The 41658-nt window shown below is 32.9% G+C and carries 47 protein-coding genes, 2 tRNA genes, 1 pseudogene and 1 riboswitch (1 of these 51 cut by a window edge); of the genes and pseudogenes, 4 read left to right on the top strand and 46 right to left on the bottom strand.

All coding sequences use genetic code 11. The annotated features are described in order from the left end of the window. Positions 1-110: 110 nt before the first annotated feature. From BTM19_RS11115 to BTM19_RS11030, 18 genes and pseudogenes are all read right to left on the bottom strand, one after another. Positions 111-184 (bottom strand) — tRNA-Gly (locus tag BTM19_RS11115). Between the two features lie 21 nt (positions 185-205). Further along, positions 206-288, bottom strand: a tRNA-Leu gene (locus tag BTM19_RS11110). 344 nt (positions 289-632) lie between these two features. Further along, the gene (locus tag BTM19_RS11105; protein WP_038678875.1) at positions 633-1082 is read right to left on the bottom strand and encodes a SprT family protein; all 450 of its coding nucleotides are present in this window, start codon (positions 1080-1082) and stop codon (positions 633-635) included. After that, positions 1075-3224 (bottom strand): annotated as a pseudogene (locus tag BTM19_RS11100) (Tex family protein). The gene BTM19_RS11105 and the pseudogene BTM19_RS11100 overlap by 8 nt, the downstream one beginning before the upstream one ends. Before the next feature lie 146 nt (positions 3225-3370). Next, positions 3371-4141 carry an RNA polymerase sigma factor SigB gene (gene sigB / locus BTM19_RS11095; RefSeq protein ID WP_038678880.1) on the bottom strand — a complete coding sequence of 257 codons (771 nt, stop codon included), beginning with the start codon at positions 4139-4141 and terminating at the stop codon, positions 3371-3373. Continuing rightward, the gene (rsbW, locus tag BTM19_RS11090) at positions 4116-4598 is read right to left on the bottom strand and encodes an anti-sigma B factor RsbW (protein WP_029377953.1); all 483 of its coding nucleotides are present in this window, start codon (positions 4596-4598) and stop codon (positions 4116-4118) included. The genes sigB and rsbW overlap by 26 nt, the downstream gene beginning before the upstream one ends. A 1-nt stretch (position 4599) precedes the next feature. Next, positions 4600-4926, bottom strand: a complete 327-nt coding sequence (locus BTM19_RS11085; RefSeq protein WP_029377954.1) for an anti-sigma factor antagonist — start codon at positions 4924-4926, stop codon at positions 4600-4602. Positions 4927-5005: 79 nt separating this feature from the next. Next, positions 5006-6007, bottom strand: coding sequence for a SpoIIE family protein phosphatase (locus tag BTM19_RS11080; protein WP_099265862.1), 1002 nt, complete (start codon positions 6005-6007; stop codon positions 5006-5008). Positions 6008-6355: 348 nt separating this feature from the next. Then, positions 6356-6718 carry a type II toxin-antitoxin system PemK/MazF family toxin gene (locus BTM19_RS11075; protein WP_029377956.1) on the bottom strand — a complete coding sequence of 121 codons (363 nt, stop codon included), beginning with the start codon at positions 6716-6718 and terminating at the stop codon, positions 6356-6358. Then, positions 6715-6885, bottom strand: coding sequence for a type II toxin-antitoxin system antitoxin MazE (gene mazE, locus BTM19_RS11070; protein ID WP_017722121.1), 171 nt, complete (start codon positions 6883-6885; stop codon positions 6715-6717). Before mazE ends, BTM19_RS11075 begins: the two co-directional genes overlap by 4 nt. 87 nt (positions 6886-6972) lie before the next feature. Next, on the bottom strand, positions 6973-8121 hold the full coding sequence (gene alr / locus BTM19_RS11065; protein WP_058625516.1) for an alanine racemase: 1149 nt from the start codon (positions 8119-8121) through the stop codon (positions 6973-6975). A 113-nt stretch (positions 8122-8234) separates the two neighbouring features. Further along, positions 8235-8588 carry a holo-ACP synthase gene (gene acpS / locus BTM19_RS11060; protein ID WP_029377958.1) on the bottom strand — a complete coding sequence of 118 codons (354 nt, stop codon included), beginning with the start codon at positions 8586-8588 and terminating at the stop codon, positions 8235-8237. 61 nt (positions 8589-8649) lie between these two features. After that, positions 8650-9141: a PH domain-containing protein gene (locus BTM19_RS11055; RefSeq protein WP_029377959.1), complete on the bottom strand. Its 492-nt coding sequence runs from the start codon at positions 9139-9141 to the stop codon at positions 8650-8652. Continuing rightward, positions 9128-10636 carry a PH domain-containing protein gene (locus tag BTM19_RS11050; protein WP_058625515.1) on the bottom strand — a complete coding sequence of 503 codons (1509 nt, stop codon included), beginning with the start codon at positions 10634-10636 and terminating at the stop codon, positions 9128-9130. Before BTM19_RS11050 ends, BTM19_RS11055 begins: the two co-directional genes overlap by 14 nt. After that, positions 10629-11108, bottom strand: a complete 480-nt coding sequence (locus BTM19_RS11045; protein WP_099265861.1) for a PH domain-containing protein — start codon at positions 11106-11108, stop codon at positions 10629-10631. Before BTM19_RS11045 ends, BTM19_RS11050 begins: the two co-directional genes overlap by 8 nt. Before the next feature lie 190 nt (positions 11109-11298). Beyond that, entirely contained in the window at positions 11299-12825 is a 1527-nt protein-coding gene (cshA, locus tag BTM19_RS11040) for a degradosome RNA helicase CshA (RefSeq protein ID WP_029377962.1), read from the bottom strand. 581 nt (positions 12826-13406) lie between these two features. Continuing rightward, positions 13407-14762: a UDP-N-acetylmuramoyl-tripeptide--D-alanyl-D-alanine ligase gene (locus BTM19_RS11035; protein WP_099265860.1), complete on the bottom strand. Its 1356-nt coding sequence runs from the start codon at positions 14760-14762 to the stop codon at positions 13407-13409. A 12-nt stretch (positions 14763-14774) separates the two neighbouring features. Further along, positions 14775-15845, bottom strand: coding sequence for a D-alanine--D-alanine ligase (locus tag BTM19_RS11030; RefSeq protein WP_038678888.1), 1071 nt, complete (start codon positions 15843-15845; stop codon positions 14775-14777). A gap of 251 nt (positions 15846-16096) precedes the next feature. On the opposite strand from BTM19_RS11030, the gene BTM19_RS11025 reads away from it, so the two are divergent. Further along, positions 16097-17302 carry an FtsW/RodA/SpoVE family cell cycle protein gene (locus BTM19_RS11025; protein WP_058625514.1) on the top strand — a complete coding sequence of 402 codons (1206 nt, stop codon included), beginning with the start codon at positions 16097-16099 and terminating at the stop codon, positions 17300-17302. Positions 17303-17590: 288 nt separating this feature from the next. Here BTM19_RS11025 and BTM19_RS11020 read toward each other — a convergent pair whose 3' ends face one another. The 3 genes from BTM19_RS11020 to csoR all read right to left on the bottom strand — a co-directional run bounded on the left by BTM19_RS11020 (position 17591) and on the right by csoR (position 18454). Further along, the gene (locus BTM19_RS11020) at positions 17591-17731 is read right to left on the bottom strand and encodes an Lmo0850 family protein (RefSeq protein ID WP_099265859.1); all 141 of its coding nucleotides are present in this window, start codon (positions 17729-17731) and stop codon (positions 17591-17593) included. A gap of 214 nt (positions 17732-17945) precedes the next feature. Further along, positions 17946-18155 carry a putative copper chaperone CsoZ gene (csoZ, locus tag BTM19_RS11015; RefSeq protein WP_306810357.1) on the bottom strand — a complete coding sequence of 70 codons (210 nt, stop codon included), beginning with the start codon at positions 18153-18155 and terminating at the stop codon, positions 17946-17948. A 5-nt stretch (positions 18156-18160) separates the two neighbouring features. After that, the gene (gene csoR / locus BTM19_RS11010) at positions 18161-18454 is read right to left on the bottom strand and encodes a copper-sensing transcriptional repressor CsoR (RefSeq protein WP_069796648.1); all 294 of its coding nucleotides are present in this window, start codon (positions 18452-18454) and stop codon (positions 18161-18163) included. 142 nt (positions 18455-18596) lie between these two features. Between csoR and cls the strand changes: the two genes are divergently transcribed. Next, on the top strand, positions 18597-20081 hold the full coding sequence (gene cls / locus BTM19_RS11005; RefSeq protein ID WP_069796650.1) for a cardiolipin synthase: 1485 nt from the start codon (positions 18597-18599) through the stop codon (positions 20079-20081). Positions 20082-20193: 112 nt separating this feature from the next. Next, positions 20194-20841: an HD domain-containing protein gene (locus tag BTM19_RS11000; RefSeq protein WP_081324837.1), complete on the top strand. Its 648-nt coding sequence runs from the start codon at positions 20194-20196 to the stop codon at positions 20839-20841. Between the two features lie 116 nt (positions 20842-20957). On the opposite strand, the gene yidC is transcribed toward BTM19_RS11000, so the two are convergent. The 7 genes from yidC to BTM19_RS10965 form a co-directional block, all read right to left on the bottom strand. After that, the gene (yidC, locus tag BTM19_RS10995; protein WP_029377970.1) at positions 20958-21827 is read right to left on the bottom strand and encodes a membrane protein insertase YidC; all 870 of its coding nucleotides are present in this window, start codon (positions 21825-21827) and stop codon (positions 20958-20960) included. Positions 21828-21914: 87 nt separating this feature from the next. After that, positions 21915-22553 carry a thiamine phosphate synthase gene (gene thiE / locus BTM19_RS10990; protein WP_037557147.1) on the bottom strand — a complete coding sequence of 213 codons (639 nt, stop codon included), beginning with the start codon at positions 22551-22553 and terminating at the stop codon, positions 21915-21917. Between the two features lie 2 nt (positions 22554-22555). After that, positions 22556-23344 carry a hydroxyethylthiazole kinase gene (thiM, locus tag BTM19_RS10985; RefSeq protein ID WP_038678895.1) on the bottom strand — a complete coding sequence of 263 codons (789 nt, stop codon included), beginning with the start codon at positions 23342-23344 and terminating at the stop codon, positions 22556-22558. Beyond that, positions 23337-24158: a bifunctional hydroxymethylpyrimidine kinase/phosphomethylpyrimidine kinase gene (thiD, locus tag BTM19_RS10980; protein WP_029377973.1), complete on the bottom strand. Its 822-nt coding sequence runs from the start codon at positions 24156-24158 to the stop codon at positions 23337-23339. The genes thiM and thiD overlap by 8 nt, the downstream gene beginning before the upstream one ends. Position 24159: 1 nt before the next feature. After that, positions 24160-24840: a thiaminase II gene (gene tenA, locus BTM19_RS10975; RefSeq protein WP_069796652.1), complete on the bottom strand. Its 681-nt coding sequence runs from the start codon at positions 24838-24840 to the stop codon at positions 24160-24162. A 77-nt stretch (positions 24841-24917) separates the two neighbouring features. Continuing rightward, a riboswitch (TPP riboswitch) is annotated at positions 24918-25016 on the bottom strand. 265 nt (positions 25017-25281) lie between these two features. Further along, positions 25282-25977 carry a transglycosylase family protein gene (locus BTM19_RS10970; protein WP_029377975.1) on the bottom strand — a complete coding sequence of 232 codons (696 nt, stop codon included), beginning with the start codon at positions 25975-25977 and terminating at the stop codon, positions 25282-25284. A gap of 426 nt (positions 25978-26403) precedes the next feature. After that, positions 26404-26823, bottom strand: coding sequence for a single-stranded DNA-binding protein (locus BTM19_RS10965; protein ID WP_029377976.1), 420 nt, complete (start codon positions 26821-26823; stop codon positions 26404-26406). Between the two features lie 190 nt (positions 26824-27013). Here BTM19_RS10965 and BTM19_RS10960 point away from each other — a divergent pair, with 190 nt between their 5' ends. After that, on the top strand, positions 27014-27454 hold the full coding sequence (locus BTM19_RS10960; protein WP_017722099.1) for a YwpF-like family protein: 441 nt from the start codon (positions 27014-27016) through the stop codon (positions 27452-27454). A gap of 49 nt (positions 27455-27503) precedes the next feature. On the opposite strand, the gene fabZ is transcribed toward BTM19_RS10960, so the two are convergent. From fabZ to BTM19_RS10870, 18 genes are all read right to left on the bottom strand, one after another. Continuing rightward, positions 27504-27941 (bottom strand): 3-hydroxyacyl-ACP dehydratase FabZ, encoded by a 438-nt coding sequence (fabZ, locus tag BTM19_RS10955; protein ID WP_029377977.1) that lies wholly within the window; start codon positions 27939-27941, stop codon positions 27504-27506. Between the two features lie 57 nt (positions 27942-27998). Further along, a complete protein-coding gene (gene murA / locus BTM19_RS10950; RefSeq protein ID WP_029377978.1) occupies positions 27999-29264 on the bottom strand; it encodes a UDP-N-acetylglucosamine 1-carboxyvinyltransferase in 1266 nt (421 codons plus the stop codon). A gap of 106 nt (positions 29265-29370) precedes the next feature. Next, on the bottom strand, positions 29371-29604 hold the full coding sequence (locus BTM19_RS10945; protein WP_017722096.1) for a DUF1146 family protein: 234 nt from the start codon (positions 29602-29604) through the stop codon (positions 29371-29373). A 339-nt stretch (positions 29605-29943) separates the two neighbouring features. Continuing rightward, the gene (locus BTM19_RS10940) at positions 29944-30348 is read right to left on the bottom strand and encodes a F0F1 ATP synthase subunit epsilon (RefSeq protein ID WP_017722095.1); all 405 of its coding nucleotides are present in this window, start codon (positions 30346-30348) and stop codon (positions 29944-29946) included. A 19-nt stretch (positions 30349-30367) separates the two neighbouring features. Continuing rightward, positions 30368-31780 carry a F0F1 ATP synthase subunit beta gene (atpD, locus tag BTM19_RS10935; RefSeq protein ID WP_099265858.1) on the bottom strand — a complete coding sequence of 471 codons (1413 nt, stop codon included), beginning with the start codon at positions 31778-31780 and terminating at the stop codon, positions 30368-30370. 21 nt (positions 31781-31801) lie between these two features. Next, entirely contained in the window at positions 31802-32668 is an 867-nt protein-coding gene (gene atpG, locus BTM19_RS10930; RefSeq protein ID WP_017722093.1) for an ATP synthase F1 subunit gamma, read from the bottom strand. 31 nt (positions 32669-32699) lie between these two features. Beyond that, complete coding sequence (gene atpA, locus BTM19_RS10925) at positions 32700-34211, bottom strand: F0F1 ATP synthase subunit alpha (protein ID WP_029377980.1); 1512 nt, start codon at positions 34209-34211, stop codon at positions 32700-32702. A 20-nt stretch (positions 34212-34231) separates the two neighbouring features. Continuing rightward, on the bottom strand, positions 34232-34771 hold the full coding sequence (locus tag BTM19_RS10920; protein ID WP_058625502.1) for a F0F1 ATP synthase subunit delta: 540 nt from the start codon (positions 34769-34771) through the stop codon (positions 34232-34234). Continuing rightward, positions 34771-35298: a F0F1 ATP synthase subunit B gene (locus BTM19_RS10915; RefSeq protein ID WP_038678904.1), complete on the bottom strand. Its 528-nt coding sequence runs from the start codon at positions 35296-35298 to the stop codon at positions 34771-34773. Before BTM19_RS10915 ends, BTM19_RS10920 begins: the two co-directional genes overlap by 1 nt. Before the next feature lie 97 nt (positions 35299-35395). Further along, positions 35396-35602 (bottom strand): F0F1 ATP synthase subunit C, encoded by a 207-nt coding sequence (atpE, locus tag BTM19_RS10910; RefSeq protein ID WP_017722089.1) that lies wholly within the window; start codon positions 35600-35602, stop codon positions 35396-35398. 37 nt (positions 35603-35639) lie between these two features. Next, a complete protein-coding gene (atpB, locus tag BTM19_RS10905) occupies positions 35640-36362 on the bottom strand; it encodes a F0F1 ATP synthase subunit A (protein WP_029377983.1) in 723 nt (240 codons plus the stop codon). Between the two features lie 28 nt (positions 36363-36390). Next, positions 36391-36741 (bottom strand): ATP synthase subunit I, encoded by a 351-nt coding sequence (locus BTM19_RS10900; RefSeq protein WP_029377984.1) that lies wholly within the window; start codon positions 36739-36741, stop codon positions 36391-36393. Between the two features lie 157 nt (positions 36742-36898). Then, positions 36899-38029 carry a non-hydrolyzing UDP-N-acetylglucosamine 2-epimerase gene (gene wecB, locus BTM19_RS10895; RefSeq protein ID WP_038678906.1) on the bottom strand — a complete coding sequence of 377 codons (1131 nt, stop codon included), beginning with the start codon at positions 38027-38029 and terminating at the stop codon, positions 36899-36901. Between the two features lie 23 nt (positions 38030-38052). Continuing rightward, a complete protein-coding gene (gene upp / locus BTM19_RS10890) occupies positions 38053-38682 on the bottom strand; it encodes a uracil phosphoribosyltransferase (protein WP_017722086.1) in 630 nt (209 codons plus the stop codon). An 18-nt stretch (positions 38683-38700) separates the two neighbouring features. Further along, entirely contained in the window at positions 38701-39939 is a 1239-nt protein-coding gene (gene glyA, locus BTM19_RS10885) for a serine hydroxymethyltransferase (protein WP_029377986.1), read from the bottom strand. Between the two features lie 23 nt (positions 39940-39962). Next, a complete protein-coding gene (locus BTM19_RS10880; RefSeq protein WP_038678908.1) occupies positions 39963-40487 on the bottom strand; it encodes a TIGR01440 family protein in 525 nt (174 codons plus the stop codon). A gap of 152 nt (positions 40488-40639) precedes the next feature. Continuing rightward, the gene (locus tag BTM19_RS10875; protein ID WP_099265857.1) at positions 40640-41056 is read right to left on the bottom strand and encodes a low molecular weight protein arginine phosphatase; all 417 of its coding nucleotides are present in this window, start codon (positions 41054-41056) and stop codon (positions 40640-40642) included. Next, positions 41053-41658 carry the 3' portion of an L-threonylcarbamoyladenylate synthase gene (locus tag BTM19_RS10870; protein WP_038678910.1) on the bottom strand. It continues 438 nt past the right edge of the window, so the window shows 606 of its 1044 coding nt (coding positions 439-1044); its start codon lies off the right edge, out of view; it ends in the stop codon at positions 41053-41055. Before BTM19_RS10870 ends, BTM19_RS10875 begins: the two co-directional genes overlap by 4 nt.

The following is a 41658-nucleotide window of genomic DNA, read 5'->3' as shown; positions in this document are numbered from 1 at the left end:
CTAATTTGTGTTATCTCTAACACTTGTTTTGAACCAACAATTTAATGTTGCGTTCGGAATTAACGTTGACATATTGCAATTCAGTTTTCAATGTTCATTAAATTTCTATTTGGAGCGGGTGATGGGAATCGAACCCACAACATCAGCTTGGAAGGCTGAGGTTTTGCCATTAAACTACACCCGCTTATTAAATTAAGGTATTTGATGCGGCCGAGAGGATTTGAACCTCCACGGGAATACTCCCACTAGGCCCTCAACCTAGCGCGTCTGCCGTTCCGCCACGGCCGCTTAGCAAAACGGTTTTTCTTTTGATCTCTATTAAGTAACGTATACTATTATAATATGTATTTAACATTTTGTCAACAACTTTTTAAATTCAATTTAATGAAGTTAATGTTTTCTTAACAGAAGTAGTTATTAATTTTTCAACGTTTATTATCTTATAACATATATGTCCCAACGTCAATATAAAACAAAAACTAAAATGAGTAAAATAACAATCTAGTCAATTATAATTTACTTATATAGTTAAAATACTCATTTATTTCTTTGATAATTAGCATTTTTAGTCTCTTTTACGTACAAAATGAGTCTTAACATATGGTTAAGACTCATTCTTTCATCTCAATATTCTATTTCTGTACTTGAATTAATTTGCCTCTACATTTACCACAGACCATTTTATTTGTGTTTACTTTCCTTATTCTCGGAAACTCAACTTTGCATTTATTACATTTATAAATGTAATTCGCTCGTTCTTCATATTTTTCGAGAGGTGTACAAAATCTTGGTGCCCCTGTTTGTTTACTTAAACACTTAAAATCTGAGTCCTTGTGTTTGTAACCCTTACCTTGAATGTGTAAATGATAGTGGCATAATTCATGTTTTATAATATCTATAATTGCAGATTCTCCATATTTTATAAATTGCTTTTCATTTACTTCAATATTATGCGAAATTAATAAATAACGTCCACCAGTAGTTTTTAATCTATTGTTAAAATATGCTTTATGTTTAAATTCTCGGTCAAAATACGTTGATGATATTTTTTCTGTTAAATATTGTAAATCATTATTATCCATTTGGATCTATCATCGTCAATGATACTTTTCCTTTTTTCTCATCAATATCTAAAATCCATACATCTACAATATCTCCCACACTTACAATATCCATTGGGTTTTTAACAAACTTCTTAGACAATTTCGATACATGTACTAAACCATCTTGTTTTACACCAATGTCTACAAACGCTCCAAAATCCACGACATTTCTCACAGTACCATGAAGTTTCATATTTTTAGATAAATCTTCAATAGAAAGTACATCTGATTTTAACATCGGAGTTTCAAATTCATCCCTAGGGTCTCTATTAGGTGTAATTAAAGATTTTATTATATCTTCTAATGTTGGTTGTCCAACATTGAGTTTTTCAGCAATCACTTCAATATCCACATGATTTAGCGCTAACTTAAGTTGCTCTGAGCCCAAATCTTTTGAAGTCATCCCAATTTCTTTTAATAATTGATAAGTAACATTATAACTCTCAGGATGAATTGATGTATTGTCTAGTGGTTCTTTGCCATCCACTATTCTCATAAAGCCAATACTTTGTTCAAATGTCTTAGCACCTAATCGTTTTACTTTAGCGATATCTTTATTATGCGTTATTGCACCATTTTCTTCTCTATAATCTATTATATTTTGGGCAATAGTTGGTGTAAGTCCAGAAACATATTGTAGTAATGAACGAGAAGCAGTATTAACATCGACTCCTACTTGGTTAACTGCCGTTTCAACTACAAATGTTAACGCACCTTCTAAAGATTTTTGATTTACATCATGCTGATACTGCCCAACGCCAATAGATTTTGGGTCTATTTTAACGAGTTCGCTTAGTGGATCTTGTACTCTTCTCCCTATTGAAACTGCGCTTCGTTCTTCAACTTGAAATTCAGGAAACTCACTTCTTGCCACTTCTGATGCAGAATACACTGATGCACCCGCTTCATTTACAATAATAAACTGTACATCCAGTTTATATTTTGAATCATTGTTGCAACAAATTGTTCCGTTTCTCTACTAGCTGTTCCATTCCCTATAGCGATTAATTCAACATCATATGCTTGTACAAATTGTACAAATATTTTTTCAGCATCATCTTTTTTATTAACTGGTGGATGTGGATACATCACACCCTTAGCAACAAAAGTTCCAAATTGGTTAATCACTGCAAGTTTACACCCAGTTCTAAACGCTGGGTCTACACCCAATATTTGTTTCCCTTTCATTGGAGGCTGCAACAATAAATTCCTTAAATTTTCACTAAACACATCTATAGCATGATTTTCAGCCTTCTCTGTTAAATCTGCTCTTATTTCTCTTTCAATAGAAGGCATGATTAAACGTTTCAAGCTATCTTTTATAGCATCTTCAATTATATAAGTACCTTCATGCTTATCATTTATTTCATTTTTGCAAATAAAGTTTTCAATGCCCTGCGTATCCATTTCCACTTTTACGCTTAGTACTTTTTCTTTCTCTCCGCGATTAACAGCTAATACACGATGGTTCGCAATCTTTTTGACTGGCTCTGCATAATCATAATACATCGAGAATATTTCTTTCTCATCTTCAGCATTCTTTTTCTTCTGAGTAACAATATTACCGTGTTGAAGTGTGTCTTTTAAAATTTTGCTTCTATATTTTGGTTCATCTGACACTAACTCTGCAATAATATCCTGTGCACCTTTAATTGCATCTTCTTCACTCGGAACCTCTTCTGTAATAAATTGTTGCGCTTTTAATTCAATCGACATGTCTACCGTCGATTGTTTTAGCCATTGAGCGAATGGTTCTAAGCCTTTTCTTTTTGCTTCTGTAGCTCTTGTTTTCTTTTTCTGTTTAAAAGGTCTATATAAATCTTCAACACGCTGAAGTTTAGTCTGTTTCAAGATATCATTCTTTAAATCTAATGTTAATAAACCTTGATTTTCTATATTATGTATAACTTCTTCTTTTCTTTTTTGAAGGTTAACCATATATTGATATTCATCATCAATTTGTTTAATTTCAACTTCATCTAAACCACCAGTTTGTTCTTTTCTATAACGAGCAATGAAAGGTACAGTATTTTTATCTTCCAATAATGCTAACACTGCATTGATTTGTTTAGTCGTAAAATTATATTTATCCCTTATAGATTGTATTAAATTACTATCCATAGAATCCTCCACTCACAATTATGTATTTATTCTTGTCTATCTTATACATTTTAACATATTTGATTAATACATTATTTTAAATATATTTCTACAAACGAAAAAGGCAGTCCTCTATATTTAGAGATTCTGCCTTTTGCTTTTAGTTATTATTTATTCGCTGCTTCTTGAAGTTTTTTAATCGCGGTTCTTTGTAACCTTGAAACATGCATTTGGCTCAAACCAATTCTTTCTCCTGTTTCTTTTTGACTCAAACCTTCGATAAACGTACATTGAATAATTTGTCTTTCTCTTTCCGTTAAAATAGGCAATATTTTTTCTAATATCATCCTTTTTTCTGTTAAATCATAATTGTCATCTTGTTGTCCCATTATATCTAATAATGTGACTGTTGAACCATCTTTATCCGCTTCAATAGAATGATCAACGCTTAACGCATTATAGCTTTGACCCATTTCCATTGCTTCTAACACATCTTCTTCATTCACTTCAAGTCTGTCAGCAATTTCTGTAATAGAAGGTGAGCGCTCAAGTTCGTTTGTTAATTCATCTGTTACTTTCTTAATACGTGGTCCAATTTCTTTAATTCTTCTAGGTACATGAACACTCCATGTTTTATCACGTAAATAACGTTTTATCTCACCAATTACAGTTGGTACTAAAAAGGCTTCGAACTTTCTATCAAAGGATAAGTCAAAACGGTTAATTGCGCCGATTAAACCAACCATACCGACCTGAACGAGGTCTTCATGATGAGATTGACCTTTAGAATATTTATATGCCAACGATTCGATTAACTTTCTATAATGCTTTACAAGTTTATCTTGAGCATCAGAATTTTCATTAATTTGATGCTCTGTTATCCATTGGTTAATTTGTTCAGGTGATACATCATTAACTGATTTCGACTCTCTCGCCATTATTTCGCACCTGCTCTTTTTTAATATACTTTATCATGCTGATTGTTACTCCTGATTTTTTATCAACTGTAACTTCATCCATTAATGATTCAATTAAAAACAGACCTAAACCTCCTTCTCTTAAGAAATCGATGTTTTCATTTTCTTTATAAGGTCCTAATTGTGCTTTCGTTTCTTCATAATCAAAACTTTCTCCTTGATCAGAAATTATGATCTTTATCTTGTCATCAAAAATTTCAAAACAAAGGTTTATCATTCCTACATCATTTGGGTCATCTTTATATGCATGTTTTACTGCATTAGTAACTGCTTCACTAACAGCAATTTTGGCATCTTCTATATCATCATACGAAGCACCTGCACGTGAAAACACACCTGATAAGGTCAATCGTATTAAACTTACATATTCTGCTGAGGCTGGCAAACGCATTTCAATATAATCCTGTTTATGTTGCATGTTATTCGACCTCCGTTCCTTCATTAACATGCATCAAATCTTTTAATCCCGTAATATCAAATAATCGATTTATTCGATCTGAAACACCTAGAATATATAATTCCTTGTCATTCTGGTTTAGTGCTTTTAATGTACCTACAAATAAACCTAAACCAGTTGAATCCATATAGCTTACATTTTCTAAGTTTACATATATATCATGTGTTCCTTCTTGTCTCATTGGAACTAAGACTTCTTCTAACTCAGGAACCGTATAAACATCCAGTTCCCCACCAACTTTCACCTCATAATGAGTATCATGAGTCACAGTTTCAATATTAAGGTTCATAACATTACACTCCTAATTATAGTCTCATTAATAACTTTTATACCCTTAAAGTTAAATTTTAAATCTAAAACATCAAAAACTAATTCACTCTTTTTATTATTAATATTGTTAAGTCATCTCTTTTTTCCGGATTCTGTATCTTTAAAATCGCCTCATATAAAAGCTGCACTATATCCTGAGGATGCATATGTTTATACTTGTGAATCATATCTAATAGATGATGTTTATCTAAAAAGTCTCCAGCTTCATTTCTAACTTCTGTTACTCCATCGGTAAATATAATTATTAAATCATCTAAATAGATCGGAATTTCTTGCTGTTTATAACGTGTTTGTTGACTTACACCTAAGACACGTCCTCGTACAGTGATTTCTTCAAATTCCTCAGTTTCTGCACGATATACATAGCCAGGTTCATGACCAGCTGAACTACAATATAACAGGTGATTCAATTCTTCATATAGTCCATAAAACATAGTTACAAACATATTTTGGTTAACGTTTTTTTCTACCACACGATTCAACCTTTTTAGGCCATCACTTGGTAGCTGAGAATGTCCGTATGAGTCCATACCAAACTTTATCATACTCATAGCTAATGCAGCGGGAATACCTTTGCCAATGACATCTGCTACTGCAAAACTCATCGTTCCGTCTTTATGGTCAATGAGATTAAAGTAATCACCACTTACTTTTTGTGCTGCGACAGAAATCACGCCGATTTGTATACTGTCAAATTGAGGTATATCTGTTTTCAACATAGTTTGTTGTAAACGTGATGCTAAATCAATCTCTTTATCATGATATTGCAAGCGATCTACTAATTGTTTATAGTCTCTATAGCTATAACCAAATCCTTTAACAATTTCTTTTAATACGTTAAATGTTTTTAAAATTTGGGATTCATCTAAACTGTGATTTTTTATGTATTCTTTATGTATCTGCACTATATCTTCAGGTAATAAATCCTTTTTTATCACTTCTTCAGTAAAACGCTTACACTCGTTTAATAATTCGGTCGAATCTTTAGTATATAAACTCTTGTCAATTAGCGCTTTATATTGATTTTTGAATTCTTCCACGCGGTATATCCTCCTCAAAATGCAAATATAAATCGCATACATTGGATGTAACATATATATGTTCTTTATGTATGTTTTTAACGGGGTATTTAAATGCTAACCATTGCTTAAGCATAGCTGTAAACTAAATTATTATCTAGAATAGCCTTTACTTTAATATTTAAAAAAGCTTTAGGATACCCTAAAGCTTCTCACTTAGACATCTTATGTAAAGGTATCCAACCACTATAATAAAACTCAAAATTTGCAAACTTAATTAACTCGACAATTAAATGGTTGTTACATGTTATAGCAAATCGATGCCTATCATTTGCTATTATTTTGCTTATTAAGTTAACCCCTTGAAAACTAGGATTTATGATTCCTAATATTATGTAATCCTAAACTTATATCAATAGCAGTATTAACTTCTTTCATTTTTTTCTCAGAAAGATATGTTAATTTTTCCTTTAGCCTATTTTTATCTAAAGTTCTGATCTGTTCTAACAATATAACAGAATCTTTATCAAGTTTATATTTACTTTTTTCTATCTCTACATGTGTAGGTATTTTAGCTTTATTAATCCTACCAGTAATTGCAGCTACAATTACTGTAGGACTATATTTGTTACCAGTATCGTTTTGTATAATAACGACGGGTCTAATTCCCCCTTGTTCAGACCCTTGTACTGGTGATAAATCAGCTAAATAAACGTCTCCTCTTCTCATCATTCATTATTATTCTTAGAGCTAATGTAAACTTCATTGCAATCACAAGCTTCACATTCAAATGGAAAGGCTTCTGCTGCAAGGGAGAGATTTAAGTCAGCCATTTGAGAATAGCCTTCTTTTAAAAGTTGTTCAATACTATGATTTCTACTTTGATTAAAACTTGCCATGAATAGAGACCTCCAGGTGACTAAAATAGAATATATCGAGATTTGTTGTTAGATATATAATAACAAATTTTACACACAGTGACTATACTATTTTAGCAATTCATTGTGAATTTCTAAGCCTTTAGTCTCATGATAAATCCTTGGTAATCTCCTACTTAACCTACATAAAACTTCGTAATTGATTGTTTTTTGCTGTTGTGCCAATGCTTCAGCAGATTGTGGGTTATCACTATGATGATCCATAATAATGACTTTATCACCTGCTTGTATATCTTCAGGAATTTTTATAATTATTTGATCCATACATACTTTTCCAATGATTTCACATTGAATGCCATTTACATTAACGTTAAAACCTTTCATCATCCTTGGAAAACCATCTGCATACCCCACTGGAATAATACCTATTCTTATTGGTGCATCAGCTGTATATACACTACCATAGCTTACTGATTCTCCCGCTTGTAGTATTTTGGTTTGAACGACCTCACTAATCCACTGCGCACTAGGTTTTAAATGCACTTTAACATTCGTTTTAACATATTGAGATGGATAATAACCATATAGTGAGATACCAACTCTAACTGCATTACAAAACTGTGTATCTTTCATTAATGCACCTGCTGAGTTTTGAGAATGTATATATTTCGGTTTATCAGCTTGATTAACTATTTCTTCAAATAGAGCTTGTTGCTGATTCATTGATTCACCAGCTTCATCTGCACATGCAAAATGTGTAAAAACTCCTTCAAAAATCAAATGTTCTTGTGATTGGATAAGCGATATAACTTCTTTGTACTCTTCAACGTCTTTCATACCTAATCTGCCCATACCCGTATCTAATTTAATATGTAGCCAAATATCTTTTTCATTTGTTTCTGGAATTTCTTGAATTGCATCAGTCAACCAATCCTTTGAAGGTACTGTAATTGCAACACGATGTTGAATAGCTTTACTTATATTATATGAAGGTATTACTCCTAACACGAGTATTTTGGCATCTATACCATGCATTCTCAACTCAATAGCTTCGTCGAGTGTCGCCACTGCAAAAAACTCTGCACCATTTTCCATAAGTTGTCTAGCAATAGGCACACTTCCTAAACCATAGCCATTTGCTTTAACTACTGGGATAACCTTTTTATTTGGATGTAATTTTCGAAAGACTTGAAAATTAGAAACAATGGCATTTAAATCTATGTTCAAGTATGACGATCTATAGTACTTATCAGACATTAAATTTATACCTCCTGTATGCTTATATGATATACATCTTTTTTATATTAAATTAATTTTATAACACTCACGATACTATAGCCAAATCAAACATACCGAATAAACTAAAAAAATTAATCAACTTCTAAAATAACTTGGCTCATTGCATAGTGTTCTGTGTGCGTAATACTGACATGGACGTTAAAACCACTGTAATTGATGCAAGGTTTGCCATTATTATCATTAAAACAATCTATATCATTAAAAGCGACTTTTTTACCAATGCCTGTACCTAATGCTTTACTAAAAGCTTCCTTACATGCAAAGCGTCCAGCTAGGAATTCTATTTTACGTTGTTCATTTTGGAAACTGTTGAATTTATATTGTTCATTTGCTGTTAAAATACGTTCCACAAGTTTATCTTGCTTTTGATATAGTTTCTTTATTCTATCAATCTCAATTAAGTCAACACCAACACCGTGTATCATAGCGCTTCTCCTTATTTTCAAATAACTTTTATCCTCTTACTTATAAATACATAATTATTATTTAGTATGACGGATTTTTGTCTTTATTAACGTATTTAATTTGTTGTTTCAACTTTGTAGCAGTTGTTTTATTTATAAACTTAATATTTATATTTCCACCAGCAGTAGATAATGTTAAATTTGCTAATTTGTATTTTCTCATTAAAAGCCCTTCATGTGTATCTACATTTTGTATTCTAAATAACGGAACTTTTAATACTGACACAAACCACAGGCCATTTCTCACTGTAACTACGTGGTCATCTATACTATACTTGAAAATTTTATATCTATAGATAGGAATAAATATAACGTTTAAAATTAAGTATATAAACGCTATACCTACTCCAATAAATAAAATCCATTTCATGGGTTCTTTATCAATCCATTCAAGCCATATGTGGTTGACCACGCTAAATATAGTTAATACTATTATAAAAATAACAGCAGTAATAATTGCAGAGAGACGCATGACGGTCTTTCCCGATTCATGCATATTATTATAGTTCTCCATCGTTTTCACCTCTCAAATACCAATTCCTAAGCATTTGTACATGCTGCTGCGGATTAAAATCAAGACCTATTACTTCATTCCCCGCAGCTTTTGCAATAATAAAATCGAAATTCCCTAAATTACTTTTAATAAGAAACGGATTGCGCTTTATCTCCATCCCCAGTATTTTATTATGCTTAAAATATGAGTTTCTGAATCCAAACAGAGTTACATTCCGTACTACGAGTTCATCATTTCGTAGTTTCAAACCGGAATACTTAACAACAAGATAACTATGTATGATTAATAGAAGTATTATTATTCCGGCGATTAAGAATACCCATGGCTCCCAAAAATAATTTATGATAGCAGCAACAATGATAAGGACCATTGACTCTTTCCAAAAATGTCTGTGAAAACCACGCCAAGGCATACCTTGTTCTGCCTTTTCAAACGACATGCTAGGAATTAAATCTTTAATAATTGCATAGCCCTTATCTCGTTTAATAAATGGAAGAATCATAACATTACCATCTAGTGACACATCATCTTTATCATTGCTATTCATGTCACTCGTAATTACAAAATGAATCGATGTATAGCCAAATAATTTTCTTAAAAAGGATTGTTTTTCAACAATTGCTTGCACTGTATCTGTAGGAACAGTAATGCTTTTCACATTAAAAAGACCATATTTAATATTCAACTGATTTTCATTTTGCGTCACAGTATAATTAAAATTGCGTATGATCACGATAAGTGTCCCTACTATATAACTTATTGCTACAACCATTGCAACCATCATAAGCACGATCACGAAAATTGCTTCTGATATTTGAGCAAATTCATCTGTTAACCAATTCCACGGAATTACGTTCGACAAACTACCAATAATAGGTGATACTGCAGCAAATGCAACACCTATAGCACCGCTAGTCAGTGCCATAAATAGTAATTCTTTAAAATTTAATTTATATAAGTGTATTGATTGATTGGTCACTTCAGTATTATAGCCATCTTCTATCGTGACTTCCATCTCAGTTTGTGATTCTTCACTATTTTTAATTAAATCTTTTTGCTTATCTCTCAAGGCTCGTTGTATCGTTTCACTTTGTGATCTTGATACTGTATCTAAATCAACACCATCACTCGGAGTTTTGATTTGTAATTTCACACCACCAACCAATTGATTGATAATACCTTGTGATGTATCTAGTGTTTGAATACGCCGGATATTTAACTCTTTTCTTTCTTTGGTAAATATGCCAGTAGCTAAGACAAAATGATCATTTTCTATCCAATAGCGTGTATTATAAACTTTCAGAACTTGAGTTATAAAAGAAATAATAAAAAATAAACTTACGATACCTGGAAAAATATAAGCATAAATATTAGTGAAATCAAAATCTCTAATGTTAAACACTAGAAAAATAATAATCAAAAAGATATTTTGCTTAATTGCTTCAATAATACCTGTTAAATATGAAATAGGATGAAGTTTTTGAGGTTTATACATCAAAATCAGCCCCTCTCAAATAATCGAGTGTCATGGATTCAAATGCTTTTGAGTCTTCAATCGATAATAACGGAAAGCTCATCCGATGACCTGCTGTAACTAAAGATACTCTAGCCAAACCAAGCTTCTTTAAGATGGGATTATTTTTTCGTTCAGTAAATTGAGTACGTTCAAGTTTAACAATTTTTTGCGTTTTAAAAAAGAAATCAAATTTAATTTCTATATAATTTTCCATAATTCTAAAATACGTATACCGATAAGTAATCCAAGGTTTTAGGACAGCATACACAATATCAAATAAGATAAATGCACAAATTAAATAAAATATAAAATGCCACCAATCGAAATGGCTCCACAAAAACATTAATACGATTGCTATAATGATATTAACTATAAATGATAGTCCTTCACTTATATAATAGTAAGTTAATGCTTGGCTAGGACTTCTCTTAAATAGTTGTTCGCTCGACATATGCACACTCCTCTATTGAGATTTCAACTCATTATAACATATGGTTATTACACGCTTCACTCCCCTAATGCCGTAAATATCTATTAAACTATATGGCAATACCAATGTATAATTTATGTTTAAAAACAAAAAAATCACCCCAAATAATTGGGATGATTAAACCTAAATTTCATATATGATAAATTATTATTTATTTTTTATGGTCAGCAAATGTGCGACCTTTCATTGATGATTTCTTATTGTTGTTTCTGTCTGAAGAAGGTCTATCATTTTTCTTCTTGTTGTTGAATCCGCCTTTACCTGAACGACGATTTTTGTTGTCGAATTTGCCACCGCCACGTTTGTGATTTCCACCACCACGTTTTGGTCCACCTTTGCCTTGACGACCTTTGCCGCGAGATAATGGTTTTTCAAATGTTAATTGAACATCAACATCATCATTAGATTCAACTAACTCTTGTAATAATGCTGCAACTAAATTCACATCATTATATTCTTCAATTAACTCAGTAGCAATACGTTGTAATCTAGGTTCACTGTCTCTAGACATCCAGTTTTGAACTTTACCTTTGATGTCATTTTCACGAGCTTTAAGCACTTCTTTACGGTGTGGTGGTCTTAAAGCTGTCATTTGACGTTTATTTGCTTGTTCAATTTGACGGATATAATCCATTTCAATTGGGTTAACAAATGTAATCGCTACGCCTTTTTTACCAGCACGACCAGTACGTCCAATTCTGTGTGTATAACTTTCAGTATCTTGAGGAATATCGAAGTTATAAACATGACTTACGCCTGAAATATCTAATCCTCTTGCTGCAACATCTGTCGCAACTAAAATGTCTAATTGGTCATTTTTGAATTTTTTCAATACTTCTAAACGTTTTGCTTGTGTAATATCACCATGTAAACCTTCAGCTTTGTATCCTTTTGAAATTAACGCACTTGTTAACTCATCAACACGACGTTTTGTACGACCAAATACAATAGCTAATTCTGGTTGATGTACATCTAAAAAGCTAGTGAATGTATCGAATTTTTCTAATTCTTTTACAATAGTATAAAATTCTTCGATTTGTGGATCAGAAGTTTCGTTGTTCATTGTTTTAACAATGACAGGTGATTTCATGAATTGTTGTACTAATGTTTGAATTGCTTTAGGCATAGTTGCTGAGAACAACATAGTTTGACGTTGTTCAGCAGGTATTTTATCCATGATAAATTTCATATCATCGATGAATCCCATGTTCATCATTTCATCCGCTTCATCTAAAATTAACGTATGAATATCAGTTGTTTTTAATGTACGGCGGTTTAAGTGATCAATCACTCGGCCTGGTGTACCTACTACGATTTGTGGTCCTTTTTTAAGCGCTTTGATTTGACGGTCGATTGGCATACCACCAAATACTGTAACTACTTGTACATTTTGCCCTTTAGCAAATGATTTAAGTGATTCAGCAACTTGCATTGCTAATTCTCTTGTTGGTGCAAGGATTAATGATTGAACGCCTTCTTGGTCTGCCACTTTTTCAATTAATGGAATACCAAATGCACCTGTTTTACCTGTACCAGTCTGTGCTTGACCAAGAACATCTTTGCCTTCTAAGGCAAGAGGGATACTCTCTTTTTGTATAGGAGTGGCCTCATCGAACCCCATGGATTGTAGGGTTTCTGCCATCTTATCTGAGATCCCTAATTCTTTAAAATTTTGCAATATAATTCTCCTTTATTTATCTGTATTTCTATACATATATGTTCACTTAAGTTTCTTCAACTTCTTTATAGTACCACCTCAAGTATATAATCGCAATAAACCAAATTTGATTAAATAAGCTATATCATATGTATTGATTGTAACTGTAATCACAATAAACCTTGTAAAACATAGGTTGTAAGCGTTTAAATTTATTTCCCAACATGTGTTTTAACTTATGAAAAATTTTTGTTAATTTTTTTATTCGGTTAATTGTCAGATTATTATACTTTGAAAGTGCAACTACCTTTTGCCTTAAATATATTAATTTAAACTTTTTTACATCCTTAGAATATTATAATAAATTCCTATATTTAATTTTAAGAATGCATTATTGACTTAAAAGTATAAAAGCAATTTTATCTTTGTATATTGATCTCATTTAGCAATATACAATAATCCCATGTGTCAGAGCATAGTAAAGACCGAGACATTTTAAGCCTCGGTCTTGTGTATTTAGATATGTCTCATATTTGAAAACAAAAATCCTAATAGTATGGATTAACCTTCACTACCACAACTGCTATTTGATATCAGTTTTCTTAGATTAATGCTTCAACGACTTCTTCTAATTTCATCCCTCTTGAACCTTTTATTAAAACTTTATCTTCTGGTTGTATATATGTTTTTATAGTTTCAATTAACTTTTGCTTATCCTCAAAATGCTCCATATGATTTACATACTGTTTACCTACATTACTGATATAGTGTGATTCCTCACCAAATGTAAATAAGGTATCAATGTCTTTACCATTTAAATACTCTCCAACCTGTTCATGCATCACTTGACTATTAGGACCTAACTCTAATACATCGCCTAATACAAGTATTTTTCTACCAGTCATCACTGTCAAGGTATCTATAGCTGCTTTCATACTTGTAGGACTTGCATTATAAGCATCATTGATTACTAACGAATTATCTGAAGTATGATATTGTTGCATTCTCATACCAGTCAATTGTACTTCACGTAAATTATTAAAAATTGTGTCGTAACTCAAATTCATTCTCTTGCCTACTGCAATTGCAATCGAAGCATTTTTCATATTATGCTCACCTAATATTGGAAGCTCAAATCGTTCTTTTTCATTAATAGTAAATGCAATACCATCATCGTTAATCGACTCAATTTGACTCACAAGTGAATTAGTAGCATTTTTACCTATACTCACTAAATCTACATTAGACAATTGATTTACATAAGGTTCTAATAACGGTTCGTCACCATCATAGATAAACAAGCCACCTGATTTTAGGCCTATTGTAATTTCAGATTTAGCTCTCGCAATACCTTCTCTAGAACCTAAATCTTGCATATGTGACTCACCAATATTAGTTATTACTGCAATATTAGGTTCTGCCAAATTTGATAAAAATTCAATTTCATGAAAACCTGACATCCCCATTTCAAGAATTGATATTTCAGTATCTATATCCAATTCTAAAATTGTTAATGGCATACCAATTTCATTATTATAATTGCCCTGTGTCTTCTTAACTTTAAATTGTGGTTTTAGTACACTTTCGATCATATCTTTAGTAGTAGTTTTACCATTTGATCCTGTGACTGCAATAACTTGAGGATTCACAAACTCTAAATAAGCTTTTGCAAGTTGTTGTAGAGCTGTTAATGTATCTTCAACCCATATAATTGGGCCATCGACATTTTCATCTAACGGCGTACCTTTTTGATAAAATGAAGCACCCGCACCATCTTTTAATGCTTGTGCTACATATTTATGACCATCAACGTGTTCACCTTTAAACGGAATAAATAAGTTTTGACTTTTAATATCGCGTGAATCAATAGAAACACCTTGTATAGCTTGATCCATATACTCATTATCAATTTCACAAGGAATCCATTCTTGAATTTGTTCTAACGTTACCTCAATCATAATTTATCCGCCTCAATCAATTTTGTATTTATTTTGCTTTTTATCATTGTGTTTTTCTTTAGCTAATTCAATTAATTTTTTAATTAAATCTGCATAAGATACACCCATATTTTCCCAAAGACTAGGATACATACTAAACGCAGTAAATCCTGGCATAGCGTTTGTCTCATTTATAAAAATTTGATTATCTTCAGTAACAAAGAAATCGGCACGTAATAAGCCGGAACAGTCAGTTGCTTTAAATGCTTCAATCGCCATATTTCTTAAAGTCATTTGAACTTCTTCATCTAAGTCAGCTGGAATTTCTAAACTAATCTTTCCATCTTTGTATTTTGATTTGTAATCATAGAAAGCGACGTCTTTAACGACTTCACCGGGCCAAGTTGTTTCCGGATAATCATTGCCTAATACAGCAACTTCAATTTCTCTAGCATCAATACCTTGTTCAATAACTAACTTACGGTCAAACTGAAATGCTTCTTCAATACCAACTTTTAATTCTTCTTCATTATTACATTTACTAATTCCTACACTTGATCCTAAGTTAGCTGGTTTAACAAATACTGGATATTCTAATTTATCATGTACCAATTTTAATATATTACCTTCATATTTATGATACTCACTTCTTAAAAAACTCACATATGGCAATTGAGGTAAGCCTCTATGTGCAAAAAGTTGTTTCATTACTAATTTATCCATTGAGCTTGAGGCAGCTAAAACGCCATTCCCTACATATGGTATATCCAATACTTCAAATAAACCTTGTATTGTACCATCCTCACCATTTGGCCCATGCAATACAGGGAAAACTGCACTATAAGGATTTCCAGTACTACCTACGTTAAGCAACTGTGAAATTTCTCCTGCTTCAACTTCTGTTAAACGTAAAGTGTCTATATCATTTATAGTGTCTACGATATTTTCTTTCTTTTTCCACGCACCATCATTTGTTATGTAAATAATGTCTACTTGATATTGTGCTTTATCAATAGCATTTAAAACATTTTGTGCTGTTAATATTGAAACATCGTGTTCTGCACTTTTTCCTCCGTATACGATACATACATTTTCTTTAGCCATATTTTAGCCTCCATATACAATTCTTAAACTACATCATATCACGATTTTATAATTTTTTGCATTTGTTTAGTAGTATAAAAAGCATTTATTTTCTAAAGATATCTCGACTATATTTTTAATGTTTTACAGTATCATAATAATTATAATTTTCTAAATAATGCACCCTCATTCTAGCAAAATATGCTAAAGTTCGGTAAAATCTAAGTATAATACAAATATTGAGAAATCTAAGTAGTTTAAAGGGGTAAGAAATGAGAATTTCACGTCAATTAAAAAATAACCATTGGATACGGCGGATTGACTGGGTTTTAATAGGTATCCTCGTATTATTAGCAATAATTAGCGTCACAATTATTAACTCAGCTATGGGTGGCGGACAATACAGTGCCAACTTTAGCATAAGACAGATTTTATATTATGTGTTAGGTGGTTTAATTGCATGTTTAATTATGCTCGTATCACCTAAGAAATTAATGAAATATACATACTTGTTGTATTTTTTACTTTGTGCAGCCTTATTTATACTCATTATTATTCCAGAAACACCTATCACACCTATTATTAACGGGGCTAAAAGTTGGTATAAATTAGGACCACTAAGTGTACAGCCTTCAGAATTCATGAAAATTGTACTCATACTAGCACTTGCAAAATTAGTTTCTAGACATAATCAATTTACCTTTAACAAATCATTAGAAACTGATTTCAAACTATTATTAAAAATTGCAGGCATTTCAGTAATACCAATGGGTCTTATCTTATTACAAAATGATTTAGGAACGATGTTAGTACTTTGTGCAATAATAGTAGGGGTTATCGTTGTAAGTGGTATTTCTTGGAAGATTTTAGCACCTGTATTTATTGCAGGAATCGCCTTAGGATCAAGCATCATCCTTTCAATCATTTACAAGCCTTCCCTAATTGAAAATAGTTTCGGTATCAAAACTTATCAAATGGGACGTATTAATTCTTGGCTTGATCCTTACACATACAGCAGTGGTGACGGTTATCATTTAACTGAATCACTTAAAGCCATTGGATCAGGTCAACTAGTTGGTAAGGGATTTAATCATGGTGAAGTTTATATTCCAGAAAATCATACAGACTTTATCTTTTCCGTTATTGGTGAAGAATTTGGATTTATTGGCTCTGTTATTTTAATATTAGTTTTCTTAGCCTTTATATTCCATTTAGTTAGGCTTGCTACGAAATTCGAATTACCCTTCAGTAAATTATTTATTATTGGTTATGCAACCCTTGTTTTATTCCACGTATTACAAAATATTGGTATGACAATTCAGTTATTGCCAATAACAGGTATACCGTTGCCATTTATCAGTTACGGTGGTAGTTCGTTGTGGAGCTTAATGTGTGGAATCGGAGTTATATTATCGTTTACTTATCACCAGCCCAAACAATACTCAACAACAACGCAACTAACGCGATCAAAGAATTGATTATCATTAATACCTTCGTTATACAATGTTACGTCTATATAAAACAGAACATCGAGGTAGATTGGTATTAAAAAATTGATGTCCTTAGACACTGGTATACACCCCTAAAATCTATCTTTTAGGGGTGTTATTTTATGTGTAAATATAATAAATATCAATAAGAGAGAGTAACATAATATTTTATATCAAAAAAACAGGACTGATTTTTGTATCAGTCCTGTTTCATACAGTGAAAAGTAAAAAAGCGACTAGAACCATTGGCTCCAATCACTTCATTGGGTAACTTGACTATTTCAATTCGTTAGCGGTTTTCACAGTAGATGGTAGAGTATGCATAACTTCTAATCGTGATTTGGTTTTCTTTATGTTTACCCCTAATGATGATAATAGTTTAACTACGTTTTGAATTTTTTCGTTATCTTTATTCATATCATCACCCCTAAATTTCTAGCTTCTATTATATCTTACCCCTTTTAAATAAAAAATACCACATTATATTCAATTTTTTTAAATCACTTCAAAAAATTGTGACTTTTATTGTGAAATTCCATTTGAATTTTAGTTTTTATTCGTTTTTTACATTTCACATCTATATTAAAGGGTATTCATACTCAAATTGTAATATAATTCATTTTTGAATTTATTAAAATATTTGATATCCAAGATCATAAATTTCTTTTTCCAAATTATTTAAACTCGCAGGTGTTTCAAAATCGACAAGTATTTCTCCTTTGTCAATATCTATAGCAACATTATGTACACCTATAACATTCATTAATCGTTGTTTTATTTGATATTGTCGTTCTGAATTAATATCTGAGACGTAAATTACTTTTGATTGCACTTTTGTCACCTTGCCTAATCCTTCATTAATTTTTGAAAAGTTACTAATAATTCTTCCATTGCTTCTTCTTGTTGACCTTTTCCCACTTTATCCATGATGCAACTTTTCATATGATGATCCAACAATTTAGTTGCTACGCTATTTAGTGCAGAACGTGTCGCTCTAATTTGAGTAAGTACATCGTCACAATAAACATCTTCATCTACCATACGGTTTATTGCTCGCACTTGCCCTTCTATTCTATTTAGTCTTGATTTCAAATTTGATTTTATTTGGTCTGAATGATGCGCTTTTTGTATTTCTGTCACTTTCTCAACACCTCCTACGTATATCACTCATATCGTATACCCCTATAAGGTATTAGTCAAGTGATAAAACAGTATGAACATGTTACAATAGTTAGGACTTTCACTAGTTAAAAATTAATTAATTGTATTTTGGAGGTTTAATATGATAGATATATTTTCAATGTCGCTCAATTATACTAATGTGGTGATTAATATCATTTTGATTACTGCATTTATATTAAACCTTGTCTTTGCGTTTACAATTATTTTTATGGAACGAAGATCAGCTGGTTCGATTTGGGCTTGGCTCTTAGTCCTTGTGTTAATACCCATCTTAGGTTTTATTATTTACCTATTTGTTGGAAGACAAATTCAGCGCGATCACATCTTCTCATTAGATGAAGAAGATAAAATCGGAATTGAAATGATTGTAAGCGAACAACTAGAAGCCTTAAAAAATGATGATTTTTCTAAAGGCAATCATCAAATCGTAAAGTTTAAAGATATGGTTCAAATGTTGTTATATAATAATGCTGCTTTCTTAACAACAGATAATGAAATCAAAATTTTTACTGATGGTAAAGAAAAATTTGATTCTCTTCTTAAAGATATAGATGAAGCAACCGACTATATCCATATTCAATACTATATTTTCAGAAATGATTCGCTTGGCGAACGCATCTTGAACGCGCTCGAACAAAAGCTTGAACAAGGTATTGAAGTTAAAATGCTCTATGATGATATGGGTTCTAGAGGTCTTTCACTGAAAGATTTTAAATTTTTCAGGAAAAACGGTGGTCAAGTAGAAGCGTTCTTCCCTTCTAAACTACCACTAATCAACCTTAGAATGAATAATCGAAATCACAGAAAGATTGTTATTATTGATGGTCATATCGGTTATGTGGGTGGTTTCAACGTGGGTGAAGAATATTTAGGTAAGAAGAAAAAGTTTGGTTATTGGAGAGATACACATTTGCGTATTGTTGGTGATGCTGTCAACGCCTTACAGTTACGTTTCATGCTAGATTGGAACTCGCAAGCTACACGTGATAATCTCAAATACGCTGACCGCTATTTTCCGGACGTAGATTCTGGTGGTACCATAGGTGTACAAATAGCATCTAGTGGTCCAGATGAAACGTGGGAACAAATTAAATATGGTTATTTAAAAATGATTGCTTCAGCAAAACAATCTATCTATATTCAATCTCCTTACTTTATTCCTGATCAGTCATTTTTAGATGCAATAAAAATTGCAGCACTTGGCGGTGTTGATGTAAGTATTATGATTCCAAATAAACCTGATCACCCATTCGTATATTGGGCGACCTACAATAACGTTGCCTCTTTATTAGATGCTGGTGTAAATATATTCCATTATAATAATGGGTTCTTACATTCAAAAACATTAGTAATTGATGATGAAATTGCAAGTGTAGGGACTACAAATATGGATCATCGTAGCTTTACATTGAACTTTGAAATTAATGCCTTTATTTATGATACACACATAGCTAAAGAATTAAGATTAGCTTTCGAAAAAGACTTGGAAGTATCTTATAGATTAACGCAAGAGATTTACAAACAGCGAAGCTTATGGATTAAATTTAAAGAAGGCATTTCTAGATTATTATCTCCAATATTATAGTATGCTATGAGGTCTAAGATAATGTTTATGATGTTAAACTACTTAGACCTTTATTTTTATAAATAACATATATTTATCATTACCAATATACAACTTTAGAGGTGATTTTATTTTGAATCATATAAACATACTTAATCAGGCAAATGAATACATGACTCACTTTCATAAAAATGATACGACTGGCCATGACATTGCTCATGTTAATAGAGTTGTTAAAATGGCAACATACATCTCAAAACAAGAACAAGCAGGAGATTTGTTAACAATTCAACTAGCAAGTTTGTTACATGACACCGTTGATACAAAACTTACAAATACTCAAAAAGCATTACAAAACTTGAAAAGCTTTCTAACAAACTTACAATTAGCTCCCGAACAGTTACAACATATCTTATATATTATCGAGAATATCAGTTATAAAAATGGGCAAAACAACCTTGTATCATTATCTATCGAAGGCCAAATTGTACGTGATGCTGATAGACTAGATGCAATTGGTGCTATTGGTATTGCTAGAACTTTTCAATTTTCCGGTCATTTTAAAGAATCTATGTGGAAAGAACATGATACAAAGAATATTAACGAGGTCGATACATCTCTTTATAGCGAATGGTCCCCTTCTGCTATAAAACATTTTTATGAAAAATTATTTAAACTTAAAGATTTAATGCATACAACTACTGCCAAACAAATTGCACAAGAGCGACATCAATATATGCAACAATTCGTTGAACAATTTTTTAATGAATGGTATTGCTAGTTGTAACATTAAATTTAAATAATCAAAAACTTTCGAACCAAAAAGAATCCCGAACTGATTTAATTATCAGTTCGGGATTCTTCTTATATCTAGAAATTTAACTCTTGGTGTTTATTTTATTTTTTTTTGTTTTTCTTAGATACTACTTGTGTGTTTTTACCTTTACCAGTTGATTCTGCTTTATTTTTCTCCATTGCTTCAATCATCGGTGCCACTTCTTTTTTAGCAAGTTTTGAGTAATACATATTTGCTACTTGTGTTTGTACAATCAAGAACGCCGCACTAACTGACCAATATAGACCTAAAGCAGATGCAGAGCTTAATGCAATCCACACAATCATTATAGGTGAGATGACCATCATCATATAACCCATTTGACGTTGTTCATTTGGCATACTCTTACTTGATACATATGCTTGTAAGAAGTATAAAATACCTGCAATAATTGTAATCCAAATATCTGGTTTTGCTAAGTTAAACCATAAGAAGTTAGGGTGTTCAGTGAAACCACCGCTTGAAGGGTATTTTAATACGAAGAATAATCCCATAATAATCGGCATTTGGATTAAAATCGGTAAACAACCTAACATGCTCTTCATAGGGTTCATATCATATTTTTTATAAACTTCCATCATTTCTTGATTTGCTGCCATCTTCTCTTCTTGCGTACGCGAACGTTTAACCTTTTCTTGAATAGCATCAATATCCGGTTTTGCAACCTTCATTTTTTCACGCATCATGTGACTGTTTTTATAGTTTGATAACATGAATGGCAATAATACTACACGAATCGCCAATACAAGTACTATGATTGCTAAACCATAGTCGTTATTAAAACTAGTTCCTAACCAATGTATAACTTTATCCATTGGTTCTACGAACGTATTATAGAAAAATCCATCTCTATTTCCAGGTTTTGAATAGTCACAGCCTGCTAAAAAGACCATTACACCTAATAATAAAGGGAGTAGCGCTTTCTTCTTCATTTTTCCACCTCTAATGATATATTCACATAGAATTTATTTTATCATATTAGGAGGGAAGTAGAAAACAAAAAAAGAAATTTTTATACTTTAATCAACATTTTGTAAAAATTGTCTTACTGTCTTACTTATATTGTCACTTTTACTTATTGCAGAAATGATTGATACACCGTTCGCTCCAGCTTGGATTATTTCTTCTGTATTATCGACAGTAATTCCGCCTATTGCAACGATTGGGAAATCCTCAATATAACTTCTTAACTTAGGTATCATTTCAGGACCAACTGGGGAGTTTGCATCCTGTTTAGAATTAGTGGCGTACATCGGACCAACACCGATATAATCAACATAAGTTAAATCAGATTGCTCATATTCCTTAATATCACTAATACTTAGACCAATAATTTTATTTTTAAATTTTTGAGCAAACTCCGTAACTTTCATATCATTTTGCCCTACGTGAATTCCATCAGCATTTATATTTTCAGCTAGTGTTACATCATCATTTACAATAAAAGGTACATTATAACTGTGACAAAGTTCTAATAATTGTTGTGCCATTTCCACCTTATCATTTCCAGTTAAAGAACCATCACCCTTTTCTCTATATTGAAACATAGTGATACCTGAATCTAAGGCTGTTTTCACAACCTCTTTTATCGATTTCGATACTGGTATATCTTGAGTACCGCATATAAAATAAACTTTCAAACTATCTTTATCGAACATAATTACACCTCTTGCCTGTTACTCAATGTTAAATAGTCATCGTATTGAATGTGATAAAGTGCATTTAGTAATTCAATCATAAATGAGCCAGGTCCATTATTTTTTGAATTTTGTTCAGCTTGTTCTGAAGCTATATTATAAATTGAAATAGCATCTATTAACCTATCTACAGTCACTTTTTTATCTTGATTTAAAAAACTCGCTATAACTGCACCTAACAGACATCCAGCGCCTGTCACTTTTGCTAATAATGGTGAGCCATTAGATAATTTATACATTTTATTGTCTTGAATCACAATATCTGTTTCTCCTGTTATGGCTATTGCTGTATCAAATTGTTTATATGCATTTTTAGCAATAGTAATTGCATCCAAATCTTGGTCACTATCTGTCCCTTTCATTGTTGTATCTGCATCCATCAATGCTAATAATTCTGATGCATTACCTTTGATTACAGCAACATCAATTTCTTTCAAAAAAGTTGCGCAGAAATCTTTTCGATATTGAGACGCTCCTACCGCTACAGGGTCAAAAACAATGGGCGTTCCTATTTGATTTGCCGTTTTAGCAATCTTTAATATATCTATTTCTCTTGCTTTCGTCAGTGTACCAATATTTATTAGTAGTGCATTTGCATAAGTAAGCATATCCATCGCTTCTTCCGGTGCTTCGCTCATAGCTGGACTTGCGCCTAAGCTCAATAAGCCATTGGCTGTAAAATTCTTTACAACATCATTCGTATAACAAATAACTAACGGATTATTTTCTCTTAATTGATTCAAGCTATTCATCATCTAAACCTACTTTCTTCATATATGCAAAATGGTTTACTGGTCCTCTACCCTGACCTATTTCAGGTGTGTATTTGATACTTAATGAAATAAAGGCTTTAGCTTTTTTGACCGCTTCAAAAATTGATTTACCTTTGGCGAGTTCCGCAGTGATGACTGCTGAAAATGTACATCCTGTACCATGTGTGTGTTTTGTTTCATAACGTGGATCTTCAAAAGTATAAACATTTTCCTTCGTGAATAAGTAGTCTTTAGCTTTATCTAAATCTTCAGCATGCCCACCTTTAATCACAACACCTTTACTACCAATTTCATTTATGAAAATTTCACCGGCTTTATAAATAGATGCTTCATTATCTATAGTCAATCCAGTGATTTCTTCTGCTTCAGGTAAATTAGGCGTTGCGACTGTAGCCAATGGTAATAAAATATTCTGTAAATCCTTTTTAGCATCATCATCCATCAGTGAGTCTCCACTTTTTGCTAGCATAACTGGATCTATAACGTATGGTATATCTGGATACGTTTCTAAATACGCTTGAATAACTTTCATCATATCTTTTGATGCAATCATACCCGTTTTAATTGCATGTGGTAACTCATCATCAAAAACACTGCTAAGTTGTTCAGATAACCATTGAGTTTCTAAATTATGGATGTGTTGTACGCCTTTTGTATTTTGAGCTACAATACTCGTTATAGTGGCCATCCCATATACGCCACACGCATGAAAAGATTTTAAATCTGCCATAACACCGGCGCCACCAGTTGGGTCGGTGCCTGCAATAGTCAAAGCAATTTTCGGTTTCTTCATTTTATTCCCCTCCATATAACCAATCTTCTTCTATATATGACATATTAAAGAAATTACGTTCATGAATTGTACTTTGTAAAAAACACATTTTTATTTCATACTTTTCATCAACTGTACATGCTTCAGTTAGTTTATTCAATAATTTATCAAATACATCGACCAGTTCATCCATTTCAGTACTATAAAAATCGAACCATTTTGCTAATATCGAATCTCTATTTAATTGATTATCTTCTAACGCACGTTGTGCAATCGCTTGGTAAACATAAGGACAAGGCGTCATTGCAGCAATCGTATATGCTGCATTTTCTTTTGCATACGCATTAAAATACATGTGCTTAATATAATGATCACCACTTGGTGGCCAGACTTTTTCACTTACAATATCATCATAATTTTCTCCAACATATTCAGCCAAGATTTCATGTGCCTCTACTTCACCATCTACAATAAACTGAATTTGATCTACTAAAAATTTCACGTCTTCTAATTTATTCATTTTTGGAATTAGCAATGCATATATATTAGCGAATTCTTTTAGATACGATGCGTCGGCACGTAAATAAAACTTTGTGGCATTAATTGATAAATCACCGTGCAACATCCCTTGAATAAATGGATCCTCGTAAATATCATTGATGATATATTGTGACTCTTTTTTTAACATTTCTGAAAATAACAAATGATTTCCTCCTATAAATTAAAAAACTACATTCCAACTAGGAATGTAGTTAATTAATAGAAAGGTATAGCAATTTAACTATAATTAAACTACTTTCCTACGTTGGCATTAACCAAATCAGGTTGTAAGGGTCTGACGTAAATCATCTCAGCCAAAAGGCTCCCCTAGTAGATTTTATATATTGTATTTATCTAAAAGATATCAAAGTAAGCCAGCTATTGCAATAAAATGGTTTATATATAAACTAAGGACATAGAAATCAAATTTAGTTAAAAAGATTTCATTAGATTAGTTTATCTCCTACGAATATGACTATTTTCGAAATCACATTAATATTTAACTTTATTATTTCATTAGTATGTTATCTTTACGATAAAAAAGTCCGCGACATCTAGTTATGTCGCGGACTCTAATCATTCACTATATTAACTTACTATTATATTATGCAGTTACCCATTGTGAAGGGCCAACTTCATCATATAATTTTTGAGCTGCAGCGTCTTGTACTGCTTCTGGTGCATTACCAGCTGGTTGACCTTGATATTGAGCTGGTGCTACTGAATCCCATGTACTTTGTAAGAATTGGAACTTACCTGAAGCACCTGATGATGGGTTTGTAGCATGAATATCGCCACCTGATTCACGTTGCGCAATTTGTTGTAAGTGTGCATTTATACCTGATGAACCTTCTGAAGCTTCATTTGAACTTGATTCGTTTGAAGTAGTTGAAGGTTGTGAAGTTGCTTCTTGTTGCGGTTGTTGTGTTGTTTCTTCTTGAGGTGCTGCTTCTTGTGCTGGTTGCTCTGTTGTAGTTTGAGCTTGCTCTTCTTGTACATTATTATTTGTAGTTTCTTCTACTGGTGTGTTTGATTCTTCGCTAGAACCTTCCCCATAGCTCCAGCTAAAGTTTTCACCGTCTGAAGAAAAGTTAAAGTCTGTATTATTGTATGTGAAATTAATGTCATATGCACCTTCTTGAACTGGTGCTTCATTTAATGATTCTGGATTAGTTAGTGCTTGTTGTGCTAATTGTGCTTTGTCTACACCTTGTTCAGCAGCGTCAGCTGAATTTCCTGCTGCAAATCCTGTTACTCCAAGTCCTACTGCTAAAGTTGATGCGATTACTGTTTTTTTCATTGTAAAAAAATCCTCCTATAAGATAAATAAGTTATTTATGATTAATTTGCAATTACAACTATAACATTCATAAAATCCTTGTAGGTTACAGTGAAGTGAAAAAAACTGCCCTTTCTTTACGATTAAATTACATATAAATATATTTTTAAATTAATTTCATTCTGTTTAAATACCACTGTGAAAGTTTTTTAGAATATTAAATCGTTATATGACATGTAATATAATTGTAATTTATCTGACTATTCTGGATAATAGAATCTTCTATTTTACTTTTTCATTTCTCAAAAATTATTTTTATATTTAAAAAGCTATCCCTCTTTTTCACTTACATTAAGAGGAATAGCCTGAAGAAGTATAATTGATAGTAGGATTTAATGTATATAGATTTGGGTGGGTTAATTTTGAGGTAGGTTTAAATTGGGAGTATTATACAATTTCATATATTTCATTATCTTGTAAATTTTTTTCTTTATTAGAATTACAAACTTGCTCTATAGGGAATATTTCATGAAATTCATTAACTTCATCTTTGCTTCTCGGAGACATAAATCTAATCGTTTCAATAAAAAGTTCCGATACAAAATGCATCTGCCCTTCTTTTTCATATTTTCGTGATTGCATTTGACCAGTGATACCCACAAGTGATCCTTTATTTAAATATAGTTCGATATTATTAGCTATTTTACCAACTGCCTTACAATAGAGATAATCACAAATAGTATTTTGATCCTTATCTTTATAATTTCTTGTTATCGCTACACACATTGTAGCTAATTTATTCCCCTCCTTTTCATAAATTTTAGGGTCTTTGGTTAATCTCCCTACTATGACAATGTTGTTAATCATATGTCACCTCCTTTGTAACTTTATACTAATCATTTTCAAATCGCAGGTCAAAATGCATTAATACTAGAATTTAAAAGTGAATTCACACTAAATTCTACAAAATTCACCTTTACTATTTAAAATTACGTTATAATGATTGTATAAATGAAATAATTGTAGAATTTAAATTTATTAAATGGATGTGAGAACGATGAAATCATTTAAAGCTGTTCGATTTCAAATCGTATCAGAAAGTGGCGGCGTCACTGAATACGAATTAGAAGATGGCGTTATAATCAATAAAGAAAATAGTGGCACTGGCTGGTTATTAGAAATTGTTATATCAGACTTTCATTATGAAACAATGAAAACATATATGGAAGATGAAACATTATTAGATATACGTGTGGTCATCACACGTCCTGCAAATGATCCGGCACTTTTTGATGCAACTATAAAAAACATCAGTAAACTTGAACATTCTATTTCTGTCGTTTTTGAATGTCACATTTATACTCTTAGACAAGTTTATGCAGAAAGCTTATTAGAACAGTTAATTGATGAAGGATTAACTGGTGAAGAACTAAAAAAATCATTTAATCGAATGATGCAATCGAAACCACGTCTAAAAGATGAAAAAATAGAAAAATAAAAAAGCCTCAAGGCTGGTGTATGATACACCTAATCCTTGAGGCTTTTACTTATTTATCTTGAATGGCAAATGTTAATTCACAACTACAAGCCAATTGACCATCTACTGTAGCCTTGGCATTACCTTTACCAATTGGTCCACGCATTTTAGTAATTTCAACTTCTAGTTTTAATGTGTCACCAGGAGTTACTTGTTTCTTAAATCTACATTTATCTATACCTGCAAATAGTGCTAGTTTCCCTTTATTTCCTTCACTATTTAAGATAGCTACAGCACCTGTTTGAGCCAGCGCTTCTGTTATCAATACGCCAGGCATAACGGCGTAATCAGGAAAATGACCTTGGAAAAATGGTTCATTACCAGAAACTTGTTTAATTGCGACGCAACGTTCACCCGCTTCGTATTCAACCACACGATCGATTAATAAAAAAGGTTGTCTATGTGGTATAATTTCTTTTATTTCATTGTAATCAAAAATTGTTTCCATTGTTAACTTCCTCCAAATCTTCTTCCGTTGCAATTTATAAATTATTGTAGCTAGATTTTAATTGTTTACACGTCTAATATCTGCACCTAATGCACTTAACTTACCATGTAAATCAACATAACCTCTGTCTAAATGTTTTAGTTCAGTAACTTGAGTTTTGCCATCTGCTACTAAACCAGCTAAAATCAATGCAGCTGCGGCACGTAAGTCTGTTGCTTTTACTTGTGCTCCTTGTAGCTCACTTTTACCTTCTATTTTAGCGCTTCTACCTTCAACTGTGATTTTAGCATTCATACGCTTAAATTCTCCTACGTGCATAAATCTATTTTCGAATACTGTTTCAGTAACTACTTTATGACCTTCAGCTGTAAGTAATAACGCCATCATTTGAGATTGCATGTCTGTAGGAAAACCAGGGTGTGGTAATGTTTTGATATCTACTGGTTTAAGTTTATCTTCAACAGTTACTCGAATCGCATCATCTTGATAGTCTAAATTAACACCCATTTCTTCTAATTTATATACTAAACTTGTCATATGCTCTTTGATCGCACCATTTACTAAAACGTCACCACGTGTAATTGCACCAGCAATTAGCAATGTGCCGGCTTCAATTCTATCAGGAATGATGGCATGTTCAACACCATGTAACTCATCTACACCATGTATGATAATTGTATCCGTTCCTGCACCAACAACATTTCCTCCCATTTCATTTATGTAATTAGCTAAATCAACGATTTCAGGTTCGCGAGCAACATTTTCTAATACTGTTTTACCCTCTGCTAAAGATGCTGCCATGATTATATTTTGTGTAGCGCCTACACTAGGAAAATCTAAATGAATTGTTGTTCCTTTCAAACCATTTTCAGTACTAGCATAAATAAAACCGCCATCCATGTGAATGTCTGCGCCTAATTCTTCAAAACCTTTAATATGTTGTTCGATAGGTCTTGAACCAATTGCACAACCACCTGGTAAGGCAACCTTTGCATGACCTAAACGTGCCAATAAAGGCCCCATAACAAGAATACTTGCTCTCATTTTACTAACGTATTCGTATGGTGCTTCTTCATTTAGTTGCTTTGTTGCATCTACTGTAACAGATTCTTCTTCTTTATTATAAGAAACGTCTGCATTTAATGTTGAAATAACATTATTAATTGTTTCTACATCACTTAATGCAGGCACATTCATAAGTTTACTGACACCTCTTGATGCTAATAGCGAAGCAGTTAATACTGGTAATACTGCATTTTTTGCACCTGAAACTTTGACTTCTCCAGTTAATCTACTTCCACCGTTGATTTCTATCATATCCATCTTAAATCCTCCACTTAACTACTTATATATTTCGTTTTAATATTTTTACCATTAATTACTCTTATTAATTATATCTATAATTCAAAAAAATATACAAGTATTTGAATTATTGTGCCAAATATTTTATTTGCGTTGAAAATTGTAGTAAATCCACAATAAAATTACTTACAGCAGTGCCTAACAAAATTGCTAAGAAAATCATGCAAATTTGAACTTGCATAGGAAATCCTTTTTTAAAAAACTGCTCTAATCTTACTGCATTTAGTGCCCAATAAGCAATACAAATACAAATAACATGTAAGATAAGATGTACAATCGAAAATTGTCCTAAATATTCCATAAGTCATGCTCCTCGCTTTACACTGTCCATTTATTTTACATGAAAAATGACCGAAATGATACTTTAGAACTATACTGTTTAAGGTATTCTCACTACTTATATGATATCTTTTCCCCGTTTCAAACGTATTATTCATATTCTTTCTAAAGATTGACAGCTCACAATACGCATAGTTTATAGTGTCTATCACTTAAAATAATATTATTGATTGTATAATGAATAGTATCGCCTATTTGATATTAAGATCAGTTTCACTAACAACATAAAAAACTGTCGACAAAGCCAGTGACTTTATCGACAGTTTAAGACATTTCTACTTAAGAAACTTTAACAAATAATTTATTGTAAATTAGCAACACGAATACGGTTATTCGCACGATCTAAAGCACGTTTAGCTCTATTAATATCGCTACTATCTTCTTCATTATTCAAATGAGATTCTGCTCTAGATTTCGCTAATTCTGCTCTAGCAACATCTATTTCTTTCGCAGGTTCTGCAGTTTGTACAATAATTGATAATTTATCTTGTCTTACTTCAACAAAACCTTCACTCACTGCAATATATTCTGAACCACCGTCAAAATTTATTTTGACATAGCCAATTTCAAGTGCTGCAACAGTTGGAATATGTCCATACATGACACCAATCTCACCTGCAGTAGTTTGTAATACTGCAAGATTAACATCTTCTCGGTCGTAAACAGAACCATTAGGAGTGACAATATTTAGGCTTAATGTGTTCATTATCTATACCTCCTAATTTTTAAACTTCAACACCCATATCTTTAGCTTTGGCAATTACTTCTTCCATACTACCTACAAGACGGAATGCATCTTCTGGAATATGATCATATTCGCCATCTAAAATTGCTTTGAAGCCTTCTACAGTTTTTTGAACAGGTACATATGATCCTTTTTGACCAGTAAATTGTTCAGCTACGTGGAAGTTTTGTGATAAGAAGAACTGAATACGACGTGCACGTTCAACTGTTTGTTTATCTTCTTCAGATAATTCATCCATACCTAAAATAGCAATGATATCTTGTAATTCTCTATATTTTTGTAATGTAGATTGTACATCACGTGCTATTTCATAATGATCTTGACCAACAATTGTTGGATCAAGTGCTCTTGATGTAGATGCTAACGGGTCAACTGCTGGGTAAATACCCATTTCAGTCAATTTACGCTCTAAGTTAGTTGTTGCATCTAAGTGAGCAAATACTGCAGCTGGCGCTGGGTCAGTATAGTCATCGGCTGGTACGAATACTGCTTGAATAGAAGTAACCGAACCTTTTGTAGTTGATGTGATACGTTCTTGTAATTGTCCCATTTCAGTAGCAAGTGTTGGTTGATAACCAACGGCTGAAGGCATACGGCCTAACAACGCTGATACTTCTGAACCAGCTTGTGTAAATCTGAATATGTTATCAATAAATAGTAAAACATCTTGGCCTTGTACATCACGGAAATGTTCTGCCATTGTTAAACCAGATAACGCAACACGCATACGCGCACCAGGTGGCTCATTCATTTGACCAAATACCATGGCTGTTTTCTTAATAACACCACTATCGCTCATTTCATAGTATAAGTCATTACCTTCACGTGTACGTTCACCTACACCAGCAAATACTGAAATACCACCATGTTCTTGAGCAATATTGTTAATTAATTCTTGAATTAATACCGTTTTACCTACACCGGCTCCACCAAATAAACCGATTTTACCACCTTTAATATATGGTGCAAGTAAATCAATTACTTTGATACCTGTCTCTAAAATTTCAACTTTTGTTGATAATTGGTCAAAAGCAGGTGATTTTCTATGAATCGGATCACGTTTAACGGAGCTTTCAAGTTTATCATCTAAATCAATTGTATCACCTAAAACGTTAAATACACGTCCTAGTGTAGCATCACCAACTGGCACGCTAATACTGCTACCACTATCTCGAACTTCTGTACCACGTTTAACACCATCAGTTGAATCCATTGCAATCGTACGAACTACATCGTCGCCTAATTGTAATGCGACTTCTAATGTAAGAGAAACAGTACCTTCATCTCTTTCTACATCAAGTACTAAGGCGTTGTTAATCTCTGGAACTTCATTGTGTTCAAAACGAACATCAATTACTGGACCCATAACTTGTGTTACACGGCCTAATCCCATGTTTTTTTCCTCCTTTAATAATTATTCAAGCGCTACTGAACCACCAACGATTTCAGTGATTTGTTGAGTTATCGCTGCTTGTCTTGCTCTGTTATATTGTATTGATAAGTCATCAATAATATCTGACGCATTATCAGAAGCATTTTTCATTGCAGTCATACGTGTAGCATGTTCACTTGCTTTTGCATCTAAAATTGTTCCATATATTAAACTCTCTACGTATTGAGGTAGAATAACGCTTAATATCGCTTCTTTATCTGGTTCAAACTCATATGAAGACATTTGACCATGTCCTAAACTAGAATCTTCAGGAGACAATGGAAGCACAGTTTTAGTTGAAGGCGTATTTTCTAATACACTAACGAAATGACTAAAATAAATTTTAACCTCATCAACAACTTCTTCGCTATACAAATCAATCGCTTTTTTAGCGATAGCTTGTACTTCTTTAAATGAAGGTTGATCTGGTACATCTATAAGCGATTCATGAATTTCATATCCCTTGTTTTTAAGGAAATCCACACCTGTTTGTCCTAAGACTAAGATGGAGTATTCATCCTTACTAGCATGTTTACTCTCTATATCTTTCACTAGGTGCTTGAGTACATTTGCGTTATATGCACCTGCAAGGCCTTTATCACTAGTAATCACTAAGTACCCACTTTTCTTCACTTCACGTTGTTGCAACATTGGATGATGTGAATTTTTATCAGCACCAGCTACTGCAGTAATAGCGTCTTGCATTTTTTCCATATAAGGTCTGAACTGCTTTGTATTACTTTCAGCACGACGCAATTTCGAACTTGACACCATGTTCATTGCTTTCGTAATCTGTTTCATTTTTTTGGTTGATTTTATACGTGTATCAATCTCTTTAAGAGATCCCATTATCTCACCACCTTTTATTTAACTTTAACTATTACGCTTCTGATTTACTGAAACTTTTTTTGAATTCATTAATTGCAGATTCAAACGCGTCATCTTTAGGAAGCGCACCTGAAGTTTTGATTTCATTTAATAATTCAGTCGCATTAGATTTAGCCCATAGATTTAACTCGTCTTCAAAACGTGTAATATCTTCAACAGGGATATCATCTAAATAACCTTTAGTTAAAGCATAAATAATTAAAACTTGATTTTCTACAGGTAGTGGTTTGTTTTTATCTTGTTTCAAGATTTCAACCGTACGTTTACCACGCTCTAATTTTTGTGCAGTGAACTCATCTAAATCAGAACCAAACTGAGCGAATGACTCTAATTCACGATAAGACGCTAAATCTAAACGTAATGTACCAGCAACTTTTTTCATTGCTTTAATTTGAGCTGAACCACCAACACGTGATACGGATTGTCCTGCGTTAATTGCAGGTCTAACACCAGAGAAGAATAAATCTGATTGTAAGAAGATTTGTCCATCAGTAATTGAGATTACGTTTGTTGGCACGTATGCTGCAATATCACCAGCTTGTGTTTCGATAATTGGTAAAGCAGTTATTGAGCCTCCACCTAAATCATCGTTTAATTTGGCAGCTCTCTCAAGTAATCTACTGTGTAAGTAGAATACATCACCTGGATAAGCTTCACGGCCTGGTGGTCTACGTAATAGTAATGATAATTCACGATAAGCTGCAGCTTGTTTCGTTAAGTCATCATAAACGATTAATACATCTTTACCAGCAAACATGAATTCCTCAGCCATAGCAACACCAGCATATGGCGCTATGTAAAGCATTGGAGCTGGATCTGCTGCTGAAGCAGATACGATAATTGTATAATCTAATGCGCCTTCTTGACGTAATTTTTCAACATTGGCACGAACTGTTGAATCTTTTTGTCCAATCGCTACATAGATACAGATTGTATCTTGATCAGCTTGGTTTAAGATTGTGTCGATTGCTACTGTTGTTTTACCAGTTTGGCGGTCACCGATAATCAATTCACGTTGCCCACGGCCAATTGGTACAAGCGCATCAATGGCTTTAATACCTGTTTGTAGTGGTTCGTCAACGGATTTACGATCCATAACACCAGTTGCTTTCTTTTCTACAGGGCGTGTTTTAGTAGTATTGATTGGTCCTTGCCCATCAATAGCTTGTCCTAATGGATTAACCACACGACCGATTAATTCATCACCTACAGGTACTTCCATAATACGTCCAGTACGTTTTACTTCGTCCCCTTCTTTGATATCAGCGTATGGTCCTAAAATAACGACACCTACATTTGATTCTTCTAAGTTTTGTGCTAAGCCTAGAACGCCACTTTTGAATTCTATTAGCTCACCAGCCATAACATCATTTAATCCGTGGATTAAAGCGATGCCATCACCAATTTGTAGAACTGTACCTACATCAGTAACTGCCATTTCCGACTCATAATTTTCTATTTGTGAGCGAAGTAATGCACTGATTTCTTCAGCTTTAATGGCCATCTATGTCACTCCTTCTATTTTTATTTCACTCTTGTAAATTGTTTTTCTAATTGTGCAAGGTCATTTTTCAAACTTGCGTCCATAACTTTAGTACCTACTTTTACTCTGATACCACCGATAAGTTCTGGATTAATTTTATTAGTAATCATTGTTTTAGAAAGTTTTGTACGTGCTTTTATAATTTCTTCTATACGTGATACTTCTTCTTCAGAGAGTTCATATACTGATTCGATAACAGCATAATCTTGATTATGAAGTTCGTTGTATAATGTTTCAAATTCTGTGTATATTTCATGAATATATCCAAGATGACGATTACTAGCTAATATCATCAACATATTGTGCATATACTGGTTGGCATGACCAAAAACAACATTCACAAAGCGATGACGTTGGTCAACGTCTTTTTGTGGATCTCTATCCAATTCATGTAACTTTTTTATTTCTGAATGAACTGCTGCATTGATAGTTGAAAATTCTTCATACATTGCGTCAAGGATGTCTGCATCTTTAGCAGTATCAAATAATGCCTTGGCATATTTTTTTGCTATTTTAGCCATTACTTATCGCCTGCCTCTTTAATGTACTTTTCAACTAATGCTTTTTGGTCTTGTTCTGAAATTTCTTTTTGAAGTACTTTCGATGCGATTAATACTGAAAGCTCAGAAACTTGATTGTTGATATCTGCAATTGCACGTTCTTTCTCACTATTAATTTCATTTTGTGCTGTTTCAACCATACCATTTGCTCTGATATTCGCTTCATGAATAATTTCTTCATGTTGTTTACGCGCTTGAACTTTAGAGTCTTCTAAAATCCTTTGAACCTCATCTTGCGTTTCTTTTAATGTTTGTTTATTTTGTTCTTCTAACTTTTGTGCATTAAGCTTAGCTTGTTCAGCATCGTCAATATCTTTATTAATATCGTGCTCACGTTTATCCATTACATCTTTTAATGGACCCCATGCAAATTTTTTCAATAATAGTAATAAGATACCGAAAGTTATACAGGTAACAATAATAGTTCCCCATTGAACTCCGCTTGCTCCAGCTGCACCAAGTACGAACATATTTGTCGTAGCAGTCACTTACATAGACACTCCTTTCATTCATTATCATCATAAGACATATTTATAAAAACGAACGGCGAAAGTCACAGTGACCTCGCCTGAATAGCTGTTTGAATTATAGTGACATGAAAGCGATAACTACACCGATGATAGGTAATGCCTCAACTAAACCAATACCAATAAACATAATACCCATTAATTGTCCGCGTGCTTCTGGTTGACGTGCTACACCTTCTACTGTTCTTGAAACGATAAGACCGTTACCGATACCTGCACCTAATGCTGATAAGCCGATTGCGATTGCTGCTGCGATTGTATTCATTTATAAAATCCTCCTAATTTTTTTCTTTTAATTTTATTTAATGACTGTCCTGAACTTTATGGGACATATAAACCATTGAAAGCATTACAAAAATGTATGCTTGAATTGTACCTATGAATATTGAAAAACCTTGCCAAACTACGAGTCCAGGTAATCCAATGATCCATCCCCAGGCTGGGAAACTAAATACTAAACCTGACAATAATCCAAGTAATAACTCACCTGCAAATATATTACCGTACAAACGTAAACCAAGCGTTAACGTTGAAGTAAATTCTTCAAAAATGTTAATCGGTAATAAGAAGATAGGTTTTGTATAGTTACGGAAATAGCCTTTAGTACCTGTCATCTTAACACCATAATAATGCGTCAATAGGATGACTAATGTTGATAGAGTTAAAGTTACAGTGGCATCTGCTGTCGGTGATTTCCACCACAGTGTATGACCTGAAATTAATTGAAATGGTAACCCTAGCATATTACTCACAAATATGAAAAATATTAATGTAACAGCTAAGAAATGGAACTGACCACCCTTGGACCAAGCCATGTTACTTTCAATAATTCCTCTTACAAAGTCAAAAACCCACTCGATAAAGTTTTGCTTACCAGTTGGACGTTTCTTGAGGTTGCGTGTACAAGTAATAGCTATGACAAAAACAATAACCGATGTAATAATCAACATCAAAATTGATGATAGGTTAAACACGATGTCTATACCGAATACATCCCAACTGACAAGAGGGTCTTTATGCTTCATGCTTTCTCACCTCTTTCATATATTAAATTTATTTCTTGTGTATAAATGGTTTGAAAACAATCAAAACATACGAAATCATTAAACCAATGACTACACCAATAATATTAATTTGATCCTTATAAAAATACCAGATACAACACGAAAGTATCACTATTAAATATCTCCAAACGTTGCCCGTTGATATATGTATATTGTCTTTCTCTTTTGCTTTCTCTAAATAATATTCGAAAGTAAAGGTGTTAATTAGTGATCCTAGTGTACCTATTATAAGTCCCAAAACAAATGGTGAGTATGTGAAAATAAACACAATTAATAGCACAATTATACCATAAAAATAGTATTTAATGTACCTATTAAAAAAGATGTTGAAACGTTTCATGACTGTGCCTCACTTCGTCTTTTTCGTTCAATTATGAAAACCATTTCAATCATACAATTTTAATAATAATATAGGGTAGTTAACGTGTCAATTCTATTCAAAATGTAGTTTTATTTTTTACATAATTGTCACAAAAATGACACATTAACACCTTTTATTATTTGAATGATTCTGGCTTTTCAGAAATTATATGAAAATAATATTTAATATTCTCACATATCCGTAATGATGCATTACCATCACCATAAGGATTGCGGGCACTACTCATCGTTTCATATACTTGTTGATTTTCAAGTAATTCTTTTGTAGCCTCAAATACTGATTGTTCATTTGTACCTACTATTTTAAGTGTGCCAGCTTCTACACCTTCTGGCCTTTCCGTTGTATCTCTTAAAACTAATACTGGTTTGCCTAATGATGGCGCTTCTTCTTGTACTCCTCCAGAGTCAGTCAATATCATATAAGATTGATGGGCAAAATTATGGAAATCAACCACTTCCAAAGGTTCGACTAATTCTATACGGCTATGCCCTGATAAATAAATATCAGCAATTTCTCGTACTTGAGGATTCTTATGCATAGGATAAACAACAACAACATCTTCATAAGTATCCACAATATCTCTTACCGCTTTAAAAATATGTGACATAGGTTCACCAATATTTTCACGTCTGTGCGCAGTCAATAAGATAATACGTTTATCTTTATGTTTCGAAATAATATCGGATTGATAATTTTCGTGAATTGTTGTCTTCATCGCATCAATTGCTGTATTACCAGTTACTACTATAGCATCCAGCGGTTTGTTTTCTGCAATAAGATTATTTGCAGCATTATTAGTAGGAGCAAAATTCAAATCTGCCATTACACCTACCATTTGCCGATTCATTTCTTCAGGAAATGGCGAATATTTATCCCATGTACGTAAGCCAGCTTCAACATGACCAATAGGTACTTGATTATATAAAGCGGCTAAACTTCCAGCAAAAGTCGTCATGGTATCTCCATGAACCAGTATCATATCTGGTTTTACCTCTTGAATGACGTGCTCTAACCTTTGTAAAATACGAGATGTAATTTCTGATAAAGATTGCCCTTGCTTCATAATATTCAAGTCATAATCTGGCTTGATATGAAAACTTTCCAATACTGAATCAAGCATTTCCCTATGTTGAGCAGAAACTACAACAATCGGTTCTAGTGCATCATCATTTTTCAATGCTTGTACAAGAGGCGCCATTTTTACTGCTTCAGGACGTGTCCCAAATACAGTCATTATTTTTTTCATTTTTATTCCACTCCTAGGCGAAACTATTTTGTACCGAATAAACGGTCTCCTGCATCACCTAAGCCTGGTGTAATATAAGCATGTTCATCTAATTTCTCGTCTAATGCTGCGATGAAAATGTCTACATCTTCGTGAGCTTCTTGTAATTTTTCCACACCTTCGGGCGCTGCAATTAAACACATAAAGCGAATATTTTTAGCGCCACGTTTTTTAAGCGAGTTAATTGCTTCTATAGCTGATGCTCCAGTTGCTAACATAGGGTCAACCACTACAATTTCTCTCTCTTCGATGTCTTGTGGTAATTTTACAAAGTATTCTACAGCTTCAAGTGTTTCAGGATCTCTATATAGTCCCACATGACCAATTCTAGCTGCTGGCACTAAGTTTAATATGCCTTGCGTCATACCTAAACCAGCTCTTAAAATTGGTACGAAAGCTAATTTTTTACCTGTTAAGCGTTTAGCTATCATTTTAGTGACAGGTGTTTCTATTTCAACATCTTGCAATTCTAAATCTCGTGTTACTTCGTATGCCATTAACATACCAACTTCATCTACTAACTCTCTAAATTCTTTAGTCCCAGTATGTACGTCTCGAATGTAACTTAATTTGTGTTGAATAAGTGGGTGGTCAAAAACATGTACTTTGCCCATAATTTATTTCCTCCAATTTTAGTTATATAAAGGATGTTTAGTAGTTAGAGCTTTAACTCTTTCTTTTCCTTCTTCTAACGCTTTTTCATTTTCCGGATCTTTTAAAACTAAGCTAATAATTTTTGCAACTTCTTCAAAAGCAGCTTCATCAAATCCACGTGTTGTTGCTGCTGGTGTACCTAAACGAACTCCGCTTGTCACGAATGGTTTTTCTTGATCAAATGGAATTGTATTTTTATTACATGTAATACCTATAGCATCTAATGTTTCTTCAGCAACTTTACCAGTTATGCCTACAGAACCTTTGACATCTACAGAAACAAGATGATTATCAGTACCACCTGAAACAACTCTAAATCCTTCGTCAGTCAATGTATTTGCTAAAGTTTTAGCATTGTTAACTACTTGTTGTTGATATACTTTAAAGTCATCTTGCAATGCTTCCCCAAATGCAACAGCTTTGGCAGCGATAACGTGTTCTAAAGGACCGCCTTGAATCCCTGGGAAGATTGTTTTATCAATTTGCTTTTTATATTCTTCTTTACATAAAATCATCCCACCACGAGGTCCGCGTAATGTTTTATGAGTTGTAGTCGTAACAAAGTCAGCATATTCTACAGGATTTGGGTGTAAGCCAACTGCTACTAAACCTGCAATATGAGCCATATCTACCATTAATTTTGCGCCTACTTCGTCTGCTATTTCTTTAAAGCGTTTAAAATCAATTGTTCTTGAATATGCAGAAGCACCTGCAACGATTAATTTAGGTTGATGTTCTTTGGCTACTTTCAATACTTCATCATAGTCAATTTGTTCATTTTCTTCGTCTACGCCATATTCAACAAAGTTATAAAATTGACCACTAAAGTTAACAGGCGCGCCATGTGTTAAGTGTCCACCATGACTTAAATTCATACCTAATACAGTATCACCGTGTTCTAATGCTACGAGATAAACAGCCATATTTGCTTGAGAACCTGAGTGTGGCTGTACATTAACATGCTCGGCACCAAACAATTTTTTGGCACGATCAATTGCTAAAGCTTCTGAAACATCCACAAATTCACAACCACCATAGTATCTTCTGTTTGGGTAGCCTTCAGCATATTTATTAGTTAATACTGAACCTTGCGCTTCCATAACTGCTTCTGATACGAAGTTTTCTGAAGCAATCAGCTCGATATTGTTGTTTTGACGGTTAAATTCATTTTGAATCACTTCATATATTTCCTTATCTTGCTCTTGAATAAATGACATTTGGTAATTCCCTCGTTTCTGTATTAGTTGTATTTTGCTCTTTCGCCACCAATTTTTTTTGGTCTTGAAGAAGCGATTGTAACAATTGCTTCACCAATTTGCTTGACACTTGTACGCTCTGGAATAGCAACATGTTTAATATGCATTCCAATTAAAGTTTGGCCAATATCAATACCTTTAGGTACAGAAATATGCTCAACAACCATTGGATCAACCATATGTTGATACGCATAAGTTGCTAAGCTTCCACCAGCATGAACATCTGGCACAACTGTAACTTCTTCCATTATAAGGGGATCAAAATTTGATTTCTCAATGGTCACTGCACGATTAATATGTTCACAACCTTGAAATACAAACGAAACGCCTGTTTCGTTTTCAATTTCTTTTAATGCTTCAAATATTTCTTGAGCAATTTCCATTGATCCAACACTACCGATGCGTTCACCAATTACTTCAGATGTAGAACAACCGATAATGCATAATTCATCAACTTTAAAAAATGATTGTGCTTTTAATTCGTTTAATAGTAACTTTAAGTCTTCCATTCTTCCACCCCTTTTAATTAAGTTGAATAAAAGTATGTAACTACCAATGTGCTTTAACAACATACAAAATTGACTGACAACAAATTTGCTACACGTTATCATTATAACGTATTTAGGAACGCTCTCATACTCATTTCACAAATTTAATTTTTTTATATTTTATTTTTTAAACTATCTACCAGCACATTTAATTCATTATATATTTTAATGTAGTCTTCTTTGTTACCACCAAATGGGTCTGAGACTTCGCCACGTAGCCCAGCATATTCATTCAATGTATAGACGTGTGCTGTATTATGACCCATTTGTTGAATGGCTAACTTATGTGACCAGCTCATGGTCAAAATCAAATCTGCACTTAAATCTTTATGTGTAAACGACATCGCATGTTCTGGTATTGGCAATCCTTCTTCTTCTATTATATTTAATGAATGTTTAGAGATAGGTTGACCATCCATAGCATAAATACCTCTTGATACGATAGTATGGTTAGGTAATTTTGCTTTTGCTATACTTTCTGCTAAAGGACTTCTACATGTATTACCTGTACACACAAAAACGATCTTCATAATTCGTCTCCTTTTATAACAGTTTGGTTAGCTGCTTTCATCATTCTATTCATAATCGCAGTAGTATTATCATTCAACGGGAATCCAAAGATATAGGCATGCGCTATTTCACAATCTTCATCTAATCGATGTAATATATGATAAAGGTTATGATTGGCACCTTTAATATCATTTTCATCTTTACATAGTGGTATAAATTTTGCTTGATTTGGAACTATTTCACGATGACTCTGCGGGACGATAAAAGCAACCTTGCTCCAATTCTTACCTGATGAAGGTTTCTTATGAAAATTTTCTAATATTTTTATAGGCGTGTCAGGTGAATAATGTTTATATTTCATACCTGGAGCAATTGGCTTGTCTGTGTTCAATGATACCTCTGTCTCAATGCACTCAGGTAATACTTTTTCAATCATTGATTTTGTAATCGATCCTGGCCTAGCGATTCTAAAAGGAAATTGTGTACAGTCTAATACTGTGCTTTCTAGTCCCTCTTCACTTTGATCACCATTAACAATCCCATCTATACGACCATCTAAATCATGGTACACATGATCAAAGGTCGTTGGTGAAGGCCGGCCACTTAAATTTGCACTAGGTGC

Origin of the sequence: Staphylococcus xylosus, assembly GCF_002732165.1 — a bacterium.
Taxonomy (GTDB): domain Bacteria; phylum Bacillota; class Bacilli; order Staphylococcales; family Staphylococcaceae; genus Staphylococcus; species Staphylococcus xylosus.
This window is presented reverse-complemented; position numbering and strand designations above follow the sequence as displayed.

Excerpts from the sequence above, each read along its gene's own strand:
- BTM19_RS10945 (WP_017722096.1), bottom strand. The coding sequence starts at position 29,604 with ATGGAATATTTAGGACAATTTTCGATTGTACATCTTATCTTACATGTT.
- sigB (WP_038678880.1), bottom strand. The coding sequence starts at position 4,141 with ATGGCGAGAGAGTCGAAATCAGTTAATGATGTATCACCTGAACAAATT.
- upp (WP_017722086.1), bottom strand. The coding sequence starts at position 38,682 with ATGGGCAAAGTACATGTTTTTGACCACCCACTTATTCAACACAAATTA.
- rsbW (WP_029377953.1), bottom strand. The coding sequence starts at position 4,598 with ATGCAACATAAACAGGATTATATTGAAATGCGTTTGCCAGCCTCAGCA.
- BTM19_RS11025 (WP_058625514.1), top strand. The coding sequence starts at position 16,097 with ATGAGAATTTCACGTCAATTAAAAAATAACCATTGGATACGGCGGATT.
- atpA (WP_029377980.1), bottom strand. The coding sequence starts at position 34,211 with ATGGCCATTAAAGCTGAAGAAATCAGTGCATTACTTCGCTCACAAATA.
- murA (WP_029377978.1), bottom strand. The coding sequence starts at position 29,264 with ATGGATATGATAGAAATCAACGGTGGAAGTAGATTAACTGGAGAAGTC.
- mazE (WP_017722121.1), bottom strand. The coding sequence starts at position 6,885 with ATGGCAAGTTTTAATCAAAGTAGAAATCATAGTATTGAACAACTTTTA.
- BTM19_RS11030 (WP_038678888.1), bottom strand. The coding sequence starts at position 15,845 with ATGGCTAAAGAAAATGTATGTATCGTATACGGAGGAAAAAGTGCAGAA.
- wecB (WP_038678906.1), bottom strand. The coding sequence starts at position 38,029 with ATGAAAAAAATAATGACTGTATTTGGGACACGTCCTGAAGCAGTAAAA.
- atpG (WP_017722093.1), bottom strand. The coding sequence starts at position 32,668 with ATGGGATCTCTTAAAGAGATTGATACACGTATAAAATCAACCAAAAAA.
- fabZ (WP_029377977.1), bottom strand. The coding sequence starts at position 27,941 with ATGGAAACAATTTTTGATTACAATGAAATAAAAGAAATTATACCACAT.
- acpS (WP_029377958.1), bottom strand. The coding sequence starts at position 8,588 with ATGATACACGGTGTTGGTGTTGACTTAATTGAGATTGATAGAATAAAG.
- thiD (WP_029377973.1), bottom strand. The coding sequence starts at position 24,158 with ATGAAGAAACCGAAAATTGCTTTGACTATTGCAGGCACCGACCCAACT.
- thiM (WP_038678895.1), bottom strand. The coding sequence starts at position 23,344 with ATGAATAGCTTGAATCAATTAAGAGAAAATAATCCGTTAGTTATTTGT.
- BTM19_RS10970 (WP_029377975.1), bottom strand. The coding sequence starts at position 25,977 with ATGAAAAAAACAGTAATCGCATCAACTTTAGCAGTAGGACTTGGAGTA.
- thiE (WP_037557147.1), bottom strand. The coding sequence starts at position 22,553 with ATGTTCGATAAAGATAGTTTGAAAGTTTATTTTATATGCGGTACTCAA.
- BTM19_RS11045 (WP_099265861.1), bottom strand. The coding sequence starts at position 11,108 with ATGTCGAGCGAACAACTATTTAAGAGAAGTCCTAGCCAAGCATTAACT.
- BTM19_RS10965 (WP_029377976.1), bottom strand. The coding sequence starts at position 26,823 with ATGATTAACAACATTGTCATAGTAGGGAGATTAACCAAAGACCCTAAA.
- atpE (WP_017722089.1), bottom strand. The coding sequence starts at position 35,602 with ATGAATACAATCGCAGCAGCAATCGCAATCGGCTTATCAGCATTAGGT.
- yidC (WP_029377970.1), bottom strand. The coding sequence starts at position 21,827 with ATGAAGAAGAAAGCGCTACTCCCTTTATTATTAGGTGTAATGGTCTTT.
- BTM19_RS11020 (WP_099265859.1), bottom strand. The coding sequence starts at position 17,731 with ATGAATAAAGATAACGAAAAAATTCAAAACGTAGTTAAACTATTATCA.
- BTM19_RS11035 (WP_099265860.1), bottom strand. The coding sequence starts at position 14,762 with ATGATTGAGGTAACGTTAGAACAAATTCAAGAATGGATTCCTTGTGAA.
- BTM19_RS10960 (WP_017722099.1), top strand. The coding sequence starts at position 27,014 with ATGAAATCATTTAAAGCTGTTCGATTTCAAATCGTATCAGAAAGTGGC.
- atpB (WP_029377983.1), bottom strand. The coding sequence starts at position 36,362 with ATGAAGCATAAAGACCCTCTTGTCAGTTGGGATGTATTCGGTATAGAC.
- atpD (WP_099265858.1), bottom strand. The coding sequence starts at position 31,780 with ATGGGATTAGGCCGTGTAACACAAGTTATGGGTCCAGTAATTGATGTT.
- BTM19_RS10875 (WP_099265857.1), bottom strand. The coding sequence starts at position 41,056 with ATGAAGATCGTTTTTGTGTGTACAGGTAATACATGTAGAAGTCCTTTA.
- BTM19_RS11050 (WP_058625515.1), bottom strand. The coding sequence starts at position 10,636 with ATGTATAAACCTCAAAAACTTCATCCTATTTCATATTTAACAGGTATT.
- glyA (WP_029377986.1), bottom strand. The coding sequence starts at position 39,939 with ATGTCATTTATTCAAGAGCAAGATAAGGAAATATATGAAGTGATTCAA.
- BTM19_RS10880 (WP_038678908.1), bottom strand. The coding sequence starts at position 40,487 with ATGGAAGACTTAAAGTTACTATTAAACGAATTAAAAGCACAATCATTT.
- BTM19_RS10940 (WP_017722095.1), bottom strand. The coding sequence starts at position 30,348 with ATGAACACATTAAGCCTAAATATTGTCACTCCTAATGGTTCTGTTTAC.
- BTM19_RS11085 (WP_029377954.1), bottom strand. The coding sequence starts at position 4,926 with ATGAACCTTAATATTGAAACTGTGACTCATGATACTCATTATGAGGTG.
- BTM19_RS10900 (WP_029377984.1), bottom strand. The coding sequence starts at position 36,741 with ATGAAACGTTTCAACATCTTTTTTAATAGGTACATTAAATACTATTTT.
- BTM19_RS11105 (WP_038678875.1), bottom strand. The coding sequence starts at position 1,082 with ATGGATAATAATGATTTACAATATTTAACAGAAAAAATATCATCAACG.
- BTM19_RS11055 (WP_029377959.1), bottom strand. The coding sequence starts at position 9,141 with ATGGAGAACTATAATAATATGCATGAATCGGGAAAGACCGTCATGCGT.
- BTM19_RS11075 (WP_029377956.1), bottom strand. The coding sequence starts at position 6,718 with ATGATGAGAAGAGGAGACGTTTATTTAGCTGATTTATCACCAGTACAA.
- cls (WP_069796650.1), top strand. The coding sequence starts at position 18,597 with ATGATAGATATATTTTCAATGTCGCTCAATTATACTAATGTGGTGATT.
- alr (WP_058625516.1), bottom strand. The coding sequence starts at position 8,121 with ATGTCTGATAAGTACTATAGATCGTCATACTTGAACATAGATTTAAAT.
- BTM19_RS10920 (WP_058625502.1), bottom strand. The coding sequence starts at position 34,771 with ATGGCTAAAATAGCAAAAAAATATGCCAAGGCATTATTTGATACTGCT.